This window comes from Nonomuraea sp. NPDC023979, assembly GCF_040639085.1.
GTDB classification, from domain to species: domain Bacteria; phylum Actinomycetota; class Actinomycetes; order Streptosporangiales; family Streptosporangiaceae; genus Nonomuraea; species Nonomuraea ceibae.
Map to the genome: position 1 here is coordinate 245,176 of NZ_JBEZZG010000008.1, position 43,144 is coordinate 288,319.

The following is a 43,144-nucleotide window of genomic DNA, read 5'->3' on the forward strand; positions in this document are numbered from 1 at the left end:
GGGGGGTGTGTTCGGCGGGGGGCCCCGATTCCGGCGGGGATCCTGGGGGGGGGGGGCCGGGGGGGGCGGGGGCCGGGCGCCCCCCCCCCCGCCCCCCCGGCCCGCTCACCGGCGCGGGGCCTTCTGGCCGGCCGGCATCGCGTAGTCGGCGGCGACCCCGACGAGGCGGATGGGACGGGTGAGGTCGAAGCGCCCGAGCGCGGCGAGGGCGGCTTCGGTGAGCGCGGCGTCGTCGGTGGCCGGTGCGGCCAGCGTGGTTTGGCGGGTCCTGGTGACGAACGGGGCGAAGCGCACCTTGACGGTGACGCGGGTGATCGTGCGGCCGGCCTCGCGGGCGTCGGCGGCGACCTGGGCGGTGAGAGCGCGGACCACGTCGGCGATGGCGCTCTCGTCGGTGAGGTCGCGGGGGAAGGTGGTCTCGCGGCTGTGGCCGCGGGCGACCCACGGGGTGGTGACGACCTCCGCCTCGCCCTTGCCGAGCGCGAGGTAACGCAGCCACGGCCCGTTCGTCGGCCCGAACCTGGCGGCCAGCTCCGCCGGGTCTGCGGCGGCGAGCTCGGCGACCGTGCGGATGCCGAGGGCGGCGAGCTTCCTGGCGGTACGCGCCCCGATGCCCCACAGCGCGTCGGTGGGGCGGTGGTGCATGGTCTCCTCCCAGAGCTCACTGGTGAGGCGGTGCACCCCGGCCGGTTTGGCGAACGCCGACGCGAGCTTGGCCTGGTGTTTGTTGTCGCCGATGCCGATCGAGCAGTCGAGCCCGGTCCGCTCGCGCACGGCCAGCCTGATGGCGGTGGCCAGGGCCTCCGGGTCGCCGGTGCGGGCGCCGAGGAACGCCTCGTCCCAGCCCCACACCTCCACGGCGACGGGAAAGTCGCGCAGCACGGCCATGGCGCGGGCGCTGGCCGCCTCGTAGGCGGGCGGGTTACTGGGCAGGAAGACGGCCTCGGGGCAGCGGCGCAGCGCGGTGCGCAGCGGCATGCCGGAGTGGACGCCGTGCTCGCGGGCCTCGTAGGTGGCGGTCGCGGCGACCGTGCGCGGGCGGGTCGGGTCGCCGTCGCCGCCGACGACGACCGGCCTGCCGCGGAGCTCGGGGTGGCGCTGCAACTCGACGGCCGCGATGAACTGGTCGAGGTCGAGGTGCAGGATCCAGTCCCTCATGGATCCAGTATCGCCTGGTCAGGCGTGTCCGATACCGCCTGGTCAGACGTGTCCGGTATCGCCTGGTCAGGCGTGCGGCGCCGCGCTCCTCGTGTCGCCGTGTCAGTGGGCGACGCGGGCCGCGCCGCCGACCAGTTCCGCCAGCTTCGCCTCGTAGCCGGCGGCGGCCTCCTCGACGCTCCTCCCGGCGACCACCGCCGCCGTGGCCTCCTGGAGCAGCGCCGACACCTGCGGGTAGACGGCCAGGCCGGGCCGGTAGGCGGTGATCGGCAGCACCTCCTCGGCGACGTAACGCAGCATCGGGTCGTCGGCCAGCACCTCGTCGTTGACGTCGGTGCGCGAGCTGATGCGCGCCTGACCGGCCGCCTGCGCCTTGGTGGCCTCGGCCGAGTGCATGAAGGCCAGCAGCTCCCAGGCCAGGCGCGGGTTCGCGGAGAACGGGTTGAGCACCCGCACGGCCCCGCCGGACATGCTCACGTGGTCCTGCCCCCGGATGCCCGCGCCCGGCTCCCTGGCCGGGATGCGGGTGTAGCCGACGACCTGGTCGCGGTCCTTCATCGGGGCGACCCCGGCGGTGGGCTCGATGACCGAGCGCCAGAAGTAGTCGCCCTCGGCCAGGATGGCGATCTCGCCTCTGGCGAAGGCGGTGAACGACTTGTCGCGGCCCTTGGCCTCCTGCTGGAGCCTGGGGTCGCCGAGGCCGCCGCCGTAGACGCGACGGTAGAAGCCGAGCACGTCCTTCAGCGCCCGGGAGGCGCCGGTCCACTTGTCCTGGCTGTAGATCTCCGCCCCGGCCCCCGCGAGCAGCGGGAGCACGCCCTGCATGGTGGCCTCGCCCATCGCCGTGCCCGCGTTGATCTGGATCGGGACGGGCACGCCGGACGCCTTCAGCTTCACGCCCGCGTCGATGATGTCCTGCCAGCTCGCCGGGCTCCACTCCTCGGGCAGCCCGGCCTTCCTGAACAGCGCCTTGTTGTAGAACAGGACGCGGCCGTCGGTGCCCTGCGGCAGGCCGTACTTCCTGCCGTCGAAGATGCCGAGCCCCTGCACGGCCTGCGGGATCCGCGACCAGCCCTCCCACGACTCGACGCCCGGGCCGCCGACCTCGGCCAGCGGCCTGACGTAGCCCGCCTGGGCGAACTCGCCGACCCAGATGCCGTCGAGGTCGATGACGTCGGCCCCGCCCTTGGCCTTGAGGTCGAGCGCGAGCTTGGTCTTGTAGTGCTCGTCGTCGACGCCGCTGGGCCGGAAGAGCACCTTGACGTCGCGATGCGTCCGCTCGAACTCGGGGATGACCCAGCCTTTGATCCAGTCGGCGGTCTCGGAGTTCTTGCCTCCGGAGATGGCGTTGGCCGCGATGGTGAGGGTGACGGTGCCGCCGCCCGCGGGCTCCCCGGTCCCGCACGAGCCGAGCGCCAGGGCCGCGATGGCCGCGATCGTCGCAGGTCGGCTGGGGAATCGCATGTCGGCCTCCCGTCCGGGACGTGCGGACATACCGACAATCGCACGGGCGTCAGGACGCGTAAAGAAACGATCTGGTGAACGGTTCGCCGTGAGCTGATCGTGGGAAGTGCAGACAACGACGCAACAACAGTAGGGTCGGCCTAGGACCATGATTTTGGGCCATGCTCATTGGGCCATGATTTGGGAGGGAGTCGCGTGGCATCGCACAGGGATCTGCCCGCCGGCTTGACGAACCGCCTTTTCGACAACACCGGGAGCTCTTCGTTCACCGAGTTCGTCGGCACCTACGCGCCCGCTCTGCTGCCGCACCGGGATGAGGTTCTGGCCACGCCGATCGGTGACCAGGTTCCGCATGCGACCACGATCGTCGCCGCCACCTTCGCCGGAGGCGTGGTGATGGCCGGCGACCGGCGCGCGACGTCCGGCAACGTCATCTCGCAGCGTGACGTGGAGAAGGTGTTCCGGACCGACGACTACTCGTGCATGGGCATCGCCGGCACCGCCAGCACCGGCATCGAGATGGCCCGCCTCTACCGCGTGGAGCTGGAGCACTATGAGAAGCTGGAAGGCCGCACGCTGTCGGTGGCCGGCAAGGCCAACCGGCTGGCCGCGATGATCCGCGGCAACCTGGGCATGGCCATGCAGGGGCTGGTGGTGGTGCCGTTGTTCGCCGCCTACGACCCGGCGCGCGACGCCGGGCGGATCTTCAGCTACGACGTGGCGGGCGGCCCCTACGAGCGTGACCGCTTCGACGCCATCGGGTCGGGCTCGATCTTCGCGCGGGGCTCGCTGAAGAAGCTCTACCGCGACGGCGCCTCGGCCGACGACATGGTGATGACGCTGATCCAGGCGCTCTACGACGCGGCCGACGACGACTCGGCGACCGGGGGTCCCGACGTCACGCGGAAGATCTGGCCGATCGTGTCGGTGATCGACGCCGACGGGTTCCGGCGGCTGACCGACCAGCAGGTGTCCGGTTACGTCGAGCAGATGCTCGAAGCCCGCCTGATCTCGCCCGACGGCCCCATCGCCCCGCTGCGCTAGAAAGGATCACCCCACGTGTCCATGCCTTTCGGATATGCGTCCCCTGAGCAGATCATGCGGGACAAGGCGGACTACGCGCGCAAGGGGATCGCGCGGGGCCGCTCCGTCGTCGTGCTCCAGTACGTCGACGGCATCCTGTTCGTGGCGCCCAACCCGTCGCGGGCGCTGCACAAGATCAGCGAGATTTACGACCGCATCGGGTTCGCCGCCGTCGGCCGCTACAACGAGTTCGAGGAGCTGCGGCTCGGCGGCATCCGCTACGCCGACATCAACGGCTACACCTACGACCGCTCCGACGTGACCGGCCGCGGCCTGGCCAACCTCTACGCCTCCAACCTGGGCCGCATCTTCACCGAGTCGATCAAGTCGCTGGAGGTGGAGGTCGTGGTCGCCGAGGTCGGCGACAGCCCTGACGGCGACGCCATCTACCGGCTGACGTTCGACGGCTCGGTCTTCGACGAGCACGGCTTCGCGGCCATGGGCGGCCAGGCCGAGGCGGTCGCGACGCGGCTCAAGGAGCGCTACCGCGAGGCCATGACGCTGTCGGAGGCGCTGGAGGTGGCGCTGACGGCGCTGACCGAGCCGGGCGGCGAGCGCCCGCCGATCGGCCAGCTCGAGGTGGCGGTGCTCGACCGCAACCGCGAGCACCGCAAGTTCCTGCGCCTGACCGGGCAGCGGCTGGAGCGCCTGGTGTCCGCCGCGTCGGCCGCTCCGGAGACCCCCGCCGCCCCCGAGGCATCCGCCGCCCCGGCGACCGGCCCCGGCGACGCGACCTCCGGTGACGCGGCCTCCGGCGAGAAGCCGCCGCCCACCGGCCCTGACGGCGACGTCGACGACGGCTCCTCGCCGCTCTAACCTCATCCGGCCGGAATGATGTGATCTGTCTCACATCATTCCGGCCGAACTCGCGGCCAAGATCGGCCGTCGTAGAGTCCGTGAAGATTCTTCAGCGCAGCCTCGTCGCGGGCGCCGCCGCCGCGGCCGTGGTCCTGTCCTCCGGAGTCGCGGCCGACGCCGCCGCCTACCCGAAGTACAAGACCCCCAAGATCTTCGGCACGACGTTCCAGGCCGACCCGGGGCACGACTTCACCAAGCGCATCCGCTCACGCCACAACGGCATCCTGCGCGGCTGGATCACCCACGTGCGCGGCAGCGTGGCCGAGTACGAGCCGATCCGGTGGAAGAAGGGCGGCGTCACCGAGGGCCGCTTCGTCGGCCCGCCGGAGGGCGACGTGACCGCCTACGCCTCGCCGATCGCCGGGAACGTCGTCTTCCTGTCGGCCGTCGGCTGCGGCTCGGCGATGACCAAGCTGACCGTCGACCGCAGGGGCCTCGGCGCCAAGCGCTGCTCCCGCGCCGACCTGATCAAGCGCGCCAAGCGCTACGAGCGCCCCGCCCTCATCACCGTCCACCAGGGCAAGATCGTCAAGGTCCAGGAGATCTTCACCCCCTGACGGAAGGGCGCGCGGCCTCGCGGGGGCGGGCCGCGCCGCACCCCGCGCGGGGAAAACACCGTGGAGATCTCTCCCGCCGGACCATCCGTGGGCATAGTGTGAGGTGATGGATCGTCGCATCTTCGGGCTGGAGAACGAGTACGGCGTGACCTGCACGTTCCGGGGGCAGCGCAGGCTGTCGCCGGACGAGGTCGCGCGCTACCTGTTCCGGCGGGTCGTGTCCTGGGGCCGATCGAGCAACGTCTTCCTCCGCAACGGCGCACGCCTCTACCTCGACGTGGGCAGCCATCCTGAATACGCAACACCCGAGTGTGACAACGTCATCGAGCTCGTCACCCACGACAAGGCCGGCGAGCGCATCCTCGAGGGACTCCTCGTCGACGCCGAGAAGCGGCTGCGCGAGGAGGGCATCGCGGGTGACATCTACCTGTTCAAGAACAACACCGACTCGGCCGGCAACTCCTACGGCTGTCACGAGAACTACCTGGTCGGCAGGCACGGCGAGTTCGGCCGGCTGGCCGACGTGCTCATCCCGTTCCTGGTGACGCGGCAGATCATCTGCGGCGCCGGCAAGGTGCTGCAGACGCCGCGCGGCGCTGTCTACTGCGTGTCGCAGCGCGCCGAGCACATCTGGGAGGGCGTCTCCAGCGCCACCACCCGCAGCCGGCCGATCATCAACACCCGTGACGAGCCGCACGCCGACGCCGAGCGGTTCCGCCGCCTGCACGTCATCGTCGGCGACTCCAACATGAGCGAGACCACGATGCTGCTCAAGGTCGGCGCCACCGACCTGGTGCTGCGCATGATCGAGGCCGGCACCGTGATGCGCGACCTGTCGCTGGAGAACCCGATCCGCGCCATCCGCGAGGTCTCCCACGACATGACCGGCCGCCGCCGGGTGCGGCTGGCCAACGGGCGCGAGGCGTCCAGCCTGGAGATTCAGGAGGAATACCTGTCGAAGGCGAAGGACTTCGTCGAGCGGCGCGGCGGCGACGCCATCGCCCGCCGGGTCCTGGAGCTGTGGGAGCGCACGCTGCGCGCCGTCGAGACCGGCAACCTCGACCTGGTGTCGCGGGAGATCGACTGGGTGACCAAATACCAGCTCATCGAGCGCTACCGCAAGAAGTACGACCTGCCGCTGTCGTCGCCCCGGGTGGCGCAGCTCGACCTGGCCTACCACGACGTCCACCGCAAGCGCGGCCTGTTCTACCTGCTGCAGCGGCGCGGCTCGGTGGAGCGGGTGGCCTCCGACCTGAAGATCTTCGAGGCCAAGTCGGTGCCGCCGCAGACGACCCGGGCGCGGCTGCGCGGCGAGTTCATCCGCAAGGCGCAGGAGAAGCGGCGCGACTTCACCGTCGACTGGGTGCACCTCAAACTCAACGACCAGGCGCAGCGCACGGTTCTGTGCAAGGACCCGTTCCGCAGCGTCGACGAGCGGGTGGACAAGCTCATCGCGGGAATGTAGCGGGTGGTTTACCTCGGCCCTACCGGGATGTCGGATAGGGTGACGCGAACCTGACGTCTTTTCCGAGGGAAATCCATGCGCCGCGCTCTGGCCGCTCTGGCCGCCGTGCCTTTGATCTTGTTCGCCGCCGCGTGCGGTTCCGAACCGACCGCCACCACGGCCACCACCGGCGCCGGCTCCGCGGGGGTGAAGGTCACCGGACAGGTGGGCGCCAAGCCCACGGTGACCTTCCCCTCCGGCAAGCCCGCCACGAAGTCCTCCTACGAGGTCGTCACGGCAGGCACCGGCCCGGCCGTCAAGACCGGTGACCAGCTCATCGTCAACCTCACCGTCTACAACTGGGACGGCAAGGAGAACGCCTTCCAGGGCTCCTCCTACGACACCAAGGCGCCCGAGACCATCCCGGTCAACGAGCAGCTCCCGCAGGTGCTGCGCGACGGCTTCACCAAGGTCAAGCACGGCGGCCGGCTGCTCGCCGTCATGGCCAGCGACTCCGAGGCCCAGCAGCAGAACGCCCAGCCGGCCCAGCCGACGAAGGTCTTCGTGCTCGACGTCGTCGGCACGCCGCCCAAGCCGCTGGCCGCCGCCACCGGCAAGGAGACCGGCGACAGCCTCAAGGGCGTCAAGGTGGAGAGCCCCGGCGGCGACAAGGCGCCCGTGCTCACCACCAAGACGGACGCCAAGCCGTCCAAGGAGCTCGTGGTCAAGACGCTGATCGAGGGCACCGGCGCCAAGGTGCAGCCGACCCAGACGCTCACCGTCCACTACACGGGCAAGATCTGGGGCACCGACAAGGAGTTCGACTCCAGCTGGGGCCGGGGCGAGCCCGCCGCGTTCCCGCTGTCGAACGTCATCCAGGGCTGGCAGAAGGGCCTGGCCGGCGTGCCGGTCGGCAGCCGCGTCGTGATGAGCATCCCGCCGGACCTCGGCTACGGAGCCCAGGAGCAGCAGGGCATCCCGGCCAACAGCACGCTGGTGTTCGTCGTGGACGTGCTCGCCGCCTACTGACCGGCGCCGTACGGGGTCCCGAGAGGCCCGTCGGCGGACGTGGGGCGCGCGGTAGCATCGCCGGGCCCGGTGGCACCATGCCGCCGGGCCCGTTCGCGTCCGGGAGGCTCCGATGCGCCGACGCGCCCTCGCGGTGCTGCTGCCCCTCGCCTGCACCCTCGCCTGCACCGCCGCCTGCAACGCTGCGGCTCCTGAGGTGACGGGGCCCTTCGGGGCCCGCCCCACGGTGGTCCTGGCGCCGGAGGCCGCCGATCCCGCCGTCCGGGTGGTCCTGGAGGGCGACGGCCCGGAGATCGGGCCGGACGACCTGGCCGTCGTCCACTACGCCGCGCACGTGCGGGCCGGCGGCGCGGCCCGGACCGCAGACTCCACCTTCGCCCGCGGCGCCCCCACGGCCGTCGTGCCGCCCGCGCTGGCCGCCGCCCTGCCCGGCCACCGTGTCGGCAGCCGCCTGCTCGTCACCCCGCCGCGCGATCAGCCCGCCGCCCCCGTGTACGTGGCCGACCTGCTCGGCAGGCACGCGGCCGGGGCGTCCCTGGACGCCGGCGGCGGGGAGCTGCACGGGGTCCGGGTGAGCGGCGGCGCCCGGCCGGTGCTGAGGCTGCCCCAGGGGCCGCCGCCGGGCCGGTTCGCCGCCGTGGTGCTCAGCCGGGGCGGCGGGCCCGCCGCGAGCGCCGGGCGGCTGCTGGTGGCCCAGTACGAGGGCGTGGCCTGGGACGGCGGGCGGTCCGTCGGCTCGACGTGGCGGGCCGGACGCCCGGCGGCCTTCACCGTGGGCGACGGCGGCGTCATCGCCGGCTGGGACCATGCCCTGCTCGGCGTCCCGGCCGGGAGCAGGGTGCTCATGATCGTGCCGCCCGCCGACGGCTACGGCGCGAGCGGCCATCCGCCCCTCGGCGTCGGACCGGGCGAGACCCTGGTCTACGTGATGGACGTCCTGGCGGTCTACTGACGGGACGCGTACGCGTGAGGCTTGCTTCCGGGTGGTGATGCCGTTGCAATGGGCGTCATGATCAGATTCCTGACCGTGATCGTGACCGCCGGAGCGCTGGTGGCGGGGGTGGCGCCCGCCGCGTCGGCGGCGGAGCCGGCGCAGCTGTGCGCGAAGGTGCGGCCGTGCGTGGTGGGCGGCGACACCGGGTGGGCGTGGGTGCACGCCGCCGCCTCCGGCGTGCGCCAGGGCCGCGCGGTCGCGGCGCGGCTGCTGCGCAACGCCGAGGCCGTGCGCCGCTCGTACGGGGTGCCGGAAGGGGTGTCGATCTTCGTGATCAGGAAGGGCGGGTGCTGGCGGGCGTACGGGTCGTCCGAGCGGGTGCCGAGCCGGGCCTGCACGATCCGGCGGGCCGGACGGGAGCTCTAGACTCGCGGCTGTGAGCGATGACGACCTCGACGCGCTGGCGCTGCTGCACGACCCGGTCCGCCGGAGCCTGTACGAGGCCGTGGCCGGGCGGGGCGGCGAGGTGGGCCGGGCGGAGGCCGCCGAGGCCGCCGGGGTCTCCAGGACGCTGGCCGGGCACCACCTGGACCGGCTGGTCGAGGCCGGGCTGCTGGAGAGCGGCTTCCGCGCGCCCGAGCGCAAGGGACCGGGCAGCGGCCGGCCCGCCAAGGTCTACCGGCGCGCGGCCGGCGAGCTGTCGGTGAGCCTGCCGCCGCGCGAGTACGCCACGCTCGGCGCGGTGCTGGCCGAGGTGGTCGAGGAACTCGGCGCCGAGGAGCGGGCCGAGGCGGCCGCCCGCCGCGCCGGCGAACGCCTCGGCCGCCGGGTCGCGCCGCCCGCTGGGCCGACGCCCTCGGACGGCGATCCCGCCGAGGCGGTGCTGCGAGAGCGCGGCTACGAGCCGTACGCCGAGGACGGCCGGTTGCGCATGCGCAACTGCCCCTTCCACGCGCTGGCGATGGAGCAGCCCCTGCTCGTGTGCTCGATGAACCTGGCGCTGTGCCAGGGCCTGCTGGCAGGGCTCGGCGACGACCCGGACCGGGCCCGGCTGGACCCGCGGCCGGGGGAGTGCTGCGTCACCCTTTCTAAAACAAACGGAGATTGACATAGAAGGTCTCGGGGTGGTGTGCTGAGCGTCATGCATCTCGCGGAGCTCAACCTTGCGCACCTGCGCGCGCCCATCGACTCGGCCGAGCTGGCCGAGTTCGTCGCCCTGCTCGAACCGATCAACGACCTCGCCGACCGCTCACCCGGCTTCGTGTGGCGGCTGAAGGAGAGCGAGGAGGACCCGACCGCCACCGTCCAGCACGAGTACGGCGACCACCTGCTGGTCAACTTCTCGGTGTGGGAGTCGCTCGACGCGCTGTGGAACTACGTCTACCGCAGCGACCACCTGGCCGTGCTGCGCCGCCGCCGCGAATGGTTCCTGCGCATGGCGGAGCCCGCCATGGTGATGTGGTGGATCCCCGAAGGGACCATCCCGACGCTGGCCGAGGGGATGGCACGCCTGCGCCGCCTCAGGACCGAAGGACCCGGCCCCGAGGCGTTCACCTACAAGGACGCCTACGACAGCAGCGAGGCCGCCAGCCTGCCCGCCGCCGCCGCGGCCAGGAAGTAGGCCAGGTCCTCCTCCAGCCCCCTGCCCATCGTCGACAGCCGGACCGGCGAGGCGGACAACGCCTCGCGCAGGCCGTCGACCGGCACCGGGACCAGGTCGTGCCGGACCGCCAGGAGCTCCGCCTGGTCCCGCACCCGCTCACCGAACGCGCCGTCCAGCATCGGCACCGGCACCCGGGCCCGCGCGAGCGCCACCCGCCCGTACGCCGTCAGCGAATGGTGCGAGACGCCCACGTGCCGCTCGCGCAGGTCGCCCTCGCTCACCCGCAGCGACGCCACCGGCCGCCCCTGCAGCACCGCCGCCGCGTTGACCGCCTCGCCCGCCGACACCCCCGAGAACCCCCACCGGGTGCCCGTGCCCAGGTTGCCCGGCCCCTGCGCGACCACCGCCACGTCGGCCTCCAGCACGTGGCGGGCCGCCAGCAGCCCCGTGTGGACGGTGACGGCCTCCACGTCGCCGCCGAACGCCTGCCCGACCGTGACCGTCCCCGCCAGCCAGCCGATCTCCCGCAGCCGCGCCGCCGCCATCGAGAACCACGCGGGCAGGGCCCCGCCGTCCTGCATCACGTACGCGACCCGTACGCCGGGACGGGACTCGTACAGGCCGCACAGGATCGGCGGGAGCGCCGAGTGCAGGTCGGCGACCACCACGGGCATGCCGTCGACGGAGTCGGCCTCGCGCAGCCGCTCGTGGAACGGGGAGTCCTGCTCGTCGGCGCCCAGCACCGTGGCCTGCAGCGGCGTGTAGCGCGCCTTCACCAGGTGGCCGGGGCCCTGGGGATCTTCCGGCAAACGGTTCGGCACTGCCACCACCATGGCGTAACCTCCCGTACCGAGACCCATCGCGAGTGCCGTCGTGTTGAGCAGCACCTCGTCGCCGGGCTCCGGGCGGCCCACCAGCAGCGGATAGGCCAGCGCCCGGGACAACGCGCCCGCCGCGTTGGAGTCCTCACCGGACACGGCGACGTCCAGCTCCATCGCTCCCGGCCACTCGCGCCGGATCCGCACAACCTCGCCCTTGCGCCATCTGATCACGGGGGCAGGGTAGCGTCGTTGAAGGAGGAGTGAGCAGATGTCGCGCCGTAAGACCGAGCGGTTGCTCAATCTGGTGATCTGCCTGCTCGCCACCCGCCGCCCGCTGTCGGCCGAGCAGATCCGCCAGGCCGTCCCCGGTTACGACCGCGACGGCGACGAGGCGTTCCAGCGCATGTTCGAGCGGGACAAGAACGAGCTGCGCGAGATCGGCATCCCGATCGACGTGGTCCGCGACCCGTGGGAGGACGAGCCCGGCTACCGCATCGAGCGGCAGTCGTACGAGCTGCCCGAGATCACCCTGGAGCCGGACGAGGCCGCGGTGCTGGGCGTGGCCGCGCAGGTGTGGCAGCGCGCCAGCCTGGCCGAGGCCGCCTCCGGGGCGCTGCTCAAGCTGCGCGCCGGCGGGGTCGCCACCGACGAGACCGCGGGCGGGGGAGTGGCCGGCGGCGGCGCGCTGGAGGTGCGCGTCGACACCCGCGACCCGGCCTTCCCGGCGCTGTGGGAGGCCGTGCGCGACCGGCGGCCGGTCCGCTTCGACTACCGCGGCGCCGGCAGCGAGAACGTGCACACCCGCACCGTCGAGCCGTGGGGCGTGGTCAGCCGCCGCGGCCGCTGGTACCTGGCCGGGTTCGACCGGGGGCGCGGCGCGCCGCGGGCCTTCCGGCTCAGCCGCATCACCGGCCAGGTCGCCGCCGCGGGCCGGCCCGGCTCCGTCGAGGTGCCCAAGGGCGTCGACCTGCGGGCCATGGTCGACTTCCCCGACGAGCCCGCGCGCGAGCGCACCGCGCTGGTGCGCGTGCGGCAGGGCGCCTGCGAGGGGCTGCGCCAGCTCGCCCGGACCGTGCGCCCCGGCGCCGACGGGTGGGACGAGGCCGAGCTCACCTTCTCCGACCCCGAACGGCTGGCCGGATGGATGGCCAGCCTCGGCTCCGACGTCGAGGTGGCCGGGCCGCCCGACGCCCGCGAAGCCGTCATCCGCCGACTGAAGGGAGCGCTGGCATGAGCGGGTCCGCCGACCGGCTGCCCAGGCTGCTCGCGCTCGTCCCCTACCTGATGTCCCACCCCGGGGCGCAGGTCGGCGAGGTGGCCGAGGTGTTCGGCCTGAGCGAGAAGCAGCTCATCGACGACCTGCAGCTCGTGTGGATGTGCGGCCTGCCCGGCCACACGCCCGGCGACCTCATCGACGTGTCGTGGGACGGCGGCGAGATCGTCATTGACAACGCCGACACCATCGCCAGGCCGCTGCGGCTGGGCATCGACGAGGCCAGCGCGCTGCTCGTCGCGCTGCGCATGCTGGCCGCCACGCCGGAGCTGGCCGAGGTGCAGGGCGACGCGCTGCCCCGGGTGGTGGCCAAGCTGGAGCGCGCCGCGGGCGAGGGCGCCGCGGCCGTCAGCAGCCAGGTCGCCGTCGACGTCGACGCCGCCCCCGACGCGCTGCCCCGGGTGCGCCAGGCGCTGACCGCCCGCCGCCGGCTGTCGCTGCGCTACTACGTGCCGGGCCGCGACGAGGTGACGCCGCGCGAGGTCGACCCGATGCGGATCGTCGTCGTCGACGGGCGCAGCTACCTGGAGTGCTGGTGCTACCGGGCCGAGGCGATGCGGCTGTTCAGGCTGGACCGGATGCTCGGCGTCGAGGTGCTCGACGTGCCCGCCGACCCGCCTGCCGAGGCCGAGCCGATCGACGTCGCGCAGGGCGTGTTCCGGCCGTCGCCGACCGACGAGCTGGTCGAGCTTGAGGTCACCGCCGCCGGGCGCTGGGTGGCCGAGTACTACCCGTGCGAGCAGGTCACCGAGCTGGGCGAAGGGCGGCTGCGGGTGACGCTGCGGGCCCGGGACGAGGACTGGGTCCTGCGGCTGGCGCTGCGGCTGGGCGACACCGGCCGCGTCGTGGCGCCGCCCGCGATGGCGGGCCGCGTGCGGGAGGAGGCGGAGCGCGCCCTCGGCCTGTACGCTCACCAGGCATGACGTGGATCTTGCCGGCCGCCGTGCTCCTGGTCGCCGGGCTGGCCGTGATAGCGGTCGCCGGGCGGCGCGCGGCGGTGGCCGCACGCCGCTTGAACAGGGAGATTGCCCAAGTTCATCAGCAATTCAGACACAAAGAGAACATCGGGGGATGAGGCAGCGGCCCCGGCAGCGTACGATCGGGGGGAAGAACCGCACTTCGCTCACCATGAAGGACGTCACATGAACTTGGGAGCTCCGGAGATCATCCTGATCCTGGTGGCCTTGGTCCTGCTCTTCGGCGCCAAGAAGCTGCCGGATCTCGCCCGTGGCGTCGGCCGGTCCCTGCGCATCTTCAAGGCCGAGACGAGCAAGCTCAACGACGACGACGACAAGCCCACCGTCGTGCAGGCGCAGGCCGAGCCCCAGGCTCAGCCCCAGCCCGCGCCCCCGCAGCAGATCCCCGCGGCGGCGCCCTCCGTCGAGGAGCAGGCTCGCCAGCTGGAGGAGCAGGCCGCCCGGCTGCGTGCCGCCGCGCAGGCCGACAAGCGTCCCTGACCCATCCACCCCTCGTCCCCTTGGACTGACTAGATGGCGCTGCTGAAACGGTCGGATCCCAAACCGCAGCGGGATCCCGAGGGCCGCATGCCGCTGATGGAGCACCTGCGCGAGCTGCGCAACCGGGTGCTCATCGCGCTCGCGGCCGTGGCGGTCGGCCTGGTCATCGGCTGGCTCGTGTCCGGGCCGATGTGGGAGCTGCTCAAGGAGCCCTACTGCTCCGCCCCGCAGTCGCGCGATCTGACCGGCGAGTGCAGCCTGACCTACAACGGGATCTTCTCCTCGTTCTTCATCACGCTGAAGATCTCGCTGATGGTCTCCCTCGTCGTGGCCTCACCGGTGTGGCTCTACCAGATCTGGGCGTTCGTCACCCCCGCCCTCTACCGCACCGAGAAGCGCTACACGATGGCGTTCCTGGGGCTGGCCATCCCGCTGTTCGCGGCCGGCGCGGCGCTGTCCTATCTGATCATGGACACGGCGCTGGGGTTCCTGCTCAGCTTCTCGCTCGAGGGCACCGTCGCCACCATCTCGATCGACGAGTACCTCGACTACGTCCTGATCATGCTGCTGATCTTCGGCGTGTCGTTCGAGCTGCCGCTGCTGCTGGTCTTCCTCAACATCATCGGCGTGCTGCCGCGCGCCACCGTGGCCAAGCACCGGCGCCTGGTCATCTTCCTCATGTTCGTCTTCGGCGCGCTCGTCACGCCGGGAGGCGACCCGGTCACCATGATGGCGCTGGCCGCGCCGATGATCGTGCTGTTCGCGGCGGCCGAGCTGGTCATGTACCTGCTGGAGCGCAAGCGGGCCGACCCCTACGCGGGGCTCGACGACGACCAGGCCTCCGCGCTGTCCGACGACGACACCCCGATCGACGCCCCCACCGGCGTGGACGACGGGCGACAGGAAGAGGATTCCGGTTCTGCCCGATAGGCGATAGGTTCCGGGCGTGGCCCCCCAAATCGCCCTGCTCGTCAACCCCGCCGCACGCGGCGGACGCACCCTGCGCCTGCTCGAACCCGTGGCCCGCCGACTCCGCGCCGGCGGCGCCGACCTGTCGGTGATCGTCGGCGACGACGCGGCGGACGCGCTCGTACGGGCCTGCGCCGCCGTCGCCGAACGTCCCGACGCGCTCGTCGCCTTCGGCGGCGACGGCCTCGTGCACCTGGCCGTCCAGGCCGTCGCGGGCACCGACGTGCCGCTCGGCATCATCCCGGCGGGCACCGGCAACGACATCGCCGCCGCCCTCGGCCTGCCCGTCCAGGACCCCGTCGCGGCGGCCCGAACCGTCCTCCGCATGCGCCCCCGCCTCCTCGACGCCGCCACCATCCGCCACACCACCGCCCCGCCCTTCCCGGACCCCTGCACGCGCGCGGGCGCCGCCGGAGGCCCCGGCAACGGTGGTCTTGGGGGCCGCTCCGGCGGCGTCCCCGGCCTCGGTGGTCCCGGCGGCGCCGGTGGCGTCCCTGGTCCCGATGGTCCCGGTGGCGTCGGTGGCGCGCCCGTGGGCGGGTCCGGTGGCGACCCAGATGGGCCCGTCGGCCGCCCCGGGCGGGCCTGCCGCTCCGGTGCGGGTGGGGACGGGGCGGGTGGGGGCACCGGTGGCCGGTTCGGGGCGGGGCTCTCCGGTGTGGGGGGCGGGGGTGGGGAGGAGGTGTTCGCCGGGGTGGTGTGCTGCGGGTTCGACTCGCGGGTGAACGAGCGGGCCAACGCGCTGTCGTGGCCGCCGGGGATGGCCCGGTACCTGGTGGCGACCGCGCGGGAGCTGAGGTCGTTCGAGCCGATCCCGTTCCGGGTGACGATCGACGGCGGGGAGCCGGTCGAGCGGGAGGCCATGATGGTCGCGGTGGGCAACACGAGCTCGTACGGCGCCGGGATGCGCATCTGCCCGGACGCCCGCCCCGACGACGGGCTGCTGGACGTGGTGATGGTGGGCGCGGTGGGCAAGGGGGAGTTCCTGCGCGTCTTCCCGCGTGTCTACCGGGGCACGCACGTGGCGCATCCGGCGGTGACGGTGTGGCGGGCCAGGAGCGTCACGCTGGAGGCGGCCGGCGTCGTGGCGTACGCCGACGGTGAGCGGATCGGCCCGGCCCCGGTCACGTGCGAGGTGCGGCCGGGCGCGTTGAACGTCCTGGTATGAACCGTACTTTGTAAAGGGCGCGGCCGTGAGGACGGACCGGAATGGCGGTTTCGGTAGGGTGGCCGGTATGACAACGCCAGCGGAACGCTACGCGGCCTTCCGTCAGAAATACGCCGGCGACGGGCCCGCATTCACCTCGTTCCGGGGCCTGTACGACTTCGAGCTGGACGAGTTCCAGATCGACGCCTGCCGGGCGCTGGAGGCGGGCGACGGAGTCCTGGTGGCGGCGCCCACCGGCTCGGGCAAGACGGTCGTCGGCGAGTTCGCCGTCCATCTGGCCCTGGAGCAGGGGCTCAAGTGCTTCTACACCACCCCGATCAAGGCGCTGTCCAACCAGAAGTACAACGACCTGGTCAAACGGTACGGCACGGCCAAGGTGGGCCTGCTGACCGGCGACAACAGCGTCAACGGCGAGGCCCCGATCGTCGTCATGACGACCGAGGTGCTGCGCAACATGCTCTACGCGGGCTCGGCCACGCTGGCGGGGCTCGGGTTCGCGGTGATGGACGAGGTCCACTACCTGGCCGACCGGTTCCGCGGAGCGGTGTGGGAAGAGGTCATCATCCACCTGCCGGAGTCGGTGCGGCTGGTGGCGCTGTCGGCGACGGTGAGCAACGCCGAGGAGTTCGGCGAGTGGCTCGGTGAGGTGCGCGGTGACACCACCGTGATCGTCGACGAGCACCGGCCGGTGCCGCTGTGGCAGCACATGATGGTGGGCCACCGCGTCTACGACATCTTCATGACCGACGACGACACGCCGCGGATCAACCCGACGCTGATGCGGGTCACGCGGGACGCCGAGCGGCTGACGGCGGGGCGGGGCAGGCGCGGCTACGGCAGGCCGACGCGCTCGCGCCCGCCGGACCGGGCGCAGGTGATCGAGCGGCTCGACGCGGAGGCGCTGCTGCCGGCGATCACGTTCATCTTCTCGCGGGCGGGCTGCGACGCGGCCGTCCAGCAGTGCCTGCACGCCGGGATCCGGCTGACGACGGAGCGGGAGCGGCACGAGATCCGCCAGCTCGTCGACGAGCGCACGGCGCACCTGCCGGACGAGGACCTGGCGGTGCTGGGCTACCTGGAGTGGCGCGACTGCCTGGAGCGGGGGCTGGCCGCGCACCACGCGGGCATGCTGCCGGCGTTCAAGGAGGTCGTCGAGGAGCTGTTCACCCGCGGCCTGGTCAAGGCGGTGTTCGCGACGGAGACGCTGGCGCTGGGCATCAACATGCCGGCCCGCAGCGTGGTGATCGAGAAGCTTGACAAGTGGAACGGCGAGACGCACGCCGACCTGACCCCCGGCGAATACACGCAGCTCACCGGCCGGGCGGGGCGGCGCGGCATCGACGTCGAGGGCCACGCGGTGGTGCTGTGGCAGCCGGGCATGGACCCGCTGTCGGTGGCGGGCCTGGCGGGCACCCGTACGTATCCGCTGCGCTCCAGCTTCCAGCCGTCCTACAACATGGCGGTCAACCTGGTCGGCCAGTTCGGCAGGGAGCGGGCCAGGGCGCTGCTGGAGGAGTCGTTCGCCCAGTTCCAGGCCGACCGGGCGGTGGTCGGGCTGGCCAAGCAGCTGCGCAAGCACGAGGAGGCGCTGGAGGGCTACCAGGAGGCGATGACCTGCCATCTGGGCGACTTCCCCGAGTACGCGGCTCTGCGCAGGCGGCTGTCGGACCGGGAGGCGGAGCTGTCGCGCCAGCGCGGCGCGGCCCGGCGGGCGGCGGCGGTGCGGTCGCTGGAGGCGCTGCAGCCGGGTGACGTGATCCGGGTGCCGGGCGGGCGCCGGGCCGGGCTCGCGGTGGTGCTCGACCCGGGCCGCAACCCGCGCGGTCACGGTCCCAGCCCGCTGGTGCTGACGATCGGCAAGCAGATCAAGAAGCTCGACCCCGCGGACTTCCCGGTGCCGGTGGAGCCGCTGGAGAAGATCCGCATCCCGAAGAACTTCAACGGCCGCTCGCCCAAGGAACGCGCCAACCTGGTCTCCACGCTGCTGGCCAGGATCGGTGACCGCGATCTGGGCAAGCCGGTCAGGGCGCGGGACCACGCGGTGGAGGACGACGAGGTCAACGAGCTGCGCCGGCGCATCCGGCAGCACCCGTGCCACGGCTGCGACGAGCGCGAGGACCACGCCCGCTGGGCCGAGCGTTACCACAAGCTGCTGCGTGAGACCGAGGGGCTGCGGCGGCGGGTGGAGGGCCGTTCGCACGTCATCTCGCGCACCTTCGACCGGATCTGCTCGGTGCTGGAGCAGCTCGGCTACCTGGAGGGCGAGCAGGTCACCGACGAGGGCCGCCGGCTGGGCCGCCTCTACACCGAGCTCGACCTGCTGACGGCCGAGTGCCTGCGCAGCGGGCTGTGGGAGGAGCTCGACCCGGCTGAGCTGGCGGCGTGCGTGTCGGCGCTGGTGTTCGAGTCGCGGCAGTCCGACGACGCGCGCCGGCCCAAGGTCCCGGCGGGCCGGGCGCAGGACGCGCTGACGGCGATGCTGCGGCTGTGGGGCGAGCTGGAGGGCATCGAGTCCGACCACGGCCTGTCGACGATCCGCGAGCCGGATCTCGGCTTCGCGTGGGCGGCGTTCCGCTGGACGAAGGGTCACTCGCTGGACGCGGTGCTGATGGACGGCGTGGGCGGCAACGAGCTGGCGGCGGGCGACTTCGTGCGCTGGGTCAAGCAGCTCATGGACCTGCTGGGGCAGCTCGGCAACGCGGCGCCGCCCGGCAGTCGGATCAAGCAGACGGCGACCAAGGCGATGGACGCGATGCGGCGTGGGGTGGTGGCCTACTCGTCGGTGGCCTGACCCTCTTGCCAGAGGACGTGCGCGCGATTACGGTCAAGACCGTTATATCGCCCGCCGGGAGGCTGTCGTGCGCATCGTCCTTGTCGCATTCCTTGTCCTGTTATCCCTCGCCACTCCGGCCCAGGCCGAATCGCCGCCCGCCGGGTGCGGCTTCCAGAGCCTGGGCCGGCTGCCGCTGACCGGCGCGACCACGGCGGGCACCGCGCTCGACGGCGATCGCGTCTACTCGGTGACCTCCAGCGCCTCCGGCCCGGCCGTGCTCGGCATCCGCGACGCCGCCGACGGCTCGCTGATCGCCGAACGCCCGCTGCCGCTCGCCCTCGGCTCCTGGGCCGTCACCGTGGCGCCCGACCACTCCGTCTACGTGGGCAGCTACAACGCCACCGCCGGGGCGATGGGCCGCCTGTTCCGCTACGACCCGGCGGCCGACAAGGTGAGCGAGCTGGGCATCGCGGTGCCGGGCGAGACGTTCGTGTGGACGGTCGCGGCCAGCCCCGACGGCTCGGCCGTCTACGGCGGCACCTCGCCCAACGGGCGGCTGTTCCGCTACGACACCGCCACCGGCCGCGTCGCCGACCTGGGCAGCCCGGTGCCGGGCGAGCAGTTCGTCCGCGACCTGGCCGTCGGCGCCGACGGCACCGTGTACGCCGGGGTCGGCGCGCAGAGCATGAAGGTCGCCGTGGTCGCGCCGGACGGCGCCGTCCGGCAGGTCATCGAACCGCCGGTCGAGGGCGCGGGCTACGCCTACGACCTCGACGTCGTCGGCCACCACCTGCTCGTCCGCTTCACCACCTCGACGGGCGCCAACCCGATGGGCGTGTACGACCTGGCCGCCAAGGCGTGGAAGGACGTGGTGGCGGACGTCGGCAGCCTGACCGTGGGCGGCGGCAGGCACGGGCACACCGTCCACCTGGTCCAGGACGACGAACTCATCGAATACGACCTGAAAAGCGGAAAAATCACGAAGCTGGGCTTCGGTGACCTCGGCGGCGGGGCCGCCCGGACGCTCGGCTGGATCGGCACCACCCTCGTCGGCACCTCCTCGACCGGCCGCCTCTGGCACTACGACCGCCGCGCCGGCAAGGGCGTCCTGTTCGAGTCCACGCTGACCGGCCAGCCCGTCAGCATCCGCTCGATGGGCGTCGGCCCCGACGGGCGCATCTACGCCGGCGGCTTCTTCACCGGCGGCCTGGCCTCCTACGACCCCGCGACCGGCGAGACCCGCTCGTGGCCGAACGTCGGCCAGAGCGAGGGCATCGTCACCCATCGCGGCAAGCTCTACCTGGGCGTCTACCCCGGCGCGCGCATCTACGAGTTCGACGGCGAGCAGCCGCGGCTGCTGCTCGGGCTGGGGGAGCAGGAGCAGGACCGCCCGTTCGCGATGGTGTCGGCGGGCGACTGGCTGGCGTTCGGCACCGTGCCCAAGGCGGGCGTCCTCGGCGGCGCGCTCGGCCTGCTCGACCCGGCCACCGGGGAGAAGGTGATCGAACGTGACCTGATCCCCGGCCACAGCATCATCGGCCTGGCCTACCGCGACGGCGTCCTGTACGGGACCACGTCGGCCTTCGGCGGCACCAACGTCCCGCAGGGCGAGGCCCAGGCGTTCGCCTACGACGTCGCCGGGCGCTCGCTGAAGTGGCGGACCACGCCCGTCCCCGGCAACCTGGCCCTCGGCTCGCTCGCCTTCGACGGCGCGGGCAGGCTGTGGGGGCTCAGTCCCGACTCGCTGTTCGAGCTCGATCCGGCCACCGGCCGGGCGCTGCGCACGGTCAAGCACCAGACCTACCCGTGGCAGACGGTGTCGCAGGTGTGGCTCGACACCTACGTCGAGGCCGGCCGTGACGGCATGCTGTACGGCAAGGTCCAGGGCAAGGTCTACCGGATCGACCCGGTGACGATGAAGCTCACGCTGATCGTCCGGCCGATCTCGAACCTGGTGAAGGGCGCCGACGGGCACATGTACCTGTCGCGGTTCGAGAACTTCTCCACCTACAGGCTCTGCTGAAGGGCCTCGGTCCGCTTGCGCAGCACCTCGACGGTGCGCGTGACGTAGTCGGCTATCGTGGCCAGCTCGCGGGCGTCGTACCGGGACATGAAGGCGTTCATGTCCGCGCCGAGGTCGGCGAAGATGCCCGCGAGGTCCGGCCGGTTGCCGGGGTCGGCCTCGACGAGGACGCGGCGGCGGTCGGCGGGGTCGGCGACCCGCCGGGCGTAGCCGGCGCGTTCGAGCCGGCCGACGAGGGCCGTGACGGCGCTGGCGTTCATGCCGAGCTCGCCGGCGAGCGCTCCGGCGGTCAGCCCGCCGGAGCGGGTGATCACGCCCAGCGCCTTGTGGTCGACCGCGCTCAGGCCCAGCTTGCGCGCGACCGCCTCGTGGAAGAGCACGACCGCGGTGCTCAGCTCCCAGCCCATCCTCGCGCCGTCCATCCACGCTCCTTTGTTTCAATGGAGTGAATAATTCAATGTGATGAAGTATTATACCGGCATGGTTCTCCGATCAGGTTTCGAACTCGCCGGTGACGCCGCATCCTGGGGATGGCGCTTCTACCTCCGGCACTTCTGGATCGTCGCCGGGCTGTCGATGGTCCCGGCCGCCCAGCGCTTCGCCGCCATCACCGCCGGCGACGACCTGCCCGCCGCCGTGAACATCGCCGCCGAGGTGCTCACCGCCGCCTGCCGCGTCGTCCTGCTGTACGTGATCGTCCGCCTGGCCGTACGCGCCGAGCCCGCGCTGCGCGGCCTGACCCCCGCCGCGCTGTGGCAGCGCATGGGCGAGGGGATCGACCGCGACCGCTGGGCCTTCGCCACCCAGTTCCTCGTGCTGGGCGCGGCCTTCACCGTGCTCGACGTGCTGCCGGCCCTCGCCGTCGAACAGTGGGCAGGCCAGGCGCGCGACCTCGTCACCGCGCTGCTCGTCTCCGTGAAGAACCCCACCGTCATCGCGTTCACCTTCGTCTGGATGACCGGCGTCGCGACACGGCTCATGCTCAGCGGCTCAAGGCGTCCAGCAGCCGGTTGAGCGGGCTGTCGAGCCCGTAGCGGTCGGCCAGGCGCACCAGCGCCTCCGGATCGCGCGGCTTGACCGGCAGCGTCAGGTCCGCGGCCGGCAGCGGCGCGTCGGCGGCGACCTTGACCACGGCCGGGGCGGCGGCCAGGTAGTCGCGGGCGGCGGCCAGCTTGGTGCGGCTGCCCGCCGGGAAGCCCTCGGTGACGCCCGCGTCGAGCGCCTCCAGCAGCGCCTCCAGCGAGCCGAACCGGGTCACCAGCGACGCCGCCGTCTTCTCGCCCACCCCCGCCACGCCCGGCAGGCCGTCGCTGGGGTCGCCGCGCAGCGTGGCGAAGTCGGCGTAGCCGCGGCCCGGGATGCCGTACTTGGCGCTCACCCAGCTCTCGTCCACGAGCTGCAGGTTGCGGATGCCGCGCGCGGTGTAGAGGACGCGCACCGGGCGGGCGTCGTCGACGAGCTGGAACAGGTCGCGGTCGCCCGTCACGATGTCGACCGCGCCGGAGGCCCGGTGGGTCAGCGTGCCGATCACGTCGTCGGCCTCGAACCCGGGCGACTCCAGGCGGGCGATGCCGACCGCGTCCAGCACCTCCTCGATCACCGGGATCTGCGGCACCAGCGTGTCGGGCACCTCCTCGGTGTCGCCGTGGGCGACCCGATGCGCCTTGTACGTGGGGATCGCCGCCACCCGGAAGGCGGGCCGCCAGTCGGCGTCCATCGTGGCCACCAGCTCGGCGGGGGAGTGCTGCCGCACCAGCGTGGCGATCATGTCGATGAGGCCCCGCACCGCGTTGACCGGCATGCCGTCGGGCGCCGTGATCGAGTCCGGAATGCCGAAGTAGGCGCGGAAGTAGAGCGAAGGGGTGTCCAGAAGCATCAGCACTAGCCCAGTATGCCCACAGCCAGCAGGCACGCGTCGTCTTCCGGGTTGGGCCCGCCGATGTCGGCCAGCAGCCGGTCCAGGCCCTCGTCCAGGTCGCAGCCCGGCAGCTTGCACGCCGCCGTCATAACCAGGTCGAGCCCCTCGTCGATGTCGCGGGTGCGCCGCTCCACCAGCCCGTCGGTGAACATCAGCAGCAGGTCGCCCGCCCGCAGCGGGGTGCTGGCCAGAAGATAGGGCCGGTCGCAGGTGGCGCCCAGCAGCACGCCCGCGGGCGGGCACAGCGGCGAGGCCACCCCGTCGCGCACCAGGATCGGCGCCAGGTTGCCCGCCTGCCCCCAGGCGAACACGCGGGTCGCGGTGTCGAGATGGCCGATGATCGCGGTGGCCGTGGTGCCCGACAGCCGGTGCAGCACCAGGTCGTTCAGCCAGGCCAGCACCCGGTTCGGCGGCACGCCCGTCATCGTCAGGCCGATCAGCGCGTGGCGGAGCTGCGCCATGTGCGCGATCGCCGGCAGGCCGTGCCCCGACACGTCGCCGATCGCCAGCAGCGCCCGCCCGTCGGGCAGCGCCGCGGCCTCGAACCAGTCGCCGCCCAGGCTGGCGGTCTTCTCCGCCGGGACGTAACGCACCGCGATCCGGGTGCGCGGCAGGTCCAGGCAGCCGACCGGCTCCGGCAGGATCGCCTCGCGCAGCGCCAGCATCACGTGCCGCTCCTCGGCCGCCTGCACCCGCGCCTCCAGGAGCTGGCGGCGCGACTCCGACATGATCCGCTCGGCCCGGCGGCGGCCGGTGATGTCCTGGATGACGCCGTGCACGCCGGTCGGGCCGCCCGGCGCCATCAGCGGCTCCAGCACCACCCGCAGGTTGCGCACGTCGCCGCCGTCACGCCGGACGCGGAACTCGGCCTGCACCGGCTCCACGCCCCGCACCACCGTCCACAGCAGTTCGTCGAGCGCGGCCAGGTCGGCGGGCTCGACGTGCCGGGCCAGCTCGGCCAGCGGCAGCGGCCCGGCCCCGGGGTCACGCCCGAAGATGGCGTAGACCTGGTCGGACCACATGACGGCGCCGGTGCGCAGGTTCCACTCCGCCCAGCCCATGTTGCCCAGCCGCTGGGCGTGCGCCAGCCGGGCGGCGAGCAGCTCGGGGTCGACCATGGTCTCACTCTCAGCCGGCAGGGAACGGGACAATTGGCCCCACACTACGTGTTCGACGGTGAACGTACGGTAGTGATGGCCTGCCGTGTGGTGAGACCTTTTCGCGGATTTTAGGCGGCGGGATCCGGAGTAGATTGAGCCTGTGACGTCCTCAGACCTGTATCCCGTGTCCCGTTTGGCCGCCGTCCAGGAGGCCACCGCCAAGGCCGGCCTCGACGCCCTGCTGCTCACCCCGGGCCCCGACCTTCGCTACGTCAGCGGCTACGACGCCAAGCCGCTCGAGCGCCTGACGTGCCTGGTCGTGCCCGCCGCGGCGGAGCCGTACATGATGGTGCCCCGCCTGGAGCTGCCGGCCGCCGAGGCGTCGCCGGCCTCGCGGCTCGGACTGGACTTCGTGGCCTGGGACGAGACCGACGACCCCTACCGGATCGCCGCCGACCGGCTCGGCCCTGCGAGCCGGGTCGGCCTGGCCGACCGCATGTGGGCGATGGCCTCGCTGCGCTTCCGTGACGTGCTGCCGGACGCCGAGCAGGTGCTGGCCGGCACGGTGCTGCGGGAGCTGCGCATGCGCAAGTCGCCCGCCGAGGTGGCGGCGCTGCGCGAGGCCGGGGCGGCCATCGACGCCGTGCACCGCCGGGTGCCGGAGTTCCTGCGCGCCGGGCGCACCGAGCGCGAGGTGGCCCGCGACATCGCCGAGGCGATCCTCGCCGCCGGGCACGCCACCGTCGACTTCGTCATCGTCGCCTCCGGTCCCAACGGCGCCAGCCCCCACCACGACGTGTCCGACCGCGTCATCCAGGCGGGCGAGCCCGTCGTCGTCGACATCGGCGGCCAGCTCCACAACGGCTACTGCTCCGACTCCACGCGCAACTACTGCGTGGGCGAGCCGCCCGCCGACTACGCCGCCTCCTTCGAGGTGCTGCGCCGCGCCCAGGACGCCGCCTGCGCCGCCGTACGGCCCGGCGTGTCGTGCGAGTCGATCGACGCGGCGGCCCGCGAGGTCATCGCCGAGGCCGGCTACGGCGAGCTGTTCATCCACCGCACCGGCCACGGCATCGGCATCGAGACGCACGAGGAGCCGTACATCGTCGCCGGCAACGACGAGGCCATGGAGCCCGGCTTCGCCTTCTCCGTCGAGCCCGGCATCTACCTGCCCGGCAGCCACGGCGCCCGCATCGAGGACATCCTCGTGTGCACCGAGACCGGCGGCGAGCGGCTCAACGACAGCCCCCGCGACCTGGTGATCGTCTAACCGGCGGAGGTCAGGCGCGGAGCCAGCCGCTCCAGCTGGTCGACGGCCGAGGGCAGGTCGCCGGTCAGCGGGTGGAGCAGCACGTGGTCCGCCCCGGCCGCCAGATGCGCCCGCAGCCGGGCCGCCACCGCCTCGTCCTCGCCCCAGGCCAGCAGGGCGTCGATGAGGCGGTCGCTGCGCCCGCCCGCCAGGTCGGCGTCACCGTAGCCCAGCCTGCGGTAGTTGGCGGTGTACGGGTTGTCGCCGTCGCCGCCCAGGCTGATCAGGGCCCGGATCCGGCCCCTGGCCCGGGCCGCGTCGGGGTCGAGGACGAGCATCTGGTGCGGGATCAGCAGCCCGTCCGGGCCGAGCGCCCGGCGGGCCGCCTCGGTGTGCTCGACCGGCTGCATGAACGGGTGCGCGCCGTGGGCCCGCTCGCCCGCCAGCCGGTGCGCCCGGGGGCCCAGCGCCGCCAGCACCCGTGGATACCGGGCCCCGGCAAGCTCGTCGTCACGGGCGGCGGCGCGGTCCATGGCGTCCAGATAGGCACACAACGCGCTCAGCGGTCGCCCGCCCGTGTGCTCGCCTGTGTGCCCGCCGAGGCCGAGGACGAGCCTGCCCGGGTACGCCTCGGCGAGGGTGGCGGCCCCGCCGTGCGCCGCGACCGGGTCGCGTACGGTGATGTTGGCGACGCCCGCCCCGGCGACCAGCCGCCTGGTCGCGGCCAGCATCACGGCGAGCTGGGCGAAGATCTCGCGCCCGCCGGCCGGGGAGGACGGCGGCGGCTCGCCCGTCCACAGCGACCCGTAGCCGAGCCCCTCGATCCGCGCGAACTGCTCGCGCTGCACGGTCACCGGCGTGCGCGCGAGGGTCATCGGCGCGATCCACACCCCGAACCGGCCGAGCCGATGCCGCACCTGTGTCGTGTCCATCGTCGCTCCAGACTTTCCGGAGACTGTCTCCGGTTAACTCCGGCACTAAGATACGGAAGCGGTCTCCGTTTTGTGAACCCCCGGGAGGGACGACGTGGGCGACACCCGGCGCGCCATGCGGGCCGACGCGCGGCGCAACCGCGACCGGCTGCTCGCCGAGGCGCGCGCCGCCTTCCTCGAACACGGCACCGGCGCCTCCCTCGACGACGTCGCCGCCCGCGCCGGCGTCGGAGCCGGCACCCTCTACCGGCACTTCCCCACCCGGGAGGCGCTGCTGGAGGCGCTGCTGGGCGAACGGTTCGACGCGCTCACCGCCCGCGCCCGCGCCCTCGCGGACCAGGGCTCCGCCCGCGAGGCGCTGCTCGCCTGGACCCTGGAGTTCGTCGAGACCACGACCGCCTACCGCGGGCTCACCGCCATGCTGACGGCCACCCTGCGCGACCCCGCCTCGGCCCTGCACGCCTCCTGCGAGGCCATGCGCGAGGCCGGGACCGCCCTGCTGGCCCGCGCCCAGCGAGCCGGTGACGTGCGCGCCGACGTCACCCCCGCCGAGTTCCTCGCCCTGGTCGCCGGAGTCTCCTGGGCACGCGAGCAACTGACCGGCGGCGAACCCGGCGGCGAACGGCTCCTCCCGCTGATCTTCGAAGGACTCGGGCCGTCCCGTTGACCGCCCCCTCCGGGAGAGACAGGGGGCCGCGAAGCGCCCCGGTCAGAGGCGGATCCACGAGGTGACCACCGGGCCGCCCGCGCCCGGGGTGACGCGCACCCGCAGCGGGCCCGGCGGCAGCGGCGCGGTGGTGAACCGGCCCAGTTCGTCGGCGCGCAGCCGCAGCTCGGAGTCGCGGCGCTGCACGCCGATGTCGGCGGCCTCGCCCGGCAGGATCCGCCCGACCAGCCGCGCGCCAGACACCTCCAGCTCCACCTTCACCTCCCCGGCCCGGAACGTCAGCAGCCGGGGGCTGGCCGGCCCGCGCACCCGGGTGGCCGGCTCCTCGTCCCACGAGTCGAACTCCAGCAGGGCCAGCTCCGCGTCGAGCGTCCGCAGCGTGAACGCCTGCATGGCGTCGTCCAGCAGCTCCGGCGGCACCGGGTCGAGCAGGTGGGCGATGTTGCGCAGCTCGTCTTCCAGATCGAAGCCGTCGTCCATGTCGTTCACCCCGAACTCACCCCGACTCACCCGACATCATTCGAAGTCACGGGAAGTCCCCGTCACCCCGCGGCGCGCGACCAGCACGCCGAGCCGCTTCAGGCAGCGCCCCCGCATGGGGCCGATGCTGCCGACCGCGATGCCCAGCGCCGTCGCCACCTCCTGATAGGTGGGCCGCGGCGAGGCGATGAGCACGCGCAACAGGCGGCGGCAGCGCTCGGACATCTCCTCGAACGCCGCCCACACCTCCCGCGCCCGCTCGGCCTCGGCGTCGGCCTCCTCGGCGTCCAGCAGCAGGCGCTCCGGCGAACGTTCGTCCACGTCGAAGCCCATCAGTCCCACGTCGCTGACGGGGATGACCCTGCCGCTGGTACGGATGACGCGTAACGCCTCGTTCCTGGCGGTGCTGGCGAGCCAGGCGCCTGCCTTGTCCGGATCGCGGATCCGGGTCAGGTGCTCGGCGAAGCGGAACCACGTCGTCTGCGCCACGTCCTGGGCATCGGCGGGGGCCGGCAGGTAGGCGCGGGCGACAGCCCACACCAGCCCGCTGTAGCGGTGGTAGAGCTCCTTCCACGCGCCGGCATCCCCGTCCGCTGCTGCCCTGACGAGGGCTGCGGTGTCGTCCACGGCGGTCCTTCCCTGTCCAGGGGCGGAATGCTCACGATGATATTTCGTGAGCCGCCCGAGGACAGGGTGTCGTACCTCACCGCAGATAACCCGTCAGATCGGGAACGGCCAGCCGCGTCTCCACGAGCTGCCTGGCCGCCTCACGGGAGGACACCCCGGCCTCCGACATGCGCGCCGCGATCAGCCCCGCGATCACCGGGGTGGCGAACGACGTGCCGCTCCACATCGCCAGCCCGCTGAACGTCGCCTTGTCGCCCACCCGCAGCGGCGCCACGCACGTGCAGCCCGTGTACAGGCCCGCCGGGTGGAAACGGCAGGTGGTGCGGTGCGGGTAGCCGTACTCGTACGGGCCGGAGGTGAAGGCGTTGACCATGCGCTCGCCGGGAGCGTAGACGGTGACCCAGCTCCCGTGGTTGCTGAAGCAGGCCCGGCCCCCGCCGTCCTCGCGCAGCGCCCCCACGGACACGACCACGTCGCCGGAGGCGTTGACCGGCTCGCCCGCGTAGGCGGCGGGCCAGAACCGGCCGGTGGAGCCGTCGTTGCCCGCCGCCGCCACCAGCACCGTCTCCGGGTGCCGGGCCAGCTCAGCCATGAAGTCGGCCAGGCCCAGCAGCGCCCCCGCGTGCTCCGTCTGCGTGCCCGCCGACAGGGAGATGATGTCGGGCCAGCCGTGCCTGTCGAGCGCGTCGCGGATGAGCAGGCCCAGCTGGTCCTCCATGATCGCGCCGCCGTACGGGAAGGCGTTGTGGACGCGCACGTCGGCGGCCGGCGCGGTGCAGCGGACGATGCCGGCGATGAACGTGCCGTGCCCCACGTACGGCTTGATCAGGCCGTCGGCGTCGAGCTCGTCGCCGGGCGAGGTGACGTCGCCGTGGACCTCCGGGATGCCCGGCACGCCGTCGCTGGCGGCCAGCCACTGGTGGTCGAGGTAGTCGTGCACCAGGCCGGTGTCGATGACGGCCACCCGCACGCCCGCGCCCCGGTCGTCGCCCGCCCTGGCGGGCCGCAGCGGCTCGTCGCACGGCACCGGCTCGTCGCCCGGGCACAGGTTGACCCCCGCCACGGTGACGAAGTGGACCGGCGTCGAGCGCACCCGCCGGACGGAGAGCCGGTCGGCCACCAGCCGCGCGTCGCGGTCGCCCACGTACAGCCTGCGCACCGACACCCGCCCGGCGTCACGCTCCGGCGGCCAGGTGACCTGAAGATCGGCGTCGCCAGGCACCAGCTCCTGCACCAGGTCGGCGGTGCGGTCGAGCTCGGCCGCGGGCACCAGGACGTGGTCCGCCAGCCGCGCGAACGACGGCTGGACGGCCGAGCCCGGCGCCGCCCCGTCAGGACCGGCCACCGCCCGCAGGCCGTCCGGCAGCGCCTCGTTGAGCATGTCGAGCTGCGCCCAGAAACGGGAGTCGTCACGGCCGGGGCCGGGTGTGCTCATCGTCTGCCCTCCAGAGCGAAGAACGGGTCCTGTGCCTTTATGAGCGGCGAGCGCCGCCGTTGATACACCCGCGGAGCCGGTTCTACCATCGATGGGTGCCCCGAGCCGGTGTTCCCGACGATCCGCACGACGTGCTCGACATGGTGTTCGCGCGCCCGCAGGAGGCGCTCAAGGCCGCCAGGGCGATGCTCGAAACCGGACGAGGCCCCTACGACCACTCGATCGCCCGGCAGGCCATCGGCATCCTGCGCCGCGACTTCGGCGACCTGGAGGCGGCCATCGGCGAGCTGCGCCAGGCGGTGCGCCTGGCCCGGCGGGCCGGATCGCCCGACCGCGAGGCCGACGTGCTGGCCACGCTCGGGGTCGCGCTCGTCCAGCACGGCCGCACCCGGGCCGGGCTGGCCACCCTCGACCAGGCCGCCGCGCTGTCCGGCGGCACCACGCGGGCGCGGGTGCTCTTCAGGCGGGCGGGCGCCCGGTGGATCCTCGGCTGGCACCGGGAGGCGCTCGACGACCTGAGGTCCGCCGCGCCCGCGCTGCGCCGGGCCGGCGACACCGTGTGGGCCGCCCGCGCGCTCACCTTACGCGGGCACGCCCAGCTCGCCCTCGGTTCCGTCCAGGCCGCCGACGCCGACTTCCGCACCGCGCAGGGCATGTTCGCCACCACCCGGCAGGAGCACGACTCCGTCGTCGCCGTGCAGAACCGCGGCGTCGCCGCCTTCGTCGCCGGCGACCTGCCCACCGCCCTCGACCTGCTGGAGGAGGCCGACCAGGGCTTCCGCAAGCTCGGCACGCCGATGCTCGACCTGGTAGCCGACCGGTGCGCCGTGCTGCTGGCCGCCGGGCTGTCCCGCGAGGCGCTGGAACAGGCCGACGGCGGGCTGCGGCTGCTCGACCGGCTGCGCGGCCAGGCCACCCGGCGGGCCGAGCTGCTGCTGCTCGCCGCCCGGGCCGCGCTGCTGGCCGCCGACCCCGGCACCGCCGGCCGGCGCGCGGCCGAGGCCCGCGCGCTGTTCGCCGGGCAGCGCCGCGACTGGTGGGCCGAGCACGCGCGGCTCATCCTCGTCCAGGCCGAGCTGGCGCGCGGCCCGGCCACGCCGCGCCTGCTCGCCGACGCCCGCCGCCTCGCCGGGCGGCTGACCCGGCTCGGCTCGCCCGAGGTGTGGCAGGCGCACCTGCTCGCCGGGCGCACCGCGCTCGCCCTCGGCCAGGCCGCCGCCGCCGAACGCCACCTGTCGGCCGCCGCCCGCGTCCGGCACCGCGGCCCCGCCACCTCACGCGCCGGCGGCTGGCTGGCCGAGGCGCTGCGCGCCGACGCCGCCGGGCAGCCGCGCCGCCTCCTGCACGCCTGCCGGTCCGGGCTCGCGCTCATCGAGGAGCACCGGCTCACCTTCGGCTCGTCGGAGCTGCGCGCGCTCGTCACCGCGCAGGGCGTCGAGCTCGCCCGGCTCGCGCTGCGCCACCTGCACGCCGCCGGGCGCACCCGCGAACTGCTCGCCTGGACCGAACGCTGGCGCGCCACCGCGCTCGCCGTGCCGCCCGTCCGCCCGCCCGACGACCCGGAGCTGCAGGCCCAGCTCGCCGCGCTGCGCCGGCTCGACCAGCTCCTCGGCCGCGCCCGCTCCGACGGCGCCGCCTCCGCCGCCACGCTCGAACGCGACCGCGCCCGCCTGGAGGCCCGGGTGCGCGCCACCACCCTGCGCGTCCGCGGCACCGGTGCGGGCGAGGCGCGCGGGCCCGGCTGCGGCCAGATTCTCGACGCTCTCGGCCCCGGCGGCCGCCTCGCCGAGCTCGTCGTCATCGACGGCACCCTGCACGCGCTGCTGTGCGCGGGCGGGCGGGTGCGCACCTACGAGATCGGGCCCGCCGCCGCCGCGGTCGCCGAGATGGAGTACGCGCGCTCCCGGCTGCGCCGGCTCGCCTACGACCGCGACCCGCCGCGCGACGAGCTCGCCGCGCTGGGCGGGCGGCTGGAGGAGGCGCTGCTCGGGCCCGTCGCCCGGCTGCTCGGCGACGGGCCGTGCGTCGTCGTGCCGCCCAGCGTCCTGCACGCCACCCCGTGGGGGCTGCTGCCGTCGCTGCGGCGCACCGCCTTCAGCGTCGCGCCGTCGGCCGCCGCCTGGCTGCGCGCCCGCGCCGCCGCGCCCCCTTCCGGCGGCGTCGTCCTCGTACGCGGCCCCGAGGTCCCCAACGCCCGCGCCGAGCTCCACGCCATCGCCAACCTGTACGGCCATCCCGGAGAAGCGGCACCCGGCGGGCCACCCACGGGCGGCGGCGTCCCCGAGGGAATCGCGGCTTCGGCACCGGCGGGCGGCGGGCTTCCCGAGGGGACGTCTCCGTACTCGGGGGGCCTCGCGCCCGGCGGGCGGTTCCCCGGCGCGGCGGGCCGTCCGGGACCGGCCACGGACGGAGTCGGGCGGGACGGACCCGGGCAGGACGGACCCGGGGGAGGCCCGCCCGAAGGGAGCGTGCGGGTGCTGGGCGGGGGTGGGGCGACGGCGGGGGCCGTGCTGGAGGCCATCGACGGGTGCGCGCTCGCGCACGTGGCCGCGCACGGCACGTTCCGGGCCGACAGCCCGCTGTTCTCCTCGCTCTACCTGGACGACGGCCCCCTGACCGTCTACGACCTGGAGAGGCTGCGGCGCGCCCCGTACCGGCTGGTGCTGTCGAGCTGCGACTCCGGCCAGATGGCCCCCGTCGGCGCCGACGAGCTGATCGGCCCCGCCACGGCGCTGCTGCACCTGGGCACCGCCGGCATCGTGGCCAGCGTCGTCCCGGTCAACGACGAGACGGCCGTGCCCGTCATGGTCAGGCTGCACGCGGGCCTGCGCCGGGGCCTGTCGCTGGCCGAGGCGCTGCGTGACGCGCGGGGCGACGACGTCTCCTTCATCGCCATCGGAGCGGGCTGATCGGGCACGCCGCCATGCCTTGATCGGATACCAGTGATCATGTGACAATCCATCACAGAGGGTATTGGGGGGCACACCCATGATCCGACACGCCGATCGAGCGGCTTGAGGATGCCTGACGGGGACGAGGCGTTCGAGCTGGGCCGGACCTGCGCACTGGCCGCCGCGTGCGGCCGGGACCTGCGGCGGTGCGCCCAGATGTACGCGGGCCTGTTCCCCGCGGCGGCCTTCGACGCCGAGTTCTACACCACGCTGTCGCTGTCGGGCGCCTTCAGCGCGCCCTGGGCCACCGCCGACCGGCTGAAGATCGTCAACCGCACCGCCCTGTGGGTGCTGGCGCTGGACCGGCTGGTCGACCGCATCGCCACGAGCCGCGACCAGGTGGCCCGGCTGGCCCGCGACTGCCTGGCGGTCGCCGACGGCGCGGCCCCGCGCGCGGCCGTCACCCGGTTCCTGGCCGACTTGCGTGACGAGCTGGCCACGGTGGCGGAGTTCGGCGAGCTGCGGCAGGTATGGCGCGATCAGCTCGCCCGCACGCTGGCGGCGATGGAGCGGGCCTGGGTGTGGCGTGACACCGGCGCCCGCGTGATGTTCCCCCACTACCTGGACAACGCCGACAGCCGCGGCACCTGCCTCGTCGACCTGTCGCACTGGATCTACGCCGGCGACACGTGGGCCAGGGCGCATCTGGAGGAGCTGCGCGAGGCCAGCGGGTGCGTGCAGCGTTACCTGCACCTGCTCGGCGACCTGGCCTCCTACCGGCGCGACGTGAGCTGGGGCGGCCTGAACGTGCTCATGCTCGGCGTCACCTCCGGCGAGGTGACCGACGCGATGGCGGACCTGGCGGGCGAGGCGGGCGAGCTGATCGAGCGGCTGCGGGGGAGCAGCCCGCACGCGGCCGACTACTTATGGCGACAAATGGGCTTCAGTGCGGGTTTTCACAATATTTCGGGCTATGCCCGGCACGACTAACTGTCAGGTCAGATATCATGACAAGCCGCTTTACTGCCCTCCATTCCCCATGCCCCCAAAAGCCGCAATAAGCGACAAACGATGACATATTGATTTCTGGGGTCCTATGCGGCTTGAGTGGAATTTGTGGCATTGCTAGGGTGTCTCGATGCCAGGCAAGTGGATCAACCTTTCCCGACGCCTTGACAGGGGTCGCTGACCACGGCGCCGCAGGAGGGAATGCGGCCGTGTCGCGACCGCGGAGGGACGTACAGGCGGTGCTGGATGGATTTCGGTCGCTTTGATCACTGGCGGCTGCCGACCCCGATCAAGATCTTGATCGCGGGAGGCTTCGGCGCGGGCAAGACCACGATGGTGGGCGCCGTGTCGGAGACCCGCACGCTGCGCACCGAGGAGGCGCTCACCCACGTCGGCGTGCACGTCGACGACCTGTACGGCGTCGAGTTCAAGCCGACCACCACCGTGGCGATGGACTTCGGCCGCATCACGATCCGCGGCGACTACATGCTCTACCTGTTCGGCACGCCCGGCCAGGAGCGCTTCTTCTTCGTCTGGGACGACCTGGCGATGGGCGCGCTCGGCGCGGTCGTGCTCGCCGACACCCGCCGCCTGGCCGACTGCTTCCCGGCCATCGACTACTTCGAGAAGCGCCGCCAGCCGTTCGTCGTGGCGCTCAACTGCTTCGACGGGGCGCGCCCGTTCACCGTCGGCGAGGTGCGCCAGGCGCTCGGCCTGGAGCCGGGCGTGCCGATCGTGCGCTGTGACGCCCGCCGGCGCGACTCCAGCCGGGACGTGCTCGTCACGCTCGTCGAGCACGCGATGCGCATGGGCGCCTCGCCGGTCGGGACGTTGTCGTGACCATGACCGGATATTTTTGACCGATGGAGGAGATCGATCGCAGGATCGTCACGCTGCTGGCCGGCGACGGCCGGATGAGCTTCACCGACCTCGCCAGGGAGACCGGCCTGTCGGTGTCGGCCGTGCACCAGCGGGTGCGCCGCCTGGAGAAGCGCGGCGTGCTGCGCGGCTACGCCGCGATCGTCGACTACGACGCCGTCGGGCTGCCGATGACCGCGTTCGTGTCGATCAAGCCGATCGACCCGGCCGCGCCCGACGACGCGCCGGAGCGCCTGGCCCACCTGACCGCGATCGAGGCGTGCCACAGCGTCGCGGGTGACGAGAGCTACATCCTCAAGGTGCGCGTCGCCTCCCCGGTCGCGCTGGAGGAGCTGCTCCAGCAGATCCGCGCCGCCGCCAACGTCTCCACCCGCACCACGGTCGTCCTGAGCACCCCGTACGAGCACCGCGCCCCCGAGGCGCCCGCCGGATAGCCGGCCCGAAGAGTTCGGCGCCCCCACTGTTCGGCAATGCCGAACGCGATGTAGGGTGTGGGGCGTGGGAGACACCATCCAGTCCGTCGAGCGCGCCGCAGGCATCCTGCGCCTGCTGGCCTCCGGTCCGCGCGAGCTGGGGGTGGCCGAGCTCGCCCGCGCGATGGAGCTGCCCAAGGGCACCCTGCACGGCATCCTGCGCACGCTCGTGCACGTCGGGTTCGTCGAGCAGGACGCCACCACCGGCCGCTACCGGCTCGGCGGCACCCTGCTGCACCTCGGCAGCAGCTACCTCGACGTCAACGAGCTGCGCACCCGCTCGCTCAACTGGGCCGACGCGCTCGCCGGGCGCAGCCGCGAGAGCGTGTGGATCGGCACCCTGCACGAGGGCGGGGTCCTGGTCGTGCACCACGTGTTCCGGCCCGACGACAGCATGCAGGTCCTGCAGGTCGGCACCCTGCTGCCCGCGCACGCGACCGCCCTGGGCAAGGTGCTGCTCGCCTACGACCCGTACGGGGAGAGCGCGGGGGAGCCGCTGGCCGCGCACACGCCCGCCACCTTGGTCACCGCCGACGCGCTGGCCAAGGAGCTGGAGCTGGTGCGCGGCCGGGGCTGGGCCGCCGACCTGGAGGAGCTGGTCGAGGGGGAGGTGTCGATCGCCGCCCCGATCCGCGACCGCCGCGCCGTCACCGTGGGCGCGATCGGCGTGCGCGGAGCCGTCGAGCGGCTGGCCGAGGACGGCGAGCCGCGCCGTGACCTGGTGTCCTACGTGCGCGACGCCGCGCGGGCCATCACCCGGGACCTGAGCCGATGACCGGTTGACACCACCCGTCGGGCCCAGACTAGGATCTCAAGCCAGGCGTTCGGCAATGCCGAACATGCGAGAAGTGAGGAAGCCGTGGAGTACGTCGCCGCCATCGACCAGGGCACCACGTCCAGCCGGTGCATGGTGTTCGACGAGGGCGGCCGGATCGTGTCCGTGGCCCAGCGCGAGCACCGGCAGATCTTCCCCAGGCCCGGCTGGGTCGAGCACGACGCCGCCGAGATCTGGGAGGCCGTGCAGGGCGTGGTCGCCGACGCGGTCACCGGCAGCGGCATCGACCCGGGCAGCCTCGTCGCCCTCGGCATCACCAACCAGCGCGAGACCACGATCCTGTGGGACCGCCGCACCGGCGAGCCGGTGGCCAACGCCATCGTCTGGCAGGACACCCGCACCGACGCCCTGGTCACCGCGCTCGCCCCGCACGAGCAGCTGTTCCGGGAGCGGGCCGGGCTGCCGCTGGCCACCTACTTCGCCGGGCCGAAGATCCGCTGGCTGCTCGACGAGACCCCCGGCCTGCGCGAGCGGGCCGAGCGCGGCGACGTGCTGTTCGGCACCGTCGACAGCTGGCTCGTCTGGAAGCTCACCGGCCGGCACGTCACCGACGTCACCAACGCCAGCCGCACCATGCTGATGAACCTGCGCACGCTCGCCTGGGACCCCGAGCTGCTCGACGCGCTCGGCGTGCCCGCCGCGATGCTGCCGGAGATCCGGCCCAGCGCCGAGGTCTACGGCCGCACCGGCGACGGGGTCCCGGTCGCCGCCGCGCTCGGCGATCAGCAGGCCGCGCTGTTCGGCCAGACCTGCTTCTCCCCCGGGGAGACCAAGAGCACCTACGGCTCGGGCAGCTTCCTGCTGATGAACACCGGCGCCGAGCCCGTCACCTCCAAGCACGGCCTGCTCACCACCGTCGGCTACCAGATCGGCGACGCCCCGGCCACCTACGCGCTCGAAGGCTCGATCGCCGTCACCGGCTCCCTGGTGCAGTGGCTGCGCGACAACCTCGGCCTCATCTCCAGCGCCGCCGAGATCGAGACCCTGGCCCGCACCGTCGACGACAACGGCGGCTGCTACTTCGTGCCCGCCTTCTCCGGCCTGTTCGCGCCCCACTGGCGGGCCGACGCCCGCGGGATCATCGCCGGGCTGACCGGGTTCGTCACCAAGGGCCACATCGCCCGCGCCGTCCTGGAGGCCACCGCCTGGCAGACGCGCGAGGTCGTCGACGCGATGAACGCCGACGCCGGCCTCGCGCTCACCGCCCTGCGCGCCGACGGCGGCATGACCGCCAACAACCTGCTCATGCAGATCCTGGCCGACGTCCTCGGCGTGCCCGTCGTACGCCCGATGGTGGCCGAGACCACCTGCCTGGGCGCGGCGTACGCGGCCGGGCTGGCCACCGGCTACTGGCCCGGCACCGACGCGCTGCGCGCCAACTGGCACAAGGCCGCCGAATGGCGGCCGGAGATCGACCCCGACGTCAGGGACGCCGAGCACCGCAACTGGCGCAAGGCCATCGAACGCAGCCTCGACTGGAGCACCACATGACCGCCATCCGCACCACGTCCGGCGAACGGGCCGAGACCCGCGAGGAGCTGAGCAGCCGCCCCTACGACCTGCTGGTCATCGGCGGCGGCATCCTCGGCACCGCCGTCACCTGGATGGCCGCCCAGGCGGGGCTGCGCGTCGCCATGGTCGACGCGGGCGACTTCGCCGGAGCGACCTCCAGCGCCTCCTCCAAGCTCGTCCACGGCGGCCTGCGCTACCTGCAGACCGGCAACGTCAAGCTCGTCGCGGAGAACCACCGCGAGCGCCGCGCCCTGGCCGGTGAGATCGCCCCGCACCTGGTCAAGCCGCTGTCGTTCGTCGTGCCCGTCTACCGGGGCGGCCCGCACGGCGCCGCCAAGCTCGGCGCGGGCGTGTTCCTCTACTCGGCGCTGTCGGTGTTCGGCGACGGCCTCGGCCGCGTCATCACGCCGCAGCAGGCGCTGGCCCGGGTGCCCGCGCTCAAGCCCGCCGGGCTGCGCGCCGCCGCCGTCTACGGCGACCACCAGATGAACGACAGCCGCGTCGCCGTCATGACCGTCCGCGCCGCCGTCGACGCGGGCGCCGTCGTGCTCAACCACGCCGAGGTCGTCGGGCTGCGCAAGTCCGGCGGCACCGTCGTCGGCGCCGACCTGCGCGACCGGCTCGACGGCGCCGAGTTCGGCGTCTCGGCCAGGCTCGTCCTCAACGCCACCGGCCCGTGGGTCGACCACCTGCGCCGCATGGAGGACCCGGACGCCGCGCCCAGCATCCGCCTGTCGAAGGGCGCCCACCTGGTGCTGCGCCGCCACGAGCCGTGGAAGGCCGCGCTGACGATCCCCATCGACAAGTACCGGGTGTCGTTCGCCATCCCGTGGGAGGACCATCTGCTGCTCGGCACCACCGACGAGGCGTACGACGGCGACCCGGCCGACGTGCGCGCCACCGACGCCGACGTGGCCCAGATCCTCGACGAGGCCGGGCACGCGGTCGACGACGCGCAGGTGCGCCGAGAGGACATCACCTACGCCTTCGCCGGGCTGCGGGTGCTGCCCGGCGGTCCCGGCCGGGTCGCCGCCGCCAAGCGGGAGACGCTGCTCAGCCGGGGCAGGGGCGGCATGCTGTCGGTCGCCGGCGGCAAGTGGACCACCTACCGCCACATCGGCAGGGTCGTGCTCGACACGCTCGCCCGGCTGCCCGGCAGGCCGCTCGGCGACGACCTGGCCGCCATCCTGCCCACGGTGCCGCTGCCCGGCCTGGCCAGCCCCGATGCGGTCGCGATGCGGCTGTGGTCGGAGCACGACCCGGCCGCCCGCATGGATCCGCTCGTCGCCCGCCACCTGGCCTCCCACTACGGGACGCTGGCCTTCGACGTGGCCAGGCTCATCCGGGAGGACCCGGCGCTCGGCGAGCGCATGCACCCGGACGGCCCCGACATCTGGGCCCAGGCGGTCTACGCCCGCGACCACGAGTGGGCGGTCACCGTCGACGACGTCCTGCGCCGCCGCACCACGCTCACCGTGCGCGGCCTCGACACCGACGACGTGCGCGCCCGCGTCGCCGCCCTGCTCGCCCCGTGATCACCGGCGGGCGCGCAGGGCGTCCAGGCGCCGCATGACGGGGGTGGCGGTGACGCCGTGCAGCACGACGGAGGCCAGCACGGTGAACCCCGTCACCGCCCACAGCTCGTCCGCCGGCACGCCGAAGTCCGCCTGCCCCAGCGCGAACGCCAGGTAGAACAGCGACCCGACGCCCCGGATGCCGAAGAAGGAGATCACCAGGCGCTCCCGGGGCCCGGCCGCCCCGCCCGCCTGGGAGAGCCAGCCCGCCAGCGGCCGGATCACCAGCAGCAGCAGCGCGCCCACGGCGACGCCCCGCCAGGTGAGCGCCGCCAGGCCGCCGGTCGCGACGAACCCGCCCAGCAGGAGCAGCAGCCAGGCGGTGAACAGCCGCTCGATCTGCTCCACGAACCCGTGCAGGACCGAGTTGTAGCCGTGGCCGCGCTCGGCGTTCCTGATCGCGCACGCGGTGACGAACACCGCCACGAAGCCGTAGCCGTGAGCCAGCTCGGTCAGGCCGTAGGACAGGAAGGTGGCGGCCAGGGCGACGAACCCGTCGTGCCGTTCGGCCAGGCGCAGCCGCTTCTCCCGGGTGTGGAAGAACAGGCGGCCGAGCACCCGCCCGATCAGCAGGCCGCACACCACGCCCGCGGCCGTCCGGTAGAGCACGTCCACCAGGGCCCACTCGCCAGCCCAGCCCGCACCGCCCACGACGGCCAGCGCGACGGCCGCGTACACGATGGGGAAGGCCAGCCCGTCGTTGAGCCCCGCCTCGGAGGTGAGCGCGAACCTGACCTCGTCGTCGGCGTTCTCCACGTCGACCGGCTCGCCCACGTGCACGTCGGAGGCCAGGACCGGGTCGGTCGGCGCGAGCACCGCGCCGAGCAGCAGCGCCGCCGCGAGCGGCCACTCCAGCAGGACGAGCGCGGCGGCGGCCACCCCGGCGACCGTCACGGGCATCGCCCAGCCGAGCAGCCGCCACGTGCTGCCCCACGACCGCCACCCGGCCTTCCGGTTGAGCGCCAGGCCGGCGCCCATGAGCGAGACGACCACGCAGATTTCGGTGATGTGCTCCAGGGCCAGCCGGTGCGCGACCGGGTCGGGCTCGGGCAGGCCGAGCGGCAGCAGGAACAGCAGCACGCCCCCGGCCAGGTAGGCCAGCGGCAGCGAGAACGCCCGGTTGGCGAGGAGCTCCGGGAGGAGGGCGGCCAGCAGCGCCGCGGCGCCGCCCAGGGCGAACAGGAGATCAGGAGGAGACACACCGGGACCCTGCCCGGGAGATCGCCTGTCAGCCCTGGGCGTCTCGTTCGGTGAGCCTGGCCATGGCCTGGCCGTAGGGCGGGTCGAACCAGTAGTCGGAGTGCCAGCGCAGCTCGGCGAGGGGTTCGCCCGGCTCGGGCTGCGGCGGGTCCCAGCAGAACACGTCCACCGGGCCCGGTTGCGCGGCCCGGGGGCCGAACGGGTCGGCCGGGGCGAAGACGGGCCCGCCGATCGGGTCGCTCAGCCGGTACAGGTTGACCCACGGCACCGCCTCACGCACCGCGGGCAGGCTCGGGCCGCCGAAGTAGGCGGGGAAGAAGGCCGCGTACAGCCGGCGCAGCGGCGAGCCGTGGGTGAGCAGCCGCACCCGCCCGCGCGCGCCGGGCCCGAGCTGCAGCACCAGGGCGGCGGCGATGACGCTGCCCTGGCTGTGGCCCGACAGCACCACCCTGTCGCGTTCGTCCCGCGACAGCACGCCGACGCGGGCGACCAGCTCCGGCAGCACCCGCTCGGTGTAGCAGGGCGGCGCGAGCGGGTGGATGGCGCGCGGCCAGAAGGTCGCCACGTCCCACAGGATGCCGATCGTGCGGCGCAGCGCCGGGTCGCTGTAGGTGCGCCGGCCCAGCAGCACCAGCCCCACGAGGGTGGCGGTGATGGCCCAGCTGCCCATAGTGGCGAACAGCCCGGCGGTGCCGCCGACGGGGTGGACCAGCCCGAGCTGGTAGATCACCGTCACCGTGGCGAACCCGGCCAGCACCACGCCGACGAGCAGCCCCAGCACGAGCCCGGCCCGGTCGGTGAGCGAGGCGAGCGCCCACTTGCCGGCCACGTCGTCGCCGTCGTCGCCGTAGTAGGGCGTGAGCTTCGGCGTCAGCTCCTCCGCGACCGTGCCGCGGATCCGCCACAGCACGGCGGCCACGCAGATCACGCCCAGCACCAGGACCGGCACGAGCGCGGCCGTCCACCACACGGCGTCGCCCAGGAACAGCCTGCGGCCGACCGGCTGCGCCCTGGCGGGCGACTCCGGCACGCCGAAGAACGAGGCGGTCCAGAACATGACGCCGAGCGCGAGCGCGTTCGCGCTGCCGGCCGCCACCATGAGCGTGAACCAGCTCGCCATCCCGCGCATCGCCGGCCGCTCCTCAGGCGCCGACAGCCGCGCCAGCACCCACGTCGCCACCAGCAGGAACACCACCAGCGCCACCAGCAGCACGAACCGCACCCCGGCCACGCCCGGCAGCTGGAGCGGAGGCGTCCCGCCGAGCGGCAGCCCGGCCATCGCCGCGGCCAGCGTGACCGCCAGCACCGCGGGCGCGGCCACCTCCAGCACCCGGCAGGCCGCCGTGAGCGGCAGGCCGCCCGGGTCGTCGCCGCCCGGGTCCACCCGCCGCGCCAGCCCCGGCAGCAGCACCAGCACCGCCGCGACGACCTGCACGGCCCCGTTCGCCACCGTCAGCGCCAGCCCGGCCGCCGCACCCGCGAACGGCGCCGCCACGGCCAGCCCGATCGCGCCGAGCGCGTACGCCACGTGCACCGCGCGCAGCCGCCACACCGGCACGTCGCCGTGCCACAGCCGCCGCCGCGCCAGCGGCAGCGCCGCCTCCTGCGGGCCGTCGGGCGGCATCCCCGTACGCTCGTCGCGGTTCCACGTCCGCCGGGCGATCAGCCACAGCAGCGCCACCACGGCCAGCGGCACCAGCGCGGTGACCGCCAGCCGCCGCGACGGCTCCGACCCCCAAAGCTCGCCCATCCAGCGCACCCACACGGGCGCGGTGTCGTACGTGCACGCGCGGCCCGCGGCGGTGCACTGCCAGCCCACCAGGTCGACGCTCGACCCGATCACCGCGTGCACGAGCGTGCCGGTCAGCAGCAGCGCGAACAGCCGCTGCGCCGCCTCGACCACGTGGCGCAGCCGCCGCCCGCGCGCCGGCCTGGGCAGCATGAAGTAGGCCAGGTTCGCCAGCGAGAACGGCAGCAGCAGCAGCCACAGCGCGATCGTCCGGCCGCCGGAGGTCAGCCCGCCCCACGCGTACGCCTCGCGGTGGCGCACGCCGGGCACGTCGGCCTGCTCGCCGGCGGGCGGCCCGGCGGGCCACCAGCGGCGGTAGAAGCCGGTCGTCGAGTCACCCGACACCAGCCGCGGATGCGGGTGGTTGAGCATCTGGTCCGGCGGCGTGCCGGACACGCCGTGCACGCGCAGCTCGGTCAGGCCGCGGCTGGTGGTGTCGAGGAACCCGTCCATACACGCATGGTCGCCGCGCGGGCGGGGCCGCGCCATAGGCCGGAACCATCACGTGTCCATATGGTTACTCTCCGTCAGAAGCCGGGACTTGGCGGCCTCGGCGGCGCCCAGGCGTTCGAGCCCGCACAGGGCCGCGCCGACGATCGAGCGGACGCGGGACACCACCGGCTCGGCCTTCGGCGCCCTGGCGGCCAGCCCGGCGGTGACCAGGTCCATGAGCAGCGGGTGACCGGCGGTCAGCAGGCCGCCGCCCAGGACGACCTCGGCGGGCGTCTCCAGCAGGTCCAGGCGGCGCAGGCACACCTCGGCCAGCACGACGACCTCGTCGGCCTGCCGCCCGACGAGCGCCGCCGCCACCGTGTCGCCCGCGCCCGCCGCGGCGAGCACGCCCGGCGCCAGCTCGTGCAGCCGCCCCAGCCCCACCTCGCCGAAGTGCACGGCCAGCACCAGCTCCTGCACGGTGGCGACGCCGAAGTGCTCCTTGACCGTGTCCGCCAGCGCCGTGGCGGGGCCTCTGCCGTCCTCGGCGCGCACCGCGTGCCACAGCGCCTCCTCTCCGACGCCCTGGCCGCCGCCCCAGTCGCCGCTGATGCGCCCCAGCGCCGGGAACCTGGCCACCTCGCCGCCGGGGGAGACCCCGGCCGCGTTGATGCCCGCCCCGCACACCACCGCGACGCCCCACGGCTGCGACGCGCCCGCCCGCAGCAGCGCGAACACGTCGTTGCGCACCACGATGTCCGGCCCGAAGCCGCGCGCGGCGAACTCGGCCGCCAGCGCCTCCTCCTCCACCGGCAGGTCGGCCCCGGCCAGGTAGGCGGCCACGTGATCGAACCCGCCCGCCGGCGCCCAGCCCGCGTCGCGCACGGCCTCCTCGACGACGTCCACGGCGGCCCGGACGCCCGCGCTCTGCGGCGCGAACGCGCCCGCGCGGCCGGTCGCCAGGATCTCGCCGTCCTCGGCCACCACGGCCACGTCGGTCTTGCTGTTGCCGCCGTCGACGGCCAGCAGCACCCTGCGGCGCGTCATCGGCCCGCCGCCCACGCCAGGTGCGCCCGGTTGGCGTCGAGCAGCAGCCCGGTCAGCTCCTCGGCGATCGCGTCCTGGCCGATCAGCGGGTGGGCGAGCAGCGCGTCACGCACCCGGTCCGCGCCGCCGTGCAGCGCCGCGTCCAGGGCCAGTTCCTCGTACGCGGACACGTGCGCGACCAGTCCCGCGTACAGCGGCTCCAGCGAGGCGACGGGCAGCGGTTCCGCGCCCGAGGCGGTGATCCTGGCCGGGACCTCGATCACCGCGTCCGCGCCGAGGAACGGCAGGGTGCCGCCGTTGCGCACGTTGACGACCTGGGTGTCGCCCCGGTCGCCCAGCAGGGAGGCGATCAGCGCGACCGCCGCCTCGGAGTAGAACGCGCCGCCGCGCTTGCCGAGCAGCTCCGGCTTGGTGTTCACCGACGGGTCGGCGTACAGCTTGAGCAGTTCCTCCTCCATCGCCGCGACCTCGGCCGCCCGCGA

The 43,144-nt window shown here is 73.6% G+C and carries 40 protein-coding genes and 1 pseudogene; 27 read left to right on the forward strand and 14 right to left on the reverse strand.

Annotated elements, in window-relative coordinates; translation table 11 throughout:
- Window positions 1–105: 105 nt before the first annotated feature.
- Together AB0G11_RS17890 and AB0G11_RS17895 are read right to left on the reverse strand one after the other, a co-directional pair.
- Window positions 106–1,158, reverse strand: a complete 1,053-nt coding sequence (locus tag AB0G11_RS17890) for a DNA polymerase IV (RefSeq protein WP_357586830.1) — start codon at window positions 1,156–1,158, stop codon at window positions 106–108.
- A gap of 102 nt (window positions 1,159–1,260) precedes the next feature.
- Window positions 1,261–2,622 (reverse strand): extracellular solute-binding protein, encoded by a 1,362-nt coding sequence (locus tag AB0G11_RS17895; RefSeq protein ID WP_357586832.1) that lies wholly within the window; start codon window positions 2,620–2,622, stop codon window positions 1,261–1,263.
- Between the two features lie 195 nt (window positions 2,623–2,817).
- Between AB0G11_RS17895 and prcB the strand changes: the two genes are divergently transcribed.
- The 9 genes from prcB (at window position 2,818) to AB0G11_RS17940 (ending at window position 10,148) form a co-directional block, all read left to right on the forward strand.
- Window positions 2,818–3,666, forward strand: a complete 849-nt coding sequence (gene prcB, locus AB0G11_RS17900) for a proteasome subunit beta (protein ID WP_219517427.1) — start codon at window positions 2,818–2,820, stop codon at window positions 3,664–3,666.
- Between the two features lie 21 nt (window positions 3,667–3,687).
- Entirely contained in the window at window positions 3,688–4,521 is an 834-nt protein-coding gene (gene prcA / locus AB0G11_RS17905; protein ID WP_357586874.1) for a proteasome subunit alpha, read from the forward strand.
- An 80-nt stretch (window positions 4,522–4,601) separates the two neighbouring features.
- A complete protein-coding gene (locus AB0G11_RS17910) occupies window positions 4,602–5,120 on the forward strand; it encodes a hypothetical protein (protein WP_308126257.1) in 519 nt (172 codons plus the stop codon).
- 106 nt (window positions 5,121–5,226) lie between these two features.
- The gene (gene pafA / locus AB0G11_RS17915) at window positions 5,227–6,585 is read left to right on the forward strand and encodes a Pup--protein ligase (RefSeq protein ID WP_219519189.1); all 1,359 of its coding nucleotides are present in this window, start codon (window positions 5,227–5,229) and stop codon (window positions 6,583–6,585) included.
- Between the two features lie 75 nt (window positions 6,586–6,660).
- Complete coding sequence (locus tag AB0G11_RS17920; RefSeq protein ID WP_219519184.1) at window positions 6,661–7,593, forward strand: FKBP-type peptidyl-prolyl cis-trans isomerase; 933 nt, start codon at window positions 6,661–6,663, stop codon at window positions 7,591–7,593.
- A gap of 112 nt (window positions 7,594–7,705) precedes the next feature.
- A complete protein-coding gene (locus AB0G11_RS17925; RefSeq protein ID WP_357586834.1) occupies window positions 7,706–8,545 on the forward strand; it encodes an FKBP-type peptidyl-prolyl cis-trans isomerase in 840 nt (279 codons plus the stop codon).
- Window positions 8,546–8,602: 57 nt separating this feature from the next.
- The gene (locus tag AB0G11_RS17930) at window positions 8,603–8,953 is read left to right on the forward strand and encodes a hypothetical protein (RefSeq protein ID WP_357586836.1); all 351 of its coding nucleotides are present in this window, start codon (window positions 8,603–8,605) and stop codon (window positions 8,951–8,953) included.
- Between the two features lie 10 nt (window positions 8,954–8,963).
- Complete coding sequence (locus AB0G11_RS17935; protein ID WP_357586838.1) at window positions 8,964–9,635, forward strand: helix-turn-helix domain-containing protein; 672 nt, start codon at window positions 8,964–8,966, stop codon at window positions 9,633–9,635.
- 33 nt (window positions 9,636–9,668) lie between these two features.
- On the forward strand, window positions 9,669–10,148 hold the full coding sequence (locus AB0G11_RS17940) for a DUF3291 domain-containing protein (protein WP_219519173.1): 480 nt from the start codon (window positions 9,669–9,671) through the stop codon (window positions 10,146–10,148).
- Here the strand turns inward: AB0G11_RS17940 and AB0G11_RS17945 are convergent.
- A complete protein-coding gene (locus tag AB0G11_RS17945; RefSeq protein WP_308126256.1) occupies window positions 10,094–11,182 on the reverse strand; it encodes a DUF3866 family protein in 1,089 nt (362 codons plus the stop codon). The genes AB0G11_RS17940 and AB0G11_RS17945 overlap by 55 nt on opposite strands.
- 37 nt (window positions 11,183–11,219) lie before the next feature.
- Between AB0G11_RS17945 and AB0G11_RS17950 the strand changes: the two genes are divergently transcribed.
- The 8 genes from AB0G11_RS17950 (at window position 11,220) to AB0G11_RS17985 (ending at window position 20,614) form a co-directional block, all read left to right on the forward strand.
- A complete protein-coding gene (locus AB0G11_RS17950) occupies window positions 11,220–12,185 on the forward strand; it encodes a WYL domain-containing protein (protein WP_219519171.1) in 966 nt (321 codons plus the stop codon).
- Window positions 12,182–13,147 carry a WYL domain-containing protein gene (locus AB0G11_RS17955; RefSeq protein ID WP_219519168.1) on the forward strand — a complete coding sequence of 322 codons (966 nt, stop codon included), beginning with the start codon at window positions 12,182–12,184 and terminating at the stop codon, window positions 13,145–13,147. The genes AB0G11_RS17950 and AB0G11_RS17955 overlap by 4 nt, the downstream gene beginning before the upstream one ends.
- Window positions 13,144–13,299, forward strand: a complete 156-nt coding sequence (locus tag AB0G11_RS17960; protein WP_219519165.1) for a hypothetical protein — start codon at window positions 13,144–13,146, stop codon at window positions 13,297–13,299. The genes AB0G11_RS17955 and AB0G11_RS17960 overlap by 4 nt, the downstream gene beginning before the upstream one ends.
- 67 nt (window positions 13,300–13,366) lie before the next feature.
- Window positions 13,367–13,681 carry a Sec-independent protein translocase subunit TatA gene (gene tatA, locus AB0G11_RS17965; RefSeq protein WP_357586840.1) on the forward strand — a complete coding sequence of 105 codons (315 nt, stop codon included), beginning with the start codon at window positions 13,367–13,369 and terminating at the stop codon, window positions 13,679–13,681.
- A 33-nt stretch (window positions 13,682–13,714) separates the two neighbouring features.
- Complete coding sequence (tatC, locus tag AB0G11_RS17970) at window positions 13,715–14,611, forward strand: twin-arginine translocase subunit TatC (protein WP_246647039.1); 897 nt, start codon at window positions 13,715–13,717, stop codon at window positions 14,609–14,611.
- Window positions 14,612–14,627: 16 nt separating this feature from the next.
- The gene (locus AB0G11_RS17975; protein ID WP_357586842.1) at window positions 14,628–15,818 is read left to right on the forward strand and encodes a diacylglycerol kinase family protein; all 1,191 of its coding nucleotides are present in this window, start codon (window positions 14,628–14,630) and stop codon (window positions 15,816–15,818) included.
- A 67-nt stretch (window positions 15,819–15,885) separates the two neighbouring features.
- Window positions 15,886–18,609 carry a DEAD/DEAH box helicase gene (locus AB0G11_RS17980; RefSeq protein WP_357586844.1) on the forward strand — a complete coding sequence of 908 codons (2,724 nt, stop codon included), beginning with the start codon at window positions 15,886–15,888 and terminating at the stop codon, window positions 18,607–18,609.
- Between the two features lie 67 nt (window positions 18,610–18,676).
- Window positions 18,677–20,614 carry a hypothetical protein gene (locus AB0G11_RS17985; RefSeq protein WP_357586846.1) on the forward strand — a complete coding sequence of 646 codons (1,938 nt, stop codon included), beginning with the start codon at window positions 18,677–18,679 and terminating at the stop codon, window positions 20,612–20,614.
- Here AB0G11_RS17985 and AB0G11_RS17990 read toward each other — a convergent pair.
- Window positions 20,599–21,036, reverse strand: coding sequence for a MarR family transcriptional regulator (locus AB0G11_RS17990; protein ID WP_219514922.1), 438 nt, complete (start codon window positions 21,034–21,036; stop codon window positions 20,599–20,601). The two genes, AB0G11_RS17985 and AB0G11_RS17990, sit on opposite strands and share 16 nt — an antisense overlap.
- Window positions 21,037–21,094: 58 nt before the next feature.
- On the opposite strand from AB0G11_RS17990, the gene AB0G11_RS17995 reads away from it, so the two are divergent.
- Window positions 21,095–21,628 carry a hypothetical protein gene (locus AB0G11_RS17995; RefSeq protein ID WP_357586848.1) on the forward strand — a complete coding sequence of 178 codons (534 nt, stop codon included), beginning with the start codon at window positions 21,095–21,097 and terminating at the stop codon, window positions 21,626–21,628.
- Here the strand turns inward: AB0G11_RS17995 and AB0G11_RS18000 are convergent.
- Complete coding sequence (locus AB0G11_RS18000) at window positions 21,597–22,490, reverse strand: 5'-3' exonuclease (RefSeq protein ID WP_219514932.1); 894 nt, start codon at window positions 22,488–22,490, stop codon at window positions 21,597–21,599. The two genes, AB0G11_RS17995 and AB0G11_RS18000, sit on opposite strands and share 32 nt — an antisense overlap.
- A gap of 5 nt (window positions 22,491–22,495) precedes the next feature.
- Entirely contained in the window at window positions 22,496–23,650 is a 1,155-nt protein-coding gene (locus AB0G11_RS18005) for a SpoIIE family protein phosphatase (protein ID WP_219514911.1), read from the reverse strand.
- A gap of 142 nt (window positions 23,651–23,792) precedes the next feature.
- Between AB0G11_RS18005 and AB0G11_RS18010 the strand changes: the two genes are divergently transcribed.
- Window positions 23,793–24,902 (forward strand): Xaa-Pro peptidase family protein, encoded by a 1,110-nt coding sequence (locus tag AB0G11_RS18010; protein WP_357586850.1) that lies wholly within the window; start codon window positions 23,793–23,795, stop codon window positions 24,900–24,902.
- Here the strand turns inward: AB0G11_RS18010 and AB0G11_RS18015 are convergent.
- On the reverse strand, window positions 24,899–25,813 hold the full coding sequence (locus tag AB0G11_RS18015) for a TIGR03620 family F420-dependent LLM class oxidoreductase (RefSeq protein ID WP_357586852.1): 915 nt from the start codon (window positions 25,811–25,813) through the stop codon (window positions 24,899–24,901). The genes AB0G11_RS18010 and AB0G11_RS18015 overlap by 4 nt on opposite strands.
- Window positions 25,814–25,907: 94 nt before the next feature.
- Here AB0G11_RS18015 and AB0G11_RS18020 point away from each other — a divergent pair, with 94 nt between their 5' ends.
- Complete coding sequence (locus AB0G11_RS18020; RefSeq protein WP_308126124.1) at window positions 25,908–26,480, forward strand: TetR/AcrR family transcriptional regulator; 573 nt, start codon at window positions 25,908–25,910, stop codon at window positions 26,478–26,480.
- Window positions 26,481–26,522: 42 nt separating this feature from the next.
- Here the strand turns inward: AB0G11_RS18020 and AB0G11_RS18025 are convergent, their stop codons facing one another.
- From AB0G11_RS18025 to AB0G11_RS18035, 3 genes are all read right to left on the reverse strand, one after another.
- Complete coding sequence (locus AB0G11_RS18025; protein WP_357586854.1) at window positions 26,523–26,990, reverse strand: hypothetical protein; 468 nt, start codon at window positions 26,988–26,990, stop codon at window positions 26,523–26,525.
- Window positions 26,991–26,996: 6 nt separating this feature from the next.
- On the reverse strand, window positions 26,997–27,587 hold the full coding sequence (locus tag AB0G11_RS18030; protein ID WP_219514907.1) for a sigma-70 family RNA polymerase sigma factor: 591 nt from the start codon (window positions 27,585–27,587) through the stop codon (window positions 26,997–26,999).
- Window positions 27,588–27,663: 76 nt separating this feature from the next.
- On the reverse strand, window positions 27,664–29,022 hold the full coding sequence (locus AB0G11_RS18035) for a S8/S53 family peptidase (RefSeq protein ID WP_357586856.1): 1,359 nt from the start codon (window positions 29,020–29,022) through the stop codon (window positions 27,664–27,666).
- A gap of 95 nt (window positions 29,023–29,117) precedes the next feature.
- On the opposite strand from AB0G11_RS18035, the gene AB0G11_RS18040 reads away from it, so the two are divergent.
- The 7 genes from AB0G11_RS18040 (at window position 29,118) to AB0G11_RS18070 (ending at window position 38,155) form a co-directional block, all read left to right on the forward strand.
- Window positions 29,118–31,931 (forward strand): CHAT domain-containing protein, encoded by a 2,814-nt coding sequence (locus AB0G11_RS18040; RefSeq protein WP_357586858.1) that lies wholly within the window; start codon window positions 29,118–29,120, stop codon window positions 31,929–31,931.
- A 111-nt stretch (window positions 31,932–32,042) separates the two neighbouring features.
- Complete coding sequence (locus AB0G11_RS18045; RefSeq protein WP_357586860.1) at window positions 32,043–32,903, forward strand: hypothetical protein; 861 nt, start codon at window positions 32,043–32,045, stop codon at window positions 32,901–32,903.
- Between the two features lie 264 nt (window positions 32,904–33,167).
- Window positions 33,168–33,761 (forward strand): ATP/GTP-binding protein, encoded by a 594-nt coding sequence (locus AB0G11_RS18050; protein ID WP_219514903.1) that lies wholly within the window; start codon window positions 33,168–33,170, stop codon window positions 33,759–33,761.
- 23 nt (window positions 33,762–33,784) lie between these two features.
- Window positions 33,785–34,234, forward strand: a complete 450-nt coding sequence (locus tag AB0G11_RS18055) for an Lrp/AsnC family transcriptional regulator (protein ID WP_219514902.1) — start codon at window positions 33,785–33,787, stop codon at window positions 34,232–34,234.
- 64 nt (window positions 34,235–34,298) lie between these two features.
- Complete coding sequence (locus AB0G11_RS18060; RefSeq protein ID WP_357586862.1) at window positions 34,299–35,048, forward strand: IclR family transcriptional regulator; 750 nt, start codon at window positions 34,299–34,301, stop codon at window positions 35,046–35,048.
- A gap of 84 nt (window positions 35,049–35,132) precedes the next feature.
- Entirely contained in the window at window positions 35,133–36,599 is a 1,467-nt protein-coding gene (gene glpK, locus AB0G11_RS18065) for a glycerol kinase GlpK (RefSeq protein ID WP_357586864.1), read from the forward strand.
- Window positions 36,596–38,155: a glycerol-3-phosphate dehydrogenase/oxidase gene (locus tag AB0G11_RS18070; protein ID WP_219514881.1), complete on the forward strand. Its 1,560-nt coding sequence runs from the start codon at window positions 36,596–36,598 to the stop codon at window positions 38,153–38,155. Before glpK ends, AB0G11_RS18070 begins: the two co-directional genes overlap by 4 nt.
- Here the strand turns inward: AB0G11_RS18070 and AB0G11_RS18075 are convergent, their stop codons facing one another.
- From AB0G11_RS18075 to AB0G11_RS18090, 4 genes and pseudogenes are all read right to left on the reverse strand, one after another.
- Window positions 38,156–39,394 (reverse strand): cation:proton antiporter, encoded by a 1,239-nt coding sequence (locus AB0G11_RS18075; protein ID WP_219514879.1) that lies wholly within the window; start codon window positions 39,392–39,394, stop codon window positions 38,156–38,158. It abuts the gene before it with no gap.
- Window positions 39,395–39,422: 28 nt separating this feature from the next.
- Entirely contained in the window at window positions 39,423–41,636 is a 2,214-nt protein-coding gene (locus tag AB0G11_RS18080; RefSeq protein ID WP_357586866.1) for a hypothetical protein, read from the reverse strand.
- A 48-nt stretch (window positions 41,637–41,684) separates the two neighbouring features.
- Window positions 41,685–42,662, reverse strand: coding sequence for a BadF/BadG/BcrA/BcrD ATPase family protein (locus AB0G11_RS18085; RefSeq protein WP_219514851.1), 978 nt, complete (start codon window positions 42,660–42,662; stop codon window positions 41,685–41,687).
- Window positions 42,659–43,144, reverse strand: a pseudogene (locus AB0G11_RS18090) (6-phospho-beta-glucosidase); the annotation flags it as partial. The gene AB0G11_RS18085 and the pseudogene AB0G11_RS18090, both read right to left, overlap by 4 nt.

Excerpts from the sequence above, each read along its gene's own strand:
- AB0G11_RS17890 (WP_357586830.1), bottom strand. The coding sequence starts at position 1,158 with ATGAGGGACTGGATCCTGCACCTCGACCTCGACCAGTTCATCGCGGCC.
- AB0G11_RS17895 (WP_357586832.1), bottom strand. The coding sequence starts at position 2,622 with ATGCGATTCCCCAGCCGACCTGCGACGATCGCGGCCATCGCGGCCCTG.
- prcA (WP_357586874.1), top strand. The coding sequence starts at position 3,688 with ATGCCTTTCGGATATGCGTCCCCTGAGCAGATCATGCGGGACAAGGCG.
- pafA (WP_219519189.1), top strand. The coding sequence starts at position 5,227 with ATGGATCGTCGCATCTTCGGGCTGGAGAACGAGTACGGCGTGACCTGC.
- AB0G11_RS17920 (WP_219519184.1), top strand. The coding sequence starts at position 6,661 with ATGCGCCGCGCTCTGGCCGCTCTGGCCGCCGTGCCTTTGATCTTGTTC.
- AB0G11_RS17925 (WP_357586834.1), top strand. The coding sequence starts at position 7,706 with ATGCGCCGACGCGCCCTCGCGGTGCTGCTGCCCCTCGCCTGCACCCTC.
- AB0G11_RS17930 (WP_357586836.1), top strand. The coding sequence starts at position 8,603 with ATGATCAGATTCCTGACCGTGATCGTGACCGCCGGAGCGCTGGTGGCG.
- AB0G11_RS17940 (WP_219519173.1), top strand. The coding sequence starts at position 9,669 with ATGCATCTCGCGGAGCTCAACCTTGCGCACCTGCGCGCGCCCATCGAC.
- AB0G11_RS17950 (WP_219519171.1), top strand. The coding sequence starts at position 11,220 with ATGTCGCGCCGTAAGACCGAGCGGTTGCTCAATCTGGTGATCTGCCTG.
- AB0G11_RS17955 (WP_219519168.1), top strand. The coding sequence starts at position 12,182 with ATGAGCGGGTCCGCCGACCGGCTGCCCAGGCTGCTCGCGCTCGTCCCC.
- AB0G11_RS17960 (WP_219519165.1), top strand. The coding sequence starts at position 13,144 with ATGACGTGGATCTTGCCGGCCGCCGTGCTCCTGGTCGCCGGGCTGGCC.
- tatA (WP_357586840.1), top strand. The coding sequence starts at position 13,367 with ATGAACTTGGGAGCTCCGGAGATCATCCTGATCCTGGTGGCCTTGGTC.
- tatC (WP_246647039.1), top strand. The coding sequence starts at position 13,715 with ATGGCGCTGCTGAAACGGTCGGATCCCAAACCGCAGCGGGATCCCGAG.
- AB0G11_RS17980 (WP_357586844.1), top strand. The coding sequence starts at position 15,886 with ATGACAACGCCAGCGGAACGCTACGCGGCCTTCCGTCAGAAATACGCC.
- AB0G11_RS17990 (WP_219514922.1), bottom strand. The coding sequence starts at position 21,036 with ATGGACGGCGCGAGGATGGGCTGGGAGCTGAGCACCGCGGTCGTGCTC.
- AB0G11_RS17995 (WP_357586848.1), top strand. The coding sequence starts at position 21,095 with ATGGTTCTCCGATCAGGTTTCGAACTCGCCGGTGACGCCGCATCCTGG.
- AB0G11_RS18000 (WP_219514932.1), bottom strand. The coding sequence starts at position 22,490 with ATGCTTCTGGACACCCCTTCGCTCTACTTCCGCGCCTACTTCGGCATT.
- AB0G11_RS18005 (WP_219514911.1), bottom strand. The coding sequence starts at position 23,650 with ATGGTCGACCCCGAGCTGCTCGCCGCCCGGCTGGCGCACGCCCAGCGG.
- AB0G11_RS18015 (WP_357586852.1), bottom strand. The coding sequence starts at position 25,813 with ATGGACACGACACAGGTGCGGCATCGGCTCGGCCGGTTCGGGGTGTGG.
- AB0G11_RS18035 (WP_357586856.1), bottom strand. The coding sequence starts at position 29,022 with ATGAGCACACCCGGCCCCGGCCGTGACGACTCCCGTTTCTGGGCGCAG.
- AB0G11_RS18045 (WP_357586860.1), top strand. The coding sequence starts at position 32,043 with ATGCCTGACGGGGACGAGGCGTTCGAGCTGGGCCGGACCTGCGCACTG.
- AB0G11_RS18050 (WP_219514903.1), top strand. The coding sequence starts at position 33,168 with ATGGATTTCGGTCGCTTTGATCACTGGCGGCTGCCGACCCCGATCAAG.
- AB0G11_RS18055 (WP_219514902.1), top strand. The coding sequence starts at position 33,785 with ATGGAGGAGATCGATCGCAGGATCGTCACGCTGCTGGCCGGCGACGGC.
- AB0G11_RS18070 (WP_219514881.1), top strand. The coding sequence starts at position 36,596 with ATGACCGCCATCCGCACCACGTCCGGCGAACGGGCCGAGACCCGCGAG.
- AB0G11_RS18080 (WP_357586866.1), bottom strand. The coding sequence starts at position 41,636 with ATGGACGGGTTCCTCGACACCACCAGCCGCGGCCTGACCGAGCTGCGC.
- AB0G11_RS18085 (WP_219514851.1), bottom strand. The coding sequence starts at position 42,662 with ATGACGCGCCGCAGGGTGCTGCTGGCCGTCGACGGCGGCAACAGCAAG.